This is a genomic window from Mesorhizobium sp. WSM4815, from assembly GCF_055811575.1.
The window spans coordinates 65,356-109,357 of sequence record NZ_JBVVQS010000080.1; the positions used below are offsets into that span (position 1 = coordinate 65,356).

The 44,002-nt window shown below is 63.9% G+C and carries 42 protein-coding genes and 1 pseudogene (1 of these 43 cut by a window edge); 25 read left to right on the top strand and 18 right to left on the bottom strand.

Going from position 1 to position 44,002, the window contains the following annotated elements; genetic code table 11:
* The 4 genes from AC0L2B_RS06300 to AC0L2B_RS06315 form a co-directional block, all read left to right on the top strand.
* A protein-coding gene (locus AC0L2B_RS06300) for a 3-hydroxyacyl-CoA dehydrogenase (protein WP_473744621.1) crosses the window boundary here: on the top strand, positions 1-843 show its 3' portion. It extends 105 nt beyond the left edge of the window; only the last 843 of its 948 coding nucleotides appear in the window; its start codon lies off the left edge, out of view; the stop codon is at positions 841-843.
* Positions 840-1,802, top strand: a complete 963-nt coding sequence (gene kce / locus AC0L2B_RS06305; protein WP_473744622.1) for a 3,5-dioxohexanoate:acetyl-CoA acetone transferase — start codon at positions 840-842, stop codon at positions 1,800-1,802. The genes AC0L2B_RS06300 and kce overlap by 4 nt, the downstream gene beginning before the upstream one ends.
* A gap of 303 nt (positions 1,803-2,105) precedes the next feature.
* The gene (locus tag AC0L2B_RS06310; protein ID WP_473744623.1) at positions 2,106-3,317 is read left to right on the top strand and encodes an acyl-CoA dehydrogenase family protein; all 1,212 of its coding nucleotides are present in this window, start codon (positions 2,106-2,108) and stop codon (positions 3,315-3,317) included.
* Positions 3,318-3,348: 31 nt separating this feature from the next.
* Positions 3,349-4,383, top strand: a complete 1,035-nt coding sequence (locus AC0L2B_RS06315) for a phosphotransferase family protein (protein ID WP_473744624.1) — start codon at positions 3,349-3,351, stop codon at positions 4,381-4,383.
* A gap of 27 nt (positions 4,384-4,410) precedes the next feature.
* Here the strand turns inward: AC0L2B_RS06315 and AC0L2B_RS06320 are convergent, their stop codons facing one another.
* The 6 genes from AC0L2B_RS06320 to AC0L2B_RS06345 form a co-directional block, all read right to left on the bottom strand.
* Complete coding sequence (locus AC0L2B_RS06320; protein WP_473744625.1) at positions 4,411-4,908, bottom strand: sarcosine oxidase subunit gamma; 498 nt, start codon at positions 4,906-4,908, stop codon at positions 4,411-4,413.
* Positions 4,901-7,855, bottom strand: a complete 2,955-nt coding sequence (locus AC0L2B_RS06325) for a sarcosine oxidase subunit alpha family protein (protein ID WP_473744626.1) — start codon at positions 7,853-7,855, stop codon at positions 4,901-4,903. The genes AC0L2B_RS06320 and AC0L2B_RS06325 overlap by 8 nt, the downstream gene beginning before the upstream one ends.
* Entirely contained in the window at positions 7,852-8,133 is a 282-nt protein-coding gene (locus AC0L2B_RS06330; protein ID WP_473744627.1) for a sarcosine oxidase subunit delta, read from the bottom strand. Before AC0L2B_RS06330 ends, AC0L2B_RS06325 begins: the two co-directional genes overlap by 4 nt.
* A 13-nt stretch (positions 8,134-8,146) precedes the next feature.
* The gene (locus AC0L2B_RS06335; protein WP_473744628.1) at positions 8,147-9,403 is read right to left on the bottom strand and encodes a sarcosine oxidase subunit beta family protein; all 1,257 of its coding nucleotides are present in this window, start codon (positions 9,401-9,403) and stop codon (positions 8,147-8,149) included.
* Between the two features lie 9 nt (positions 9,404-9,412).
* A complete protein-coding gene (locus tag AC0L2B_RS06340) occupies positions 9,413-10,561 on the bottom strand; it encodes a M24 family metallopeptidase (RefSeq protein ID WP_473744629.1) in 1,149 nt (382 codons plus the stop codon).
* Between the two features lie 76 nt (positions 10,562-10,637).
* Complete coding sequence (locus tag AC0L2B_RS06345; RefSeq protein WP_473744630.1) at positions 10,638-11,828, bottom strand: M24 family metallopeptidase; 1,191 nt, start codon at positions 11,826-11,828, stop codon at positions 10,638-10,640.
* Positions 11,829-12,044: 216 nt separating this feature from the next.
* Between AC0L2B_RS06345 and ehuB the strand changes: the two genes are divergently transcribed.
* From ehuB to AC0L2B_RS06370, 5 genes are read left to right on the top strand one after another with little or no spacing between them, the layout of a single operon-like run.
* The gene (ehuB, locus tag AC0L2B_RS06350) at positions 12,045-12,914 is read left to right on the top strand and encodes an ectoine/hydroxyectoine ABC transporter substrate-binding protein EhuB (RefSeq protein WP_023800462.1); all 870 of its coding nucleotides are present in this window, start codon (positions 12,045-12,047) and stop codon (positions 12,912-12,914) included.
* 55 nt (positions 12,915-12,969) lie between these two features.
* Positions 12,970-13,698, top strand: coding sequence for an ectoine/hydroxyectoine ABC transporter permease subunit EhuC (gene ehuC / locus AC0L2B_RS06355; protein ID WP_473744631.1), 729 nt, complete (start codon positions 12,970-12,972; stop codon positions 13,696-13,698).
* Entirely contained in the window at positions 13,695-14,354 is a 660-nt protein-coding gene (ehuD, locus tag AC0L2B_RS06360; RefSeq protein WP_023800464.1) for an ectoine/hydroxyectoine ABC transporter permease subunit EhuD, read from the top strand. Before ehuC ends, ehuD begins: the two co-directional genes overlap by 4 nt.
* Positions 14,351-15,130 (top strand): ectoine/hydroxyectoine ABC transporter ATP-binding protein EhuA, encoded by a 780-nt coding sequence (gene ehuA, locus AC0L2B_RS06365; protein ID WP_027152502.1) that lies wholly within the window; start codon positions 14,351-14,353, stop codon positions 15,128-15,130. The genes ehuD and ehuA overlap by 4 nt, the downstream gene beginning before the upstream one ends.
* Positions 15,127-15,855, top strand: coding sequence for a GntR family transcriptional regulator (locus tag AC0L2B_RS06370; RefSeq protein WP_473744632.1), 729 nt, complete (start codon positions 15,127-15,129; stop codon positions 15,853-15,855). Before ehuA ends, AC0L2B_RS06370 begins: the two co-directional genes overlap by 4 nt.
* A gap of 28 nt (positions 15,856-15,883) precedes the next feature.
* Here the strand turns inward: AC0L2B_RS06370 and AC0L2B_RS06375 are convergent, their stop codons facing one another.
* On the bottom strand, positions 15,884-16,180 hold the full coding sequence (locus tag AC0L2B_RS06375) for a hypothetical protein (RefSeq protein WP_473744633.1): 297 nt from the start codon (positions 16,178-16,180) through the stop codon (positions 15,884-15,886).
* Positions 16,181-16,282: 102 nt separating this feature from the next.
* Between AC0L2B_RS06375 and AC0L2B_RS06380 the strand changes: the two genes are divergently transcribed.
* Complete coding sequence (locus AC0L2B_RS06380) at positions 16,283-17,503, top strand: helix-turn-helix domain-containing protein (RefSeq protein WP_473744634.1); 1,221 nt, start codon at positions 16,283-16,285, stop codon at positions 17,501-17,503.
* Positions 17,504-17,544: 41 nt separating this feature from the next.
* Entirely contained in the window at positions 17,545-18,195 is a 651-nt protein-coding gene (locus AC0L2B_RS06385; protein WP_473493118.1) for a Vgb family protein, read from the top strand.
* A 91-nt stretch (positions 18,196-18,286) separates the two neighbouring features.
* Here the strand turns inward: AC0L2B_RS06385 and AC0L2B_RS06390 are convergent, their stop codons facing one another.
* From AC0L2B_RS06390 to AC0L2B_RS06400, 3 genes are read right to left on the bottom strand one after another with little or no spacing between them, the layout of a single operon-like run.
* Complete coding sequence (locus tag AC0L2B_RS06390) at positions 18,287-18,745, bottom strand: MaoC/PaaZ C-terminal domain-containing protein (RefSeq protein WP_473744635.1); 459 nt, start codon at positions 18,743-18,745, stop codon at positions 18,287-18,289.
* 1 nt (position 18,746) lies between these two features.
* Positions 18,747-19,823, bottom strand: a complete 1,077-nt coding sequence (locus tag AC0L2B_RS06395) for a Gfo/Idh/MocA family protein (protein ID WP_473744636.1) — start codon at positions 19,821-19,823, stop codon at positions 18,747-18,749.
* Positions 19,816-20,145 (bottom strand): L-rhamnose mutarotase, encoded by a 330-nt coding sequence (locus AC0L2B_RS06400; protein ID WP_091597514.1) that lies wholly within the window; start codon positions 20,143-20,145, stop codon positions 19,816-19,818. The genes AC0L2B_RS06395 and AC0L2B_RS06400 overlap by 8 nt, the downstream gene beginning before the upstream one ends.
* A gap of 149 nt (positions 20,146-20,294) precedes the next feature.
* Here AC0L2B_RS06400 and AC0L2B_RS06405 point away from each other — a divergent pair, with 149 nt between their 5' ends.
* Positions 20,295-21,086: an IclR family transcriptional regulator gene (locus tag AC0L2B_RS06405; RefSeq protein WP_473521582.1), complete on the top strand. Its 792-nt coding sequence runs from the start codon at positions 20,295-20,297 to the stop codon at positions 21,084-21,086.
* 51 nt (positions 21,087-21,137) lie between these two features.
* Positions 21,138-21,974 carry an amidohydrolase family protein gene (locus tag AC0L2B_RS06410; RefSeq protein ID WP_473744637.1) on the top strand — a complete coding sequence of 279 codons (837 nt, stop codon included), beginning with the start codon at positions 21,138-21,140 and terminating at the stop codon, positions 21,972-21,974.
* A gap of 20 nt (positions 21,975-21,994) precedes the next feature.
* Here the strand turns inward: AC0L2B_RS06410 and AC0L2B_RS06415 are convergent, their stop codons facing one another.
* The 3 genes and pseudogenes from AC0L2B_RS06415 to AC0L2B_RS06425 all read right to left on the bottom strand — a co-directional run.
* Complete coding sequence (locus AC0L2B_RS06415; RefSeq protein WP_473744651.1) at positions 21,995-23,119, bottom strand: extracellular solute-binding protein; 1,125 nt, start codon at positions 23,117-23,119, stop codon at positions 21,995-21,997.
* A 20-nt stretch (positions 23,120-23,139) separates the two neighbouring features.
* Positions 23,140-24,300, bottom strand: a complete 1,161-nt coding sequence (locus AC0L2B_RS06420; RefSeq protein WP_473744638.1) for a CaiB/BaiF CoA transferase family protein — start codon at positions 24,298-24,300, stop codon at positions 23,140-23,142.
* 3 nt (positions 24,301-24,303) lie between these two features.
* Positions 24,304-24,439 (bottom strand): annotated as a pseudogene (locus AC0L2B_RS06425) (amine oxidase); the annotation flags it as partial.
* Positions 24,440-24,596: 157 nt separating this feature from the next.
* On the opposite strand from AC0L2B_RS06425, the gene AC0L2B_RS06430 reads away from it, so the two are divergent.
* The 3 genes from AC0L2B_RS06430 to AC0L2B_RS06440 all read left to right on the top strand — a co-directional run bounded on the left by AC0L2B_RS06430 (position 24,597) and on the right by AC0L2B_RS06440 (position 27,971).
* The gene (locus AC0L2B_RS06430; protein ID WP_473744652.1) at positions 24,597-25,694 is read left to right on the top strand and encodes a lactonase family protein; all 1,098 of its coding nucleotides are present in this window, start codon (positions 24,597-24,599) and stop codon (positions 25,692-25,694) included.
* Between the two features lie 100 nt (positions 25,695-25,794).
* Complete coding sequence (locus AC0L2B_RS06435) at positions 25,795-27,312, top strand: S10 family peptidase (RefSeq protein ID WP_473744639.1); 1,518 nt, start codon at positions 25,795-25,797, stop codon at positions 27,310-27,312.
* A gap of 77 nt (positions 27,313-27,389) precedes the next feature.
* Complete coding sequence (locus AC0L2B_RS06440) at positions 27,390-27,971, top strand: DUF1349 domain-containing protein (RefSeq protein WP_473744640.1); 582 nt, start codon at positions 27,390-27,392, stop codon at positions 27,969-27,971.
* A gap of 76 nt (positions 27,972-28,047) precedes the next feature.
* On the opposite strand, the gene AC0L2B_RS06445 is transcribed toward AC0L2B_RS06440, so the two are convergent.
* Positions 28,048-28,278 carry an AbrB/MazE/SpoVT family DNA-binding domain-containing protein gene (locus tag AC0L2B_RS06445; protein ID WP_473493127.1) on the bottom strand — a complete coding sequence of 77 codons (231 nt, stop codon included), beginning with the start codon at positions 28,276-28,278 and terminating at the stop codon, positions 28,048-28,050.
* An 82-nt stretch (positions 28,279-28,360) separates the two neighbouring features.
* On the bottom strand, positions 28,361-29,167 hold the full coding sequence (locus AC0L2B_RS06450; protein WP_473744641.1) for an SRPBCC family protein: 807 nt from the start codon (positions 29,165-29,167) through the stop codon (positions 28,361-28,363).
* 441 nt (positions 29,168-29,608) lie between these two features.
* Here AC0L2B_RS06450 and AC0L2B_RS06455 point away from each other — a divergent pair, with 441 nt between their 5' ends.
* Positions 29,609-30,628, top strand: coding sequence for an isopenicillin N synthase family dioxygenase (locus AC0L2B_RS06455; protein ID WP_473744642.1), 1,020 nt, complete (start codon positions 29,609-29,611; stop codon positions 30,626-30,628).
* Between the two features lie 334 nt (positions 30,629-30,962).
* On the opposite strand, the gene AC0L2B_RS06460 is transcribed toward AC0L2B_RS06455, so the two are convergent.
* Positions 30,963-31,763: an IclR family transcriptional regulator gene (locus AC0L2B_RS06460; protein WP_473744643.1), complete on the bottom strand. Its 801-nt coding sequence runs from the start codon at positions 31,761-31,763 to the stop codon at positions 30,963-30,965.
* A gap of 241 nt (positions 31,764-32,004) precedes the next feature.
* Between AC0L2B_RS06460 and AC0L2B_RS06465 the strand changes: the two genes are divergently transcribed.
* Genes AC0L2B_RS06465 through AC0L2B_RS06480 form a run of 4 tightly spaced genes read left to right on the top strand, consistent with a single transcriptional unit; the run spans position 32,005 to position 36,515 of the window.
* The gene (locus tag AC0L2B_RS06465) at positions 32,005-33,057 is read left to right on the top strand and encodes a substrate-binding domain-containing protein (protein ID WP_473744644.1); all 1,053 of its coding nucleotides are present in this window, start codon (positions 32,005-32,007) and stop codon (positions 33,055-33,057) included.
* A gap of 19 nt (positions 33,058-33,076) precedes the next feature.
* The gene (locus tag AC0L2B_RS06470; RefSeq protein WP_473512545.1) at positions 33,077-34,585 is read left to right on the top strand and encodes a sugar ABC transporter ATP-binding protein; all 1,509 of its coding nucleotides are present in this window, start codon (positions 33,077-33,079) and stop codon (positions 34,583-34,585) included.
* Positions 34,586-34,590: 5 nt separating this feature from the next.
* A complete protein-coding gene (locus tag AC0L2B_RS06475) occupies positions 34,591-35,547 on the top strand; it encodes an ABC transporter permease (protein WP_473493159.1) in 957 nt (318 codons plus the stop codon).
* Positions 35,544-36,515, top strand: a complete 972-nt coding sequence (locus AC0L2B_RS06480) for an ABC transporter permease (RefSeq protein ID WP_208602530.1) — start codon at positions 35,544-35,546, stop codon at positions 36,513-36,515. Before AC0L2B_RS06475 ends, AC0L2B_RS06480 begins: the two co-directional genes overlap by 4 nt.
* Here AC0L2B_RS06480 and AC0L2B_RS06485 read toward each other — a convergent pair.
* Positions 36,489-37,430: an amidohydrolase family protein gene (locus AC0L2B_RS06485; protein ID WP_473744645.1), complete on the bottom strand. Its 942-nt coding sequence runs from the start codon at positions 37,428-37,430 to the stop codon at positions 36,489-36,491. The two genes, AC0L2B_RS06480 and AC0L2B_RS06485, sit on opposite strands and share 27 nt — an antisense overlap.
* A gap of 77 nt (positions 37,431-37,507) precedes the next feature.
* Here AC0L2B_RS06485 and AC0L2B_RS06490 point away from each other — a divergent pair, with 77 nt between their 5' ends.
* From AC0L2B_RS06490 to AC0L2B_RS06505, 4 genes are read left to right on the top strand one after another with little or no spacing between them, the layout of a single operon-like run.
* On the top strand, positions 37,508-38,827 hold the full coding sequence (locus tag AC0L2B_RS06490) for an alanine racemase (protein ID WP_473744646.1): 1,320 nt from the start codon (positions 37,508-37,510) through the stop codon (positions 38,825-38,827).
* A 44-nt stretch (positions 38,828-38,871) separates the two neighbouring features.
* A complete protein-coding gene (locus tag AC0L2B_RS06495) occupies positions 38,872-39,216 on the top strand; it encodes a RidA family protein (protein ID WP_473493134.1) in 345 nt (114 codons plus the stop codon).
* 9 nt (positions 39,217-39,225) lie between these two features.
* Positions 39,226-40,236, top strand: coding sequence for a succinylglutamate desuccinylase/aspartoacylase family protein (locus AC0L2B_RS06500; RefSeq protein ID WP_473744647.1), 1,011 nt, complete (start codon positions 39,226-39,228; stop codon positions 40,234-40,236).
* Between the two features lie 55 nt (positions 40,237-40,291).
* Positions 40,292-41,470 (top strand): hypothetical protein, encoded by a 1,179-nt coding sequence (locus AC0L2B_RS06505; RefSeq protein WP_473744648.1) that lies wholly within the window; start codon positions 40,292-40,294, stop codon positions 41,468-41,470.
* Between the two features lie 75 nt (positions 41,471-41,545).
* Here AC0L2B_RS06505 and AC0L2B_RS06510 read toward each other — a convergent pair.
* Positions 41,546-44,002: AfsR/SARP family transcriptional regulator (locus AC0L2B_RS06510; RefSeq protein ID WP_473744649.1), on the bottom strand; the 2,457-nt coding region annotated here is incomplete at its 5' end.

The window sequence follows — 44,002 nt, forward strand, 5'->3', positions numbered from 1 at the left end:
GCGACCGAAGGTGCGCCCGATTACATCGCCGGCGTGCTCGGCGACCTCGCTGCGAACGATCTGCTGCGGGGACAGGCAATCGACGTCGTGCTTGGTCGCATTACCGTCGTTGCGGAGCTCGAAGAAGCGCTGGCCGATGCGGTCCATATCCAGGAGAACACGCCGGAAAACCTCGACGTGAAGCGCGAGGTGTTCTCGCAGATCGATGCAATGGCCGGTCCGCAAGCGGTGATCGCCAGTTCCACCTCGGCGTTGCTGCCGTCGAAATTCACCGACGATCTGCAAGGGCGGCACCGCTGCCTGGTCGTGCATCCGATCAATCCGCCCTACCTCATCCCGGCCGCGGAAGTCGTGCCGGCGCCATGGACGTCTTCCGAAACGGTCGAAAGGACCCGCGCCTTCCTCGTCGATGCGGGCCACGCGCCGCTGGTGATGAAGCACGAGCTCGACGGCTTCATCATGAACCGCCTGCAGGGCGCGCTGCTGGAGGAGGCTTTTCGACTTGTCGCCGACGGCTATGCCAGCGTCGAGGATGTCGATATCGGCATTCGCGACGGGCTGGCGCTGCGCTGGTCGTTCATGGGTCCGTTCGAAACGATCGACCTTAATGCGCCGGGCGGTGTACGCGACTATATCGAGCGCTATCAATCGATCTATGCCAACATTTTTCCGCAGATGCTGCGCCGCGTCGACTGGGCCGGCGAAGTCATCGAGACGGTGGAGGCCGACCGCCGCAAGCGGCTGCCGCGGGAAGAACTCGGCGAACGGCAGGTTTGGCGCGACCGCCGGCTGATGGCGCTGGCCGCGCACAAGAAAAAATCGGATCAGGAGTTTGGAAGATGACGGAAACAAGCCGCAAGCCCGGTGCTACGCAGACCAGGGGCAAAATTATCATCACCTGTGCGGTGACCGGGGCGATCCATACACCGACCATGTCGCCCTATCTGCCGATCACGCCGGACCAGATCGCGTCCGAGGCGATCGCGGCGGCGGAGGCAGGTGCGGCGATCCTGCACCTGCATGCCCGCGACTCCGAGACCGGCAAGCCCGACCAGACGCCGGCGGCCTTCGCCCGCTTCCTGCCGCGCATCAAGCAGGCCACCAATGCCGCCATCAACATCACCACCGGCGGCAGTCCCTACATGAAGGTCGAGGAACGCGTGCGCCCGGCCGCCGAGTTCAAGCCAGAGGTCGCCTCGCTCAACATGGGCTCGATCAATTTCGGGCTCTATCACCTCGTCGACAAATACGAGACTTTCAAGTTCGACTGGGAAAAGCCGCATCTGGAAGCGACGCGTGACCTGGTCTTCCGCAACTCGTTCAAGGACATCGAATATATCCTTGCGACCTGCTACGACAACGGCACGCGCTTCGAGTTCGAGTGCTACGACATCGCCCATCTCTACAATCTCTCGCACTTCGCCGATCGCGGGCTGGTCAAGCCGCCGTTCTTCGTGCAGTCGGTGTTCGGTCTGCTTGGAGGCATCGGCACCCATCCCGAAGATGTCGCCCATATGAAGCGCACCGCCGACCGGCTGTTCGGCGACCAGTTCCGCTGGTCGGTGCTCGGTGCCGGCGCCAGCCAGTTGCGCATCGCCGCGCAGTCGGCAGCCCTTGGCGGCAACATCCGCGTCGGGCTCGAAGACAGTCTGTGGGCCGGCAAGGGCAAGCTTGCCAAATCGAACACCGAGCAGGTGGTGCTTGCCCGCAAGATCATCGAGGGGCTCGGCATGGAAGTGGCGACGCCCGACGAGGCGCGCGAGATCCTGTCACTGAAGGGCGGCGACGAGGTCGCGTTCTGAGGCGGCTCGCCTATCGCCGCACGGTGCCAACAGAGGAGGACGGCATGAAGATCGAAGTCGTGGTGGTCGTTACCGCGCCTCCCCGGCGATGGCGTCCTGCGCGGCAGCCTGTTCGCCCATAACCGGCCTTGGCATCAAGGGCGTGGCGGAACCACGCTTCGCCGGATGACGGCGGCTGCAAAAGAGGATAGAGGCGAATAAGGAAAACGAGCGCGCGCTCGATTTCAGATATGGACCCGATGCTTTTCGGCGATCTCGTCCATCGATGGTGGCCCATCTCGTTTCATCGCTGGGAGTTTGTCCATGAATTTCGACATTCCCGCCCGCACCGAAGATTACCGCGTCCGCATTGCCGACTTCGTCGAGCGTGAGATCCTGCCGCTCGAGGCCGACAAGACCTCCTATGACGCACATGGAAATATCGCCTTGCCGCTGCTGGAGACGCTTCGCGCCAAGGCGCGGATGGCCGGCCTGTGGTGCCTGCAGCTCGAGCCCGAATCCGGCGGAGCCGGTCTCGGCAAGATGGATATTGCGGTTTGCTACGAGGAGATGAACCGGTCGATCTTCGGACCCGTGGTGTTCAATTCGGCAGCGCCCGATGATGGCAACATGATGGTGCTCGAGGCGCTCGGCACGCCGGCGCAGAAGGAAAAATGGCTGAAGCCGATCGTCGAGGGCCAGGTGCGCTCGGCTTTTGCCATGACCGAACCGCATCCCGGCGGCGGCTCGGACCCTTCGATGATCATGACGCGTGCGGAGCGGCGCGGCGACAAATATGTGGTGACCGGCCGCAAATGGTTCATCACCGGCGCGGAGGAGGCCAGCCATTTCATCCTGATCGCGCGAACCTCGGACGACCCGCGCCACGGTCTGTCGGCCCTGATGTTCCACAAGGACCAGCCGGGCTGGCATATCATTCGCCGCATCGAGATCATGGGCCCGGAGGAGCATGGCGGGCATTGCGAGTTGCAATTCGAGGGGCTCGAAATCCCTGTCGAAGACATGCTGGTTGGCGAGGGCAGGGGCATGAAGGTGACGCAGGTGCGGCTCGGCCCGGCGCGGCTTACCCACTGCATGCGCTGGCTTGGATTGTCCAAGCGCTGCGTCGAGATCGCGCGCGCCTACGCTGCCGAGCGCCATGGTTTCGGCCAGCGCCTCGCCGACCGCGAAAGCGTCCAGCTGAAGCTCGGCGATCTTGCCATGCGCATCGAGATCGGCCGCCTGCTGGTGATGAAGGCTGCGTGGGAACTGGACCGCGGCGGCTTTGCCCGCAAGGATGTGTCGATGGCCAAGGTCCAGGTCGCCAATGTGCTGCATGACGCGGCCGATGTGGCGATCCAGATCAACGGCGCGCGAGGCTATTCCAAGGACACGGTGCTCGAATGGATCTACCGCTATGCGCGCCAGGCGCGGCTGGTCGACGGCGCCGATGAGGTCCACAAGATGGTGCTGAACCGTTTCCTCAACGAAGAGGAGAGGGGTTTTTGGCGCTGGACCGTCGAAGGCGAGGCATAGCGGACGCGGGGTGGCATCTCAGGAGGAAAAGATGCCGTTGAGTGCGGATTTCGATCCTGCGGCGTTGATGGGCTTTCTCGCCAACCGCTTCGGCGATGCCGCAATGACGCTGGAGCGGATCGGCGGCGGACAGTCCAACCCGACCTACTTCGTCGACTATGGTGCGCATCGCATGGTGCTGCGCAAGAAGCCGGCCGGGCCGATCCTGCGCGGGGCGCATGCCGTCGACCGCGAGTTCCGCGTGCTTGAAGCGCTCGCAGCGACCAACGTGCCGGTGCCGCGGCCGGTGCTCTTTCACGCCAGCGCCGAGCCGCTCGGCACGTCGTTCTACCTGATGGAGCGGCTGGATGGTCGCGTCTTCCACGACTGTTCGCTGCCTGGCCTCGTCCCCGCGGAGCGACGCGCCATCTATTTCGGCATGGCCGAAGCGATGGCCAAGCTGCATGCTGTCCGTCCCGACGCGGTCGGTCTCGGCGATTACGGCCGGCCCGGCGACTATTTCGAGCGCCAGATTGGCCGCTGGACCCGGCAGCTCAGGGAATCGCCGAGTGACAGAATTCCGGCACTCGAAGCGGTCGCCGACTGGTTGCCGCAGCATCTGCCCACGGATGATGGACGCGTCTCGATCGCCCATGGCGACTTCCGCCTCGGAAATCTGCTGTTCCATCCCGGCAAGCCGGAGGTGATCGGCATTCTCGATTGGGAGCTGTCGACGGTCGGCCATCCGCTCGCCGATCTCGGCTTTTGCTCGATGACCTGGCATTCGACCCCGGACGAATATGGCGGCATCCTCGGCCTCGATCATCCTGCCCTCGGCATCCCCAGCCAGCGCGAATTCCTCGACCATTATTTCACGCATGCCGTGCCCACTGCGCCCCTGCAACGCTTCCACCTGGTTTTTTCACTGTTCCGTTTCGCTGTGATCTTCGTCGGCATCGCCGACCGGGCGCGGGCAGGCAGCGCGGCGTCGGCCGATGCCGCCAGCAAGTCGCCGCTCGCCGGCCGCTTTGCCGCACGTGCTCAAGAGATCATCCAAGGAGCGAGACCGTGGAGTGGCTCCTCCTGAGGGGAGCGTTCGCGCCTGGTCCTTTCCCTACCCCGCAGCGTCAGCAATCCAGTCCGAGAGGCTTTGCGAAAAACTTCGCGGCACGATGAGTTCGCACGCGGTCTCGCCGCTGCGCAGGAACAGCACGGGCACATGGTGCAAGGATGTCAGCACGGCGCGGCCCGGGGCGGCCGCCGGCGCGCACCAGTCGACGGCGATGCATTTGGAGAGGACCCGCGCGACGCCGGCCCCGGCCATTCTGAAACGCACGCGACCCTCGTCGAGAGAAACCGAACAGCCGAGATCCGGATCGACGGCAAGCGAAGGTGCTTGCGCGCCGTTGTCGAGAGCCAGCCAGAGACGGCGAGGTGCGACGCGGATGACGAGGAGACCCTTGTGGCGAACCGTCTCTCCGACCGAGGCGGGAAGTTTCGTGCCGAGCGACGCAGAGAGGCTCGATTCGAATTGCCCCAGCGTGCCGTCCCAGCCCTCGATCTGGATGAGTGGGCAATCGACCACGGACAGGCTGAAATCCGGGCTAGCCATGCAGTCGTTCCCCCTGCGGATCGAGGAATACCGGCGAGACGACGCGGGCACGGACCGTTTCGGCCTTCATCGGATAGACGGCCACGACCTCGCTTCCTTCGCTGCCGACATCGCCGGCAAGCAAGGCCAGCCCGACATAGTGGCCGCGTTCAGGGCTGAAGGTGACGGAGGTCACGCGGCCGCGCCCGTGGCCGTAAGGTTTCTCGCCCGGCAGGAACAGGATGGCGCCACCGCGAAGGCGTTTCCCCTCTTCGATGCATTCCAGTCCGACCAGGCGCTGGCGGTCGGGCGCCTGGAAGGCGGGGCGCCGTCGCAGCACGTCGCCGACGAAGCCGGTACGCTTGCCCGCCATGCGGCCGAGGCCAAGATCGTCGAGCGTCGTGCGCCCATCGATTTCAGGTCCGGCGACATGGCCCTTTTCGACGCGCAGCGCGCCGAGCGCCTCGACGCCGTAAGGTTTCAAGTCGAGCGGCCTGCCTGCTTCGAGCAGGCGGCTCCAAAGCTGTTCACCGGCAGTTGCGCCGACATAGATTTCGTAGGCGCGCTCGCCGGAATAACTGAGACGCAGGATGCGGAGCGCACGGCCCTGCCATTCGCTTTCGAGCAATCCCATATGCGCAAGTGCCGCGTCGGAAACATCGAGAGCGGGAAATGCCGCAGCAAGAATTGCACGGCTTTTCGGTCCGGCAACCGATATCGCCGCCCATTCATCGCTCACCGAGGTCACGGCTACGCGCAAATCCGGCCAGGCCATATCGAGCAGAAATTCAAGACGCGACAGCACGTCGGCGGCCTTGGCGGTCGAGGTGGTCATGAAAAACCGGCTCTCGGCCAGCCGCGTCGTGGTGCCGTCGTCGAAGACGATGCCGTCGTCGCGCAGCATGACGCCGTAGCGCGCACGGCCAACCGGCAGTTTGGCAAAGCCGTTGGCGTAGATGCGATCGAGGAAAATCGCGGCATCCGGGCCCTGGATGTCGATCTTGCCGAGAGTGGAGATGTCCATCAGGCCAGCGGCCTGGCGCACACTCCGCATTTCGGCGACATACGCTTCGTTCACGTCGAGCCCGGATTGCCTGTAGAAATAGGGCCGCATCCAGAGCCCGACCTCCAGCATCTCGGCGCCGTTCGCCATGTGCCAGTCGTGCATCGGCGTGCGGCGGATCGGCTTGAAATGATGGCCGATGGCGCGTCCGGCAAGCGCACCGATGGCGACCGGCATATAGGGCGGTCGAAAGGTCGTGGCGCCGGTCTCGGGGATCGTTGCATTGCGTAAGGCCGCCATCGAGGCAAGCGCTGAAAAATTGCCGGTCTTGCCCTGGTCGGTGCCCATGCCGAGCGTGGTGTAGCGCTTCAGGTGCTCGACCGATTCATAGCCCTCGCGATAGGCGAGTTCGATATCCCCGGTCGTCACGTCCATCTGGAAATCGACGAAGGCCTTTCCACGGCCGAGAGAAGGGATTTCGCGAAACGGGGCCGTGGCGGTCTCGCTGAGATCGAGTTTCGACGGAGCGGCCACCGGCGCCGACTTGCCGCAGAACGATGCCGCCTCGGTGCCGGCGCGATGACCGTTCTCGATGACATCGGCGGTCGAAAAAATTCCCATCATCGAGCCGGCGCCGAACCGGTCCTCCGGAAACGCCCCCGGCACGAAGCCGCCAATATCGCTGCGATATCCAGGTTTGACGCCCAGGTGCGAGGTGAGATGCACGGTCGGCGACCAGCCGCCGGACACGCAGACCAGGTCGCAGGCGGCCTCGGACTGGCCGTCCGGTCCGTTGAGCGTTGCACGCCTGACGGCATGGCCGCCGTTAAGGTCGACGATGCGCGTTGCGGCCCGCACCACCACGCCGAGCCGTGCGGCTTCTGCGGCAAGTGCGGCGGGCGGCGCTGCACGCAGATCGGCAACCGTCACCTCTGCGCCGCCTGCGGCATAGTCGAAGGCGGTGCGCCAAGCGCCGTCATTGCTGGTGGCGACGACTATTTTCTTGCCGGGCAGGGCGGCGAAACGGTTGAGGTAGGTCCGGGCGGCCGAGGCAAGCATCACGCCGGGCCGGTCGTTGTTGGAGAATATCATTGGCCGCTCAATGGCGCCGGTGGCGAAAACGATCGAGCGGGCGCGAAGCATCGTGAATGTCTGCAGCACTTCGCCGGCCAGCTGCGGATTGCTTGGGTCGCGTTGCCCGATCAGTCCGATGACATTGCCGTCATAGATGCCGAAAGCGGTTGTCCGCTTCATCAGAGTGACGGGTTCGGAGCTCTCCAGTTCGGCCTCGGCCTGTCTCAACCATGCGTCCGCTGCGCTGTCGGACGGCTCCGTCAGAAGCTGGCCGCCGAGCAGGAAATCCTGTTCGATCAGCGCCACCCGCGCGCCGGCCGCTGCGGCAGCACGCGCCGCCGACAATCCTGCAGGGCCGCCGCCGATGATGGCGACATCGGCAAAGGCATGACTGATGTCGTAGCGGTCTGAGTCGGGATCGGTGCCGGCTCTGCCAAGCCCGGCCGCCTTGCGAATGAAGTGCTCGTAGAACATCCAGGCGCGGCGCGTCGGGCCCATGAAGGTCTTGTAGTAGAAGCCGGCCGACAGGAACGGCGCCAACAGGCCGTTGACGCTTTGCACGTCAAAGGCAAGCGAAGGCCAGCGGTTCTGGCTCTCAGCGACTAGGCCGTCTTGGAGTTCCAGCGTCGTCGCCGGCAGGTTCGGCTGGCGCCTGCCTGCGGTTGCAAGCGTGACCAGTGCATTCGGCTCCTCGGCCCCGGCGGAAAAAATGCCGCGCGGACGATGATATTTGAAGCTGCGCCCGACCAGCGTGACGCCGTTGGCGAGCAGCGCGGAGGCAAGCGTATCGCCGCGATATCCGATCAGGCTCCGGCCGTCGAAGGTAAACTCGACCGGCCGCTCGCGGTCGATACGGCCGCCCATCGACAACCGCTTGTGGTTCGAACTCATGCCGGTGGTTTCCTGGCCGACAATTGCCTGGCGAGATCGACGGATGCGATGGCGTGGCTGCGCGTGTCGCGTTCGACCACCAGCCATTGGCGGCAGCCGGTCACGTGCTGCCAGAACTCGCGGTGCAGGCCAGCCGGATTTGTCCTGACATAGACGTAACGGTACCAGGCCTCGGGATCGGGATCGTCGTGCGCCGGACGCGTGACGGAAGCGTCGCCGCCGTAGCGGAACTCGTCATGGTCGCGCAGACCGCAGCAGGGGCATTCGATGCGCAGCATTGTCTTGCGCCTCCTATTGCAGCCAGGCTGAGGGGCCGGCGCCAGCCTCGTCGAGCGTGTGGCCGGTGCGGAAACGATCGAGCCCGTAGGCTGCGATCAAGGGGTGCGGCTTGCCGGTGGCGATCGTGTGGGCGAAGCACCAGCCGGAAGCCGGCGTCGCCTTGAAGCCGCCATAGCACCAGCCGCCGTTGAGATAGAGCCCCTCGATCGGCGTCGGGCAGATGATCGGGCTGGCATCGGGCGTCATGTCCATGACGCCGCCCCAATGGCGCAGCAGTCGGATGGGCGAAATGCACGGCATCAGAGCGATCGCCGCCTCCGCCACTTCGCGCACGACGCCCAGATTGCCGCGCTGGGCGTAGGAATTGTAGCCGTCGAGATTGCCGCCGAAGACCAGCCCGCCCTTGTCCGACTGGCTGACGTAGAAATGATCGGCGCCATAGGCGACAACATGGTCCACCAACGGCTTCAGCGGTTCGGTGACAAAGGCCTGCAAGACGTGGCTTTCGATCGGCAGTTCCAGGCCGGCCTTGGCGCCGAGCACGGATGTATGACCGGCAACAGCGAGGCCGACCTTGCCGGCGCCGATCCGGCCTTTCGTCGTTTCGACGCCGACGATCCTGTCGCCGTCGCGGAGGAAGCCTGTCACCTCGCAGTTCTGGATAATGTCGACGCCATGGCCGTCGGCGGCGCGCGCATAGCCCCAGGCGACCGCGTCGTGGCGCGCCGTGCCCGCCCGGCCCTGGAAGATGGCGCCATGGATCGGAAAGCGGGCGGTGTCGGAAAAATCGAGATAGGACACGAGACGGCGCACCTCGTCGCGGTCGAGGATGTCGGCATCGATGCCGTTCAGCCGCATGATGTTGGCGCGGTGGCTGAAGCCGTCGAGCTGGTCGGCGGAATGCGCGGTGACGAGCTGGCCACGCTGCGAGAACATGACGTTGAAATTCAGCGCCCGCGACATGTTCTCCCAGAGTTTCATCGAGAATTCGTAGAACTGGGTGTTGCCGTCGAGCAGGTAGTTGGAGCGGATGACGGTGGTGTTGCGGCCGACATTGCCGCCGCCGACATAGCCCTTTTCGAGCACCGCGACGTTGCGGATGCCGTGGTTCTCGGCGAGGTAGAAGGCGGTAGCGAGGCCGTGTCCACCGCCGCCGATGACGATCACGTCGTAGGACGGTTTTGGCTCCGCTGCCCGCCAGGCGCGCTGCCAGTTCTTCTGGCCAGACAGCGCGTTGCGGAAAATCGAAAATGCCGAGTAGCGCGCCATCCCTGCGGCCTATCGAACGATCGGGCCGGCCGGCGTGCGGGTAAGCACTTCGGCGCCCGCATCGGTCAGAAGCACGGTGTTGGAGACGAAGTCATCGCCGCGACCGGTGCCCATCAGCCACGACAGGATGTGGAAGCTCATCCCGGTCTCGATTTCGAGATCGGAATCGTGCCTCAAGCCGGTCACCGAATTGCCGCCAGTCCATGATGGCGGCTGTCCGGCGCCGACAAGGTAGCCGCAGTGATGGCGGCGATAATGGGAAAGACCGGCCTCGTCGGCGACGGTCTGCCAGGCGGCGTAGACGTCGCGCGCCCTGGCGCCGGGCCTGAGTGCCTCGACGACGGCATCGAACGCCCTGGCGGTCACCTCCGCCATCCCTGCGTCTTCGTCGCTGATATGGCCGATGCGAACGAGCCGGCCGAGCGGCGCGTGATAACGCGAGATGCAGCCGGACAGTTCGACGAAGACCGGCTCGCCCTTGCGGTAGATCCCGTCGCCCCAGGTCGTATGCTCTTCGCCCAGGCGCGCGGCCGGGCGGATGAACGGGCCGAAGCCCGGAGCATGACCGCCGGCGCGAATCATCGCCGCAACGCACTGGGCCGCGACCTCCTGTTCGGAGGCACCGTCCGAGATCGCGGCGATCGCGGCGCCGGCGGCGGCGTCGGTCACTTGTGCCGCCAGACGCATCAGTGCCTGTTCCTCGGCGCTCTTCACTCGCCGCATCCTGTCGACCAGCCCGGAAACATCGCTCCATCTGGCATCGGCCTGCGTCTGGAGTGCGACGGCAAGCCCATGGCTGAGGCCGGCCGTCCAGTATTCGAGGCCGATCCGCTTGCCGGACAGGCTGAGCTCCGCAAGCACCCGCGCGGCAAGGTCGGCCGCCGTTTCGCTGTCGGAATGGCCGCGGAATTCCGCTGCCGTCACCTGTTTCTCGATTGTCACCCTTTCCATCGAGCGGGTGACCAGGACAGGTTTCCCTTCGAGCGGGACGATCAGCAGGTGAGGGGCAAAATATCCCCAGTGATCGAGCCCGGTGAGGTAGAAGACGTTCTCCGGCGAAGCAAAGACCGTCGCGTCGAGCTCGCGCTCGGCCAGCGCCGTGCGGACCCTGACAAGGCGGCCGGCGATTTCGGCTTCGGAAAACGGATTACGGTCCATCAGGCGTCCTCGTGCTGGTTACCGGTTTCGTTGCCGGCATGATCTTTCGTCAGTGACCGGCTTCCAGTCCCCATGCTCAGTCGATGACGATGAGTTCGCGCGCCACGTCGCAGAGGCGTTCGCCGCCGCGATCCGTGACGACGAAGGATTCCGAGATGGCGATGCCGAAATCGTCGAGCCAAACGCCGGCCATGAAATGGAAGCACATCCCGGACTGCATCTTGGTGGTGTCGCCGGGACGAAGACTTGCGGTGCGTTCGCCCCAATCGGGCGGGTAGGCGAGCCCGACCGGATAGCCGACGCGGCTCTCCTTCTTCAGCCCGTTCTTCCTCAACACTGCCTGCCAGGCGGCTTCCACCTCTTCGGCGGTGTAGCCGGGGCGGGCCTTCTCAAGGCCGGCGTCGACGCCCTCGACGATCGCCTTGGCCATGTCGACGAGGACTTGCGGCGGCTTGCCGAAATGCACGGTCCGCGTCAGCGCCGCATGATAGCGCCGCCGCACCCCGGCGATCTCCAGAATGGCGAGGCCGCTGTCCGGCAGCGGCGCGTCGGACCAGGTCAGATGCGGCGTGCTGGTGCCTTCGCCGACGGGCATCAGCGGACGGATCGCGGCATAGTCGCCGCCCGCTCCGGGCACGCCCATGATCTGTGCGTGATAGATTTCCGCAATGACATGGTTCTGCGGTACGCCGAGCCGCATTTTTTCGATGCCGCGTTTCATGGCGTGCGTGCAGATCGCACCGGCCTCGCGGATCAGCGCCAGCTCGGCTTCGGATTTGACCAGCCGCGCCCAGTTGACGAGATCGTGGTTGTTGGCGAAGTGCGCGTCAGGCAGCCCGCTGACGAGATGGGCATGGCAGCGCGCGGTGTAATAATGCGCGTCCATCTCGACGCCGATGCGGGCGTTTCCCCAGCCACGCGACCGGATCAGCTGGGCGAGTTCGTCATAGGGGTGTTCGACGGGCTGCTGCACCAGCCGTTCCGAGAACGGCACGATGTTCTTCTCCGGCAGGCCGGTGGTCAGGCGTGCGCTCCTGGCGTCCTGCGCCCTGCCGAACCAGATCGGCCGGTCTTCCCTGAGATGGACGAGCACGCATTGCGGAACATAGAACGACCATCCGTCATAGCCGGTCAGCCAGCACATATTAGCTGGGTCCTGACAGATGATGAGGTCGAAGCCGGCCTTCTCCATGCGTGACTTCACGCCGGCCAGGCGCTGCGCATACTCCGCTTGCGTGAAAGTCCCGAAACCGCTCGCGCTCGCCACCGAAATCCCACCTGCCAGTACGCTGGTTTTTTCTTAAATTGTGCACAACTGGCAATAATGTGTGGTCTGATTACGAATTATTACCAGATTTCTGTAGTTTTTATATCTTAGCTTGCACAATGTCTAGGGCAGTTGTATACGTCTTGACAGGCAGGTGTCGACCTCGAAGAAGGCCGCGCCCGGGAATATCAGTCAGTTGTTCAATGGGAGAAAAGCATGTTCAAATCATCGATATCGCGCCGGATGGTCGTGAAAGCCGCCGCCTGCCTCGCGCTTGCCGCGACATCATTCACGGCGCTGCCCGCTTATGCGGAAACCACCCTCGAACAGGCCAAGAAGGACGGCTATATCCGCGTCGGCTTTGCCAACGAGGCGCCGTTCGGTTACGCCACGCCTGACGGCAAGCTGACCGGCGAAGCGCCGGAAGTTGCCAAGGCGGTACTCGCCAAGATGGGTATCGCGCAGGTTGACGGCGTGCTGACCGAGTTCGGCTCGCTTATCCCAGGTCTCAAGGCCGGCCGTTTCGATATCATCGCCGCCGGCATGTTCATCAATCCGAAGCGCTGCGCCGAGATCAATTTCTCCGAGCCGTCCTACGGCATCGGTCAGGCCATGCTGGTGGCAAAAGGCAATCCGAAGGGCGTGAAGGACTTTTCCAGCATCAAGGAAAACCCGGATCTCAAGCTCGCCGTGATGGCCGGCGCCGTCGAGGGCGGCTATGCCAAGGACGCTGGTGTCGCCGCCGGGCAGATCGTTGCCTTGCCCGACCAGTCCAGTCTGGTCGCCGCCGTCCAGTCGGGCCGTGCCGACGCTGCCGCGCTAACCGCTCTTTCGATCGCAGACATGGCCAAGAAGGCCGACGGCGTCGAATCGACCAAGCCGTTCGGCGAGGTTGCCGGCAAGTCGGTGAAAGGCCATGGCGGCTTCGGCTTCCGCAAGGAAGATACCGACCTGCAGGAGGCGTTCAACGCCGAGCTGAAGACGTTCCTCGGTTCGCCGGAGCACATCGCGCTGGTCGAGCCGCTCGGCTTCGGCAAGGACTACCTGCCCAACAAGACCACCGCGGAGCTTTGCGCGGGCAAATAGGTTCCCAACTGCTGGCGGCGCGAAAGCGCCGCCCCTTTTTCCTGGGGGAATCCGCATGGGAATCCGTACGCTCGTTGCCATGCTGGTCGTCGCGCTTGTCGTGATCGGTGCCTTGGCAACGCAGGACTCTTACAAAGTGTTTATGCCGGGGCTGCTGCAAGGCGCGGTCCTGACGATCGAGATCGCTATCCTCGGCAGCCTGCTGGCAATCGTCATGGGCGTGCTGGCGGCGCTGGCAAGGATGTATGGCCCGGCGCCGCTCAAATGGCTGGCCACGGTCTATGTCGAGATCTTCCGCGGCACCTCGGCGCTGGTGCAATTGTTTTGGCTGTTTTTCGTGCTGCCGCAGTTCGGTGTCACGCTCAACGCATTTCTGGTTGCTGTCCTGGCGCTCGGCCTGAACGTTGGTGCTTACGGATCGGAAGTCGTGCGCGGCGCGATCCAGTCCGTCGCCCGCGGGCAGTGGGAGGCGTCTACCGCATTGAACATGAGCCGCCCCCAGATGCTGCGCCGGATCATCCTGCCGCAGGCTTTCGTCGCCATGATCCCGCCTTGGGGCAATCTGTTCATCGAGCTTTTGAAATCGACAGCGCTGGTCTCGCTGATCACGCTCTCGGACCTCGCCTTCAAGGCGCAGCAAATGAACCAGAACACGTTCAAGACCATTCCGATCTTCACCCTCGTCCTGCTGATGTACCTGGCAATGTCGCTGGTCGTGACCATCGGCATGCGGCTTCTCGAAAGGCGGGCTTCGCTCGGATTGGCGCGGGGGAAGGCAGCATGATCTGGGACTGGGCATTTGCTTTTGAAATCCTGCCGGTGCTCGCCAGCGCTGCCATCGTTTCCATCGAGGCGACGCTGATCGGGTTTGCGCTTGCCGCCTCGCTTGGCCTGGTGCTGGCGGTCGTCCGCATCGCCGTGCCGTGGACCGGCTGGACGATTTCGGTGCTGGTCGAACTGATCCGGTCGACCCCGTTGCTGATCCAGATATTCTTTCTCTATTTCGTCTTTCCGAAATTCGGTGTCGTGCTCGACGCCTTCACCGCCGGGGTGCTTGCCATCGGTATCCACTACGCTGCCTATTGTTCTGAGGTCTATCGCGCCGGTTTCGACAACATCCATCGCGGCCAGTGGGAAGCCTCGGTCGCCCTCAATCTGTCAGCCTGGACGACGTTCCGCGACATCATCATTCCGCAGGCGATCCCGCCGATCGTTCCGGCGCTCGGCAACTATCTGGTTGCCTTGTTCAAGGAGACGCCATTGCTTTCCGCAATCGCCGTGCTGGAGCTGATGCAGACCGCCAAGATCATCGGCTCCGAAACCTTCCGCTACACTGAGCCGATGACGCTGGTCGGCCTGTTCTTCCTTGCCATGAGCCTGGTTTCTGCCGCGCTCATTCGCTCCCTCGAAGGCTTGCTCAACCGGAGGACCATGCGATGACGGAACAACCGATGGTCCGCTTCGACAATGTTTCGAAACGCTACGGCGCGCTGACCGTTCTCGACGGGCTCAATCTGGACATAGCACGCGGCGAGAAGGTTTCCATCATCGGGCCGTCCGGCTCCGGCAAGACCACGGTGCTGCGCATGCTGATGACGCTGGAGACGATCAATGACGGCGTCATCTGGGTCGAAGGCGAGCCGCTCACCCACATGGAGAGGAACGGCAAGCTTGTTCCCGCCGATCTCGCGCACATCCGCAAGATCCGCGCCAAGATCGGCATGGTGTTCCAGTCGTTCAACCTGTTCCCGCACATGACGGCGATGCAGAACTGCATCGAGGCGCCGATAACCGTGCTCGGCATGAAGCGGGCCGATGCCGAGGCGCGTGCGGCCGAATTGCTCGACATGGTCGGCCTGTCGGAGAAGAAGGACCACTATCCCTCGCAGCTTTCCGGCGGCCAGCAGCAGCGTGTCGCCATCGCCCGCGCTTGCGCCATGCGGCCCAAGATCATGCTGTTCGACGAGGTGACCTCGGCACTCGACCCCGAACTCGTCGGCGAAGTGCTTGAAGTCATCCGAAAACTCGGCAGGGAACATGACCTCACCATGCTGATGGTCACCCACCAGATGGGATTTGCCAAGGAATTCTCCGATCGCGTCTGCTTTTTCCATGCCGGCAAGATCTGCGAACAGGGGCCGCCAAACGAGTTGTTCGGCGCCCCCAAGAACGAGCGGACGCGGCAGTTCCTGCACGCTGTCCTGGAGGCTGGATGACGCTTGAGACGGATGCCGCCCTGGCCGCGACCGCCGCACCGCCGCGCCCGCTCTCGGCGCGGGAGCGGTTCGAGCGTATCTACCGGATATTGCGCGACCGCATCTGCCTGCTCGACTATGCGCCCGGCAGCCATCTCTCCGAGGAAGAGCTTGCCCAGGAATTCCAGATCAGCCGCACGCCGGTTCGCCGTGTCCTGGCGCGCCTCGAATCCGAGGGTCTGGTTCAATCCGTCCATGGCGTCGGCACGATCGTCACCGATGTCGACATCGAGGAATTGCAGCAGGTCTATCACTTGCGCCTGGAACTGGCGCTCCTCGTCGGCAAGCTTTCGCCGATCCCGCGCACGGCGGACGACCTCGACCGGATAAGGGCACTCATCGCGCGCTGCGATTCCGATGTGCTCAATCCCGACCAGCGCGCTTTCCTGCGCCTCAACATGGATTTTTTCTACGAGCTCACCGCGATGACCGGCAACCAGCCGCTGCGCGAGATCAGCGAGCGCCTGTATTTTCAGGTCGCGCGCGTCGTCCTGAAGATGATGCCGCAGTTGGGCCTGGTCGAGGAGTTCACTGCGTTCCGCCGCGAAATGGAAGAGGTGCTTGCCGCCGCCGAGATCGGCGACTGGGAGTCGATCGGGCACATCAGGCGAGCCCATATCTCGATGAGCTTTCGCCGCATGATGCGTCATGCAGCCGAGGTCAACCTATCCGGCGGAACTCTGTAATTCACGTTTGACCTGGCGCACGCCCGGGTCACGACCGGTGGGCACCGCTTCGTCGGCCGGCGACCAGCTTCAGCCAGGGCGCAAAATGGAAGGCGCTCATCAGCAAGTACATCATCGCCATTTCGTTCAGCGGCGACGCATCTTGCGCCGCGCAGATCATGTCGGCATCACCGATAACGGCCGTCAGCAGCGCCATGATTGCGAAGGTGGGCGCGGCCGCCAGCGATAGCCAGTCGGCCGCGTCGCGGGCGGCGACTTCGTCGCTTGGGAAATCGGCAGATCCGCTGCCTTCGGGCGGCATCTTCTGGTCGGGGTGGAGTGTCATCGAGACGTCATCCCTTTTCGACACGGCGCGCTGGTTGTTGGTGCTGAGATAGATTAGGACCGGACATCGAAAGGTGAGAGTGACAAGTGTGACGGGATTCCGATGGACTCGCTGATCACCGCTGCAGCGCGCGCCCTTGCGACGGGTGATCCCCTTGGCGCTTTGAAGCGGGTCGCCCTGCGTGACGATGCGCCTGCGCTTGCGCTGCGCGGCATTGCAATGGCGCAGCTCGGCGATCTCGTTCGCGCGAAGGCTCTCCTCAAAAGTGCTGCGCGCGCCTTCGGTCCGAAAGAGGCAGTGGCCCGCGCGAGGTGCGTCGTCGCCGAAGCCGAGATCGCGCTCGTCTCGCGCGACCTCGGCTGGCCGGCGAAGGCACTCGACGCCGCGCGGTCGACGCTTGAAAAGCACGGCGACCACGTCAATGCCGCGCATGCGCGCAATCTCGAAGCGCGGCGCCTGCTCCTGATCGGACGCCTCGATGAGGCCGAGAGCAGGCTCGCCGGCTTCCACCCGACGACGCTCCCACCCGCGTCGAGGGCCGCCCACGAGCTGGTGATTGCGGGGGTCGCGCTACGCCGCCTCCGCACCAAGGCGGCGCGCGCTGCGCTCGGGCGGGCCGCGCACGCGGCGGGCCAGGCGGACATTCCAGCGCTGACGGCCGAGGTTGAAGGCGCATCCCTGGTGATGAACACGCCCGCGGCGCGGCTGATCGCGCGCGGGGTTGAGCGCCCGCTCCTGCTCGAGGAGGTCGAAGCGCTGCTGGCGTCGGGGGCACTCGTCGTCGACGCCTGCCGCAATATCGTGCGGGACGCCGGCATGATCGTCTCGCTGGCGACGCGCCCGGTCCTGTTCGCGCTTGCGCGTGCGCTGGGCGAAGCCTGGCCCGCAGACGTGCCGCGGAGCACGCTCGTCGCACGCGCCTTCGGCGGCAAGCACGCCGATGAATCGCATCGCGCCCGGTTGCGGGTCGAAGTCGGTCGGCTTCGGGTGGAGTTGCGGTCACTGGCGGATGTGAGCGCGACCAAGCGAGGCTTTGCGCTTATGCCGCGCCGCCCACGCGATGTCGTGGTGCTGGCGCCGCCCGCCGACGAGCCGCATGCAGCGGTGCTCGCCTTCCTCGCCGACGGCGAGTCGTGGTCGAGCTCGGCGCTCGCAATTGCGCTCGGAGCCAGCTCGCGCACCGTGCAGCGCTCGCTCGAGCAGCTTGCGGCAGCAGGCAAGGTGCAGTCCTTCGGCCGCGGGCGAGCGCGCCGTTGGATGACCCCGCCGGTGCCGGGATTCCCGACAATCTTGTTACTCCCCGGCTCACTGTCGGGTTACTAGTGTCATGGACAATTCAACAGATCTGAGCCTGGAGCAGAAGCATGAAACGATCTGCAGCTGAAGTCCTCCGCGAATATGGACCCTTTCCGGGTGTCGACCAGGTGGCTGGGGTTACATTCGACGGTCAGCAGGTCTGGTTTGCGTCAGGAGACAGGCTGAACGCCTTGGATCCTGCGAGCGGCAATGTGGTGCGCGCGATCGATGTCGCCGCGCACGCAGGAACGGCCTTCGACGGCCAGCACCTGTTCCAGATCGCCGAAGATCGCATTCAGAAGATCGATCCCAACACTGGCCGCGTGCTCGCCACGATTCCGGCGCCAGGTGGCGGCGGCGACTCCGGACTCGCCTGGGCCGAAGGCTCACTTTGGGTGGGGCAGAATCGCGGTCGCAAAATCCATCAGATCGACCCCCAGACAGGGGCAGTTCTTCGCACAATCGATTCCAACCGTATCGTCACAGGGGTCACCTGGATCGACGGCGAACTCTGGCACGGCACCTGGGAAGGTGACGAAAGCGACGTCAGGCGGATAGATCCTGAAACCGGAAAGGTCCTGGAGAAGCTTGAGATGCCGCCTGGAACGGGCGTGTCGGGGCTCGAGTCCGATGGTGGCGATCAGTTCTTCTGCGGCGGTGGAAACAGCGGCAAGGTGAGAGCTATCCGCCGACCGAGGCGAGGCTCCACGAGCAGTTAACCGAAGCGGCCCTCGCGGGCGCGCTTTCCGCTTTGACGAACCGTCCGCCGGGGAGCGGTCATCAATGCGGCGGACCGGATCGCTGGAGCCCTTAAGCGCTGTTGGGCTTGTCGCGGCGCTCGACGATGTAGATGTGGTCGGCAACCAGGACCACATCGCCATGCTGGTTGATCACCTCGCAGCGCTCGATGACGCGACCCGACTCCGGCCGCTTTGGGTCGTCTTGCTTGGCCGAGATGGTGGTGCGGGTCTTGATCGTATCGCCGATGAACACCGGCTTGATGAAGCGCAACCTGTCATAGCCATAGGAGAACGCGACAGGGTTGATGACGCTTGCCGTCAGTCCGACGCCGACCGAGAAGACCAGCGTGCCATGGGCGATGCGCTGGCCGAACGGCGTCGTCTTCATGAACTCGGCGTCCATGTGGTGAGGGAAGAAATCGCCGGTATGGCCGGCATGCACGACGAAGTCGGTCTCGGTGATGGTGCGCCCGCTGGTCATACGCGACGAGCCGATCCGGTAATCCTCGAAATAGACAGTCTGCTCCATGTCAGGGCCTCGCCGCGATCGGTGTTGCCGGCGCCGCGCTCGCTTGGTAGGCAGCTTCGACCAGCGCCATTGTGCTCCAGGCGTCCTCGACGGAACTGACAAGCTCGGCGTCTTCGCCTGATGCGTGGCGTTGGACATTGGCCATGCGGCCGACAAAGGCGTCCGGAAACCATTCGCCGACGAGCGGCACCGTGACCCAGTCTGAGCCGCCCTTCGGATAGATTTCAAGGATATCGGGCTCGCCGCGCGGATAGTCGAGGTTGAGCCCGAGCTTGAGATAGGCGGCGCCCTCGGTTCCGCAGATGCGGAACTCGCAGGCCTGGTGTTTTCGGCCAAATTTATGATCATGATTGATCGACAGCGCACAGCGCACTGTGTCGCCATAGTCGAGGATCGCGCTGGTGCGGGTTTGCGCGACCTTATGGTCGGGATGACCGAGCGTCTTGGCGTGAATCCCCCTGGGATCGCCGAGCAATTGCCGGATCAGGTCGAGATAATGGATCGAGTGCATGGCGATCTCGACGCGCGGCGCCTTCAGCAGGAATCCCCACAGCTGCCAGGGTGTCGCCAGCGCCAGCCAGGCGTCGAAGTCGACGACGTCGCCCAGCCAGCCCCTGGCGATCGCATCCCTGAGAGCCAGCATCATCGGTGCGAAGCGAAGCTGGAAATTCACAGCCGCTTTCAGGTTTTTGGCGCGGCAGGTTCCGAGGATCTCGCTCGCCTCGCTGAGGTCGCTGCCCATCGGCTTCTGGATCAGCGCTACGGCGCCGTCGGGCAACGCCCTGAGCACGCCGGCATGATGAGCCGGCGGCGTCGCCAGGTCGAAGATGACGCCGTCGATTGAAGTAGCCTCCTCGATCGACCGGTAAGCGGTGACGCCCCAGTTGGCCGCGAGTTTTTCCGCCTTGGCGTGGTCTGGATCGAAAAGCCCGGCGACCGGAAAGCCGGCTTTCCCATAGGCCGGGAAATGCGCGTCGCCGACGATCGAGCCGGCGCCGAAAATCACGATCGGCCGCGGCTTCGATGGCTTCGCCCAGGACTGGGAGAGCGAGGCTGGGTCGAAAACGCCATCAGTCATGATGGAAGACTTCGTCCATCGATGCCCACCATTCGCCCTCCTTGCGGGTCGGCAGCGGCTCCTGGCAAGGCATGCACAGCGCCCACCATTCCTGCGTCTTGGGATCGGCGGCCATCTTCGCCATGTCGGCGGCATAGTCGGTGCCGTGGTACTCGAAAGTGCTGAACAAGAGGTGCTCCGGCTCCTTGAGATAGATCGAATAGTTCCTGATGTTGCAGGCGGAAATCATCGCCAGCACTTCAGGCCAGACGGCTGCGTGAAGCCGCACATATTCGGTGACCTTTTCCGGCTTGAGGCCGAGCACCATTGCCATCCGCTGCATATCCGGCTCCTGTTTCACTATCGTCGTTATGAATGCCGCGATGCGTTGCGTTGCACCGGCGGTGATCTGCCCACTATTTACATACAAACAAATAATTTACACAATCACCAAGCCGATGGTCCTTCGGATGCTGACCACGGGGAGTGACTATGGCGGAGGACGAGGACGATGACCGCTATCGCGCGCCGGCGCTCGACAAGGGTCTCGACATCCTTGAGCTTCTGGCCGGCGTCGATGGCGGCCTGACCCAGGCGGAAATCGCCAAGAAGCTCGACCGCAGCCCCAACGAGTTCTACCGCATGTTGGACCGGCTGGTGCGGCGCGGCTACGTCACGCGGCCGGATGGCGACCGTTACTCGCTGACGCTCAAGCTGTTTGGCCTGGCGCATCTGCACGCGCCGGTGCGGCGGCTGGTTTCCTATGCGACGCCGCTGATGCGCGAACTTGCCGAGACCTCGCAGCAGTCAAACCAGCTTGTCGTCTTCGACCGCGGTTCTGCCGTGGTGATCGCCCAGCAGGAGGCGCCGGACTATTGGGGCATCTCGATTCGCGTCGGCGCGCATGTCAGCCTGTTCGACACCGGCTCCGGACATGTGCTGCTGGCGTTCCGCTCGCCGGAAGAGCGGCGGATGATGATCTCCGAACATCTGCGCAGCGCCCACAAGCCGCCTCAATCGCCGGACTTCTTTGCCCGTCTCGACCAGATCCGACAACGCGGCTATGAAATGATGGCATCGATGCAGACCGCCGGTGTGTTCAACCTGTCGGCACCCGTGCTTGGCTCGGACGGTAGGGCGATCGCCGCGCTGTCGATCCCCTACATAACCCTGATCAACGCACCCAGGGCGCCCGACATTACGAGGACCATAGAACTGTTGCTGGCAGCGGCCGAAAAGCTGTCGCAACTGGCGGGAGCCGCTGCCAAGCAGGCGACTGATTGAACAATTTCTGCGTGAGATGATTTTGAAACGGCGAAGGAGGAGCGCGCAATCATGATCTTCGATACCCATCTGCATCTGATCGACCAGTCGGCGTTGCGCTATCCTTGGCTCTCCGGCGTGCCGGCACTAAATCGCGATTTCCCCTACGACGAATATGCAGTCCAGGCTCGCCGCGCCGGCATAGAGGGCGCGTTGCACATGGAGGTCGATGTCGATCCAGCCGATATCGAGGCTGAGACCAGTCACGTAAAGGCGCTGTCACACCAGAAGGACAGCTTGCTGCGCGGGGCAATAGCCTCCTGCCGTCCGGAAGAGCCGGGCTTTGCCGCCTATCTCGAGCGCCAGCGCGCCGATCCTTTCGTCAGGGGTTTTCGCCGTGTGCTCCACGTCGTGCCGGACGAGCTTTCGGAAGGCGCGCTGTTTCGCGATAACATCAAGCGGCTTGCCGGCACCAAACTGACCTTCGACCTCGTCGTCCTGCCGCATCAGATCCCCAAGGCGATTGCGCTTGCCGACCTCGCGCCGGACGCGCAGTTCGTGCTCGACCATTGCGGCGTGCCCGATATCAAGGGCAGCAGTGAGCATCCCTGGCGCGAGCATATGGCGGAGATCGCGCGGCGCCCGAACGTCGTCGGCAAAATTTCCGGTGTGGTCGCCTATGCGGACGCTGGATCCTGGACTGTCGAAACGCTGCGTTCCTATGTCGAGCACACCATCCAATGCTTTGGCTGGGACCGCGTCGTGTGGGGCAGCGACTGGCCGGTCTGCACGCTTGGCGGCGGACTAGCCACCTGGATTGCGGCAACGCACGCGCTGCTTGCCGGAGCAAGCATCGACGAACGGCAAAAGCTGCTCTCCGCCAATGCGAAGCGGCTCTGGAATTTATAGAGAAGTTAGCGAACTCTGCCTCATCTCAGCGCCGGGTGCCGGAGACTCTTCACAAACAGGCGATTGAGATCGGCGACGACGCGGCCGGCATCGTGCCTTTCGGTCAGTCCGAGGTTGATACGATCGGAGGCCGCCTGCTGGAAGGCCATGTAGCCATCCTGGCGTGGCCTGACCCAGGCCCTCTCGAGCGTGGCGCGGGTGTCCTTGTAGAAATTGCCGGCGGCTGCGTTGACGGCGGCATCGTCCCAGGCTGCGGCATGGCCGGGCTGGCCGCCGGCCGACGCATAGGGGCCGCGCTGCACCTCGCCGCTGGCGATCCAATAGGCAAAGTCGATGGCCTCTTGCGTGGCCTTCGAAAAGGCCGACACGGCAATGCCGGTTCCGCCGAGCGCCGACCCGACTACACCGGCGTTGCCGGCAGGCGGAATGTCGGCGAAGGCAAGGCGGCTGCTGCGGAATCCGGCGATGGCATAGGAAACGTAGCCGTAGATCAGCGGCGCGCAGGCGATCCGCGTGCCGGAGCTGGCCATCTCCTCCAGGACGCCGATCGGGTCCATGCCAAGGCAGGTCGGATCGACGAGAGCCGCGATCTCGCGCATCATCTCGAAAACGCGGCCGCCGATGTCAGGGTTTATGTGGTCGCCAGGCTCTTCGACGGCGGGCCTGCCGAGATTGCCGGCAAGCGTGTAGAACACCATCAGCGAATGCGGCGGCCTGAGCGGCAGCAGCACGCGGCCTTGCCGCGCCAGGTCGAGCATCTCGGACCAGTTCGCCGGCGCGGCGGAAAGCATGTCCGGCCGCCACGCCTGCACCTGGCTTGCCGTGTCGATCGGAAACGCCCACTGCCGGCCTTGCCAGTTGTAGCTAGGATAGGACTGGCCGACGCTGCCTGCCGCCAGTGCCGCGCGTTCCTCTCCACGCCCCACAACGTCGAGCGGCGCCAGACAAGTCTCGGCGGTGATCTGGCCGACATGCGGATGATCGATGACGATCAAATCGTAGGCACGGGCCAGGTCCTCGACCGGAAACGATTCGAAATCCTGCAGCGAGCGCTTGTCCCATTCGATGGTGACGCCGGTCTGCTGCTTCCACAGTCCCGAACAGGCGACCATCGGGTCGTAGCCGCGCGGATGGCTCCAGGTCATGCCTTTGAGCGTCACGTCGCTCACAGCCCGAATTCTTCGCGGATCTTTGCGCTGTGCTCGCCGATGCGCGGCGCCGCCCGCTCGACCTTGGCGCGGACGCCATCGACCCGCAGAGGCGAACGCGTGGTGAGGATCGAGACGTGATCCTCGCGCGTCACGGTCTGCAGCATGTCGAGCACCTGAAAACCTTCGCTGGCCATCATTTCCGGCCAGGTCAGCACCCTGGCGCACCAGATGTCGGCGGGATCGAGGATGGCAAGCCATTCGTCGACGGTTTTCGTCGCGATTTTTTGCGCAATGATCGCCTTGATCTCGTCGCGGGCGGTGAACCAGGTCGACGGCTGATCGCGATAGGGCGCAAGCTGTTCGAGTTCCAAAAGGTCGGCCAGCTTCGGGATCGGCGTCATGGCGATGGCCAGATAGCCGTCCTTGGCCGGATAGACGCCGTAAGGCGCCGACAGATAGGCATGGGCGCTGCGGAACGCCGATCGCCGTGGCAGGCGGCGTCCGTCATTGAGATGCGTGGTCAGCACCTCGAACTGGAAGTCGACCAGCGCTTCGAGCAGGCTGGTCTCGACATGACTGCCGGTGCCGGTCAGGCCGCGCCGCACCAGTGCGGCAAGGATGCCTTGCGCGGCGGCGGCGCCTGCCAGCATGTCGGCAATCGCCAGGCCGAAGGGCACCGGACCCTGGTCCTCGTCGCCGTTCACCCACATCACGCCGGAACGCGCCTGCGCCAGCAGATCCTGCCCGGGGCGCTTGACCCAGGGGCCTTCTTCGCCATAGCCGCTGATCGAGGCATAGACCAGGCGTGGATTGATCTTGCGCACCGCCTCGTAGTCAAGGCCAAGGCGCTCGATGACACCGGGCCGGAAATTCTGGATCAGCACGTCGGCCTTGGCCAGCAGGCCGCGCAGCGCCGCCAGATCGGCCGCTTCCTTGAGGTCGATGGCAAAGCTTTCCTTGGCCCGGTTGATGGCGTGGAAGATGGTGGAATCGCCGCCGATCTCGGTGTCGCTGAGATAGAGCCGGCGCGACAGGTCACCGCCATCGGGGCGCTCGATCTTGATGACGCGGGCGCCAAGGTCGAGCAGCCGCAGCGAGCAGTAGGGCCCGGACAGGAACTGGCTCATGTCGACGACGACGAGCCCGGTCAGCGGCAATTCGGCGATGGCCGCCATCGCCTATGTCTCCGTCTTGCCGGCGAAATCGGCCGGATTCCGGCACTTCACCGTCTGCAGGAGCTGGCAATAAAGCACGAGCTCTCCTTCACTCTTGGACTTCATAGCTGGCGCGGATCAGCCCCATCTCCTTGTATTGGGTTTCGTGTCGAGATTGGATTGCACGATCGGTCCCCGTACCAATCTTCTTTGGTGAATAGTATTTTCACATATGGGATTGTGTTTCAAGCGTGAACAGGCGAAATTTTGCCGCGATCCGCTGCGGCTGGGTGTCGGCGGAACAAGGGGGGATTTCGATGCAGGACGCCTGTCTGGTCTTCGTCGGCAGCCTCAACCGCGAGGCGCCGTATTTTCAGGGCGCGCGCGGCGTTGGGCTCAGCGTCTACAGTTTCGACGAAGAGACGCTGGAGACGAGGAAACTGGCCGAGACGGGAGACGTCGACAATCCGACCTTCCTGTCGGTGACGCCGGGCGGCTCCCATGTCTATGCCAACTCCGAAGTGTTCACCTGGCGCGAAGGCGTGGTTTCGGCCTACCATTTCGACAGGCAAACCGCCGCGCTCTCCTACATCAACAAGCAGCCGACGCTTGGCAGCATCACGGCGCACAACACCGTCACGCGCGACGGGACGAAGCTCCTGGTCGCAAATTACGGCATGGGCGAAGGCGGCCCCGATCGCTCGCTCGTCGTCTACGGACTGCGCGACGATGGCGGCCTGACTGCGCCGTTGTCGAGCGTTGCCCATAGCGGAACTGGTCCCGACGCAGTTCGTCAGGAACGTCCCCATGCCCACAGCGTCACCGAGACGATTGCCGGTGGCGTGACGATGGTCGCCGATCTCGGCATCGATCGGCTTGTCGCGTACCGCATCGGGCCGGACGGCGGCCTGACCAGACTGGCGGAGTCGGCGCTTGCGCCCGGCGCTGGGCCACGTCACGTGGCGCTGCATCCGGGCGGGCGCTTCGTATTCGTCATGAACGAACTGGATTCGACGGTCGTCTCGCTTGCGCTGGACGAAGCGTCGGGCAGGCTCACCGAGATCGACACGAAGCCGGCCGTGCCGGCCGCGGCGCGCGACGGCAATCATTGCGCCGACATCCAGATATCGCCCGACGGCCGCTTCCTCTATGGCTCCAACCGCGGCCATGACAGTGTCGTGCTGTTTTCCGTCGACCAGCAGACGGGCACGCTTGCGCTGGTCGACCATGCGCCGTGCGGGGGCGCTACGCCGCGCAATCTGGCACTGACGCCCTCGGGTCGCCATCTCTTCTCGGCCAACCAGAACGCCGACCGCATCTCGATTTTCGCACGCGATGCGGCCACGGGTCGGCTGGCCGACACCGGGCGGTTTATCGATATCGGCACGCCGATGTGCGTGAAGATCGTGCGTTGAAAGCCTTGCTCTCCTTCCAGCAGCGAGGGCGTGCACAGTCCTGTGATTTCGGCTGAGCCATCAGCGTGGTAGCTTGCAGTCGTTCCGCTGCGGAGTCGCCATGCGTACCAAGCTCCTAGAAATCACCCTTGCTATGCTGGTGCTGGTCGGCGGCCTTCCAGCCGGCCATGCGCAAGTGGCCGAACGGCCGTCGCCTTCGGGCGGCGTTCTGTCGCTGCTCCCGCCGCCCCAGGTCTCAGATCATTCGATCGTGATCGCGGGACGCACGCTCAACTATCAGGCAAGGGCCGGCACGCTGTCGTTGCTATCCGGCAAGGGCGACGTCACCGCGGAAATCTTTCATGTCGCCTACACGCTGCGTCCCGAGCCAAGCCGGGAACCTGATCCCCGCCGCCCGATCACCTTCGTATTCAACGGTGGTCCCGGAGCGGCTTCCGCCTATCTGCATCTTGGCGCGCTTGGTCCACGCGTGATGGCGACAGCGGCCGATGGAAGTTTTCTCCCACCGCCGCAGCGGCTTTTGGACAACCCGAACACCTGGCTCGACATGACCGACTTGGTCTTTGTCGATCCCGTCGGAACCGGTTACAGCCGCGAAGCATCCGGCACCGAGGCACGCAGCTTCTGGGGCGTCAATCAGGACGCCGCCGCGATGGGCGCCTTCATCCGGCTCTATCTGGCACAGGCGGGCCGCACAGCGTCGCCGGTGTTTCTTGCCGGCGAAAGCTATGGCGGGTTTCGGGCGGCACTGCTTGCCAAGACGCTCCAGGATGATATCGGCATCAGCCCTCGCGGCATCGTGCTCATCTCGCCGGCGCTCGAATTCACGCTCGTGCGGCCCGACGAGTTCCAGCCGCTTCACTGGGCGCTTGAGCTGCCGTCGCTGGCGGCGGTGCGCCTGCGCAGCCAAAGCGTCACCGGTTCCGAACTGCGGGAGCGGATGGCCGATGTCGAACGCTATGCGCTTGGCGACTATCTCGTCGCGCTTGCCAGCGGGCTCGAACAGGGCGGGCGTCTGGCGAGCCCGCGCGTTGCTGAAATCACCGGCCTGCCGCTCGAACTCGTGAAACGAAACTTTGCACGCATTCCCACCGCGCTCTTCGCCAAGGAGTTTGCGCGGGCAAGGGGCAATGTTCTCAGCGTCTATGACGGCACGATCGAAACGGCAGACGTTGCCCCGGAAAGTCCAAGGCCCAGCGGCCCTGATCCGGTGCTCGACCGAAGCGTGCCGGCGCTCACTTCCGCCTTTGTCAGCTATGTCAGGGAGGAACTGAAATTCCGTACCGATCTAAGCTATCGGCTTCTCAACCGTGAAATCAGCGGAAATTGGGATTACGGGACGAGCCCGACGCGTCAGGGCTATACCGGCGTGATGGATGACCTTCAGCAGGCGCGCGCGCTAAATCCCGGCCTCGGCGTTTTGATCGTCAACGGCTACACCGACCTGGTGACGCCCTATCTGGTGTCACGCTATCTTGTCGGCCAGGTTCCTTCGCTTCCCGGCGCAACGCCTATCCGCCTCGAACTGCTGGAAGGCGGCCACATGATGTATTTCAGGCCGGAGAGCCGGCGCGCGCTGAGAGAGGCCGCGTCCGAGCTTTACCAAGCGCCGAAATGAGCGCGTAAAAGAGACAAATCCGCCTCGTCGCATGAGAGGCGGATGACGCAACACGAACCGGCGAGGCGAACAAGTCGATGACATCTCAGCCTGCAGAACTGACTTGGCTCAACCCGCCACCGCATCATGCCTTCGGCGACAGCACCGTGCATGTTCGGACCGGCAAGGAAACCGATTTCTGGCGCGAGACTTTTTATGGCTTCTGGCGTGACAATGGCCACTTCCTCTACCGGCAGGTCGAGGGCGATTTCAGCGCCGAGGTCACCGTCAAGGGGGACTACAAGGTGCTCTATGATCAGGCCGGTTTGATGGTCCGGCTGAGCGAGACGCATTGGGTCAAGGCCGGCATCGAGTTCACCGACGGGCTCGCCTATTTTTCCGTCGTCGTCACCAATGATGCTTCCGACTGGTCGTTGGTCAGCATCCCGGCCGGTCCGGACGGAGTCAGGATCCGGCTGACCCGCCATGCCGAGACAATCCGCGTTCAGTATCGCGATGCCTCCGACCATCGCTGGAAGCCGGTGCGGCTCGCATACTTCCCGCCCTCGAAAACAGTCGAGGTCGGCATGATGTGCTGTTCGCCGCAACGCGAAGGTTTCGAAGTCACATTCAGCGATTTTTCAGTCGGCCCGGCGATCTCGAGGGAACTCCACGACTGACGCGTCCTGTCAGCGGATCGGGGCGACGCTTTCACAGCAGTATCGTTCCGACAGCCGAATTGCGCGGTCGAAGAAGCTACCGGGCATTCGCCTCGTCCCGGTCGAACTTGAAATCGGCGGGAAGGCGGCCGCGGAAGGCGCGAAGCCGCTTCAGTAATTCCTCGCGCGCAGGTTTGCGCGCGACGCCGAGTCGTCGGGCATCGGCGACGTGGATCTCAATCTCATCGCCTTCCCCGAGTTCGAGGATCTCGACCACAACTGCAGGAATACGGATAGCGAGGCTGTTGCCCCACCTGGCGACCTTCATCACACTCTCCTATGCATATGCGCCATGATAACGGAACTGCCCGGGCGGCCGACCTTCTGGCCGGCCGATCCAGAAGCATCCGTCAGCCCGGATGCTTGAAGGTTTCGCCAAACCAGTTTCGCCACTTGGGCTCGCCCTCGACGGCGCGCTGTTCGGCGTCGTCGCCATAAAGATACAATGCCATGCTGGCGTTTGCGCTGCCATCGATATCATAGGTTCCGATCAGGGCAATGCCGGGAGCAGGTGCAGTCAGGCGCAGCGCGATGAAGCGCTGCTTGTCGTCCTGCCGCACGCGTTCGACTATGCCGGATAGTCTCTCCGGCTGCAGCGGGCCATTCCGCTGCTCGCCGACATTTGCGCCGGCCAGTCCGAGCGTCTCGGTAAGTTGCCTCCAAATCGAGAGCTGGTCGGCCTTCGTGCTGGCCATGACGCTGAAGCTGGCGGCGTTTTCGCCAGCGAAGTGCGAAAGGTAAATGCGCAGCACCTCGAAAAAGCCGGGCCAGCCGCTCTCGAACCCTTCCAACTGATCATCCCAATCGTCGGTCGAGGCAAACAGCGAATGGACCATGCGGACGACGCAACGATCACCCGACCGGCTGGTCACGGTGATCTCCGTTGCGACAGGCGGCGCGCCTTCGCTCCAGTCGCGTTCGACATAGCCGAAACGGAACGGCGGCTCCCAAATCGTCACTTCGCCGGTGGACGCGCCATTGGGACCGAAGTCGAAATGAAGCCTGCCGCCGACATGCTCGTCGATCGTGGTTTTTGTGAACCAGGCAGTGTTGCCGGGACCCGTCGCAATGGCCCGCCACACCTGCTCGGGTGTGCCGGGCGTAATGAACTCCATCTCGACCCAATGCTTTCCGGTTTCATCTTTCTTGATCGGCATGGGAACTCCTTTCAGGATTTGGCGTCCTCACAGTCGGGGCCGGGTGCGGTACGACGCCACTACGAGCCGATGCGGCCGCCAAAGCTCAAGCATACCCATTTTCGTATTGACAAAATATTTTGTCAAGACGCGCGCTGATGGCTGAAAGCGGCTATGGCGCGTCGTCGCCGTGTCGTGTGATCTGAGCGTTCGCAATCGAGCCGAATTCATGAAGAGAGGGCGAACCTGAGACCGCAGAACTCTTAATGCAATGACATTGCAGCGCCTGGCCGTGAGTGTGCCATGGAACAGCCGTTCGGAAGTTATTTGCCTGCCGCCGCCAAACGCAGCGCTGACTTTCCGCCAATGGCATCGAGATTGGATCGAGCGTTGCTTTGATCGCAACAACCTGCGTGTCACCGTAAAGGCCTGAACCAAGCCTGAGGCAGGAGGAGGTTGACCATGGCCAGGATTGTACCCGTGCTCGATCTCAGCCGTCTCGAACAGGGCGCGTCGGAGCGTCGGACCTTTCTGTTCGATCTGCGCACGGCGGCCCGCGATGTCGGCTTCTTCTATCTCAGCGGCCATGGAATTTCGGCTGTGGAGATCGACGAGGTGCTCGACGGCTCGCGGCGGTTCTTTGCCTTGCCGGAAGCCGACAAGCTGGCCATCGAAATGGTCAAGTCCCCGCAATTCCGCGGCTACACGCGCACCGGTGGCGAACTGACCAGGGGCAAGGCCGATTGGCGCGAACAGCTCGACATCGGCGTCGAGCGTCGACCCATACCAAAGGGGCCGGGCATTCCTGCCTGGACGCGGCTGCAAGGGCCGAACCAATGGCCTTCGGCCCTGCCGCAACTCAAGCCGGCACTGCTGGCATGGCAGACCAGGGCGACGGCGGTGGCAGTCCGCCTGCTGAAGGCCTTCGCGCTGTCGCTCGACCAGGCCGAGGATGCTTTCGATCCGATCTATAGCGGTGAGCCCAACCATCGCATGAAGATCGTGCGCTATCCCGGGCGCGACACAACCGGCGGCGACCAGGGTGTCGGCGCACACAAGGACGGCGGTTTCCTGACGCTCCTGCTTCAGGACGACAACAAGGGGCTGCAGGTCGAATATGACGGAAGCTGGGTGAATGTGGATCCGATCCCCGGAACGCTGGTGGTCAACATCGGCGAACTCCTCGAACTGGCATCGAACGGCTATCTCAGGGCAACGGTTCACCGTGTCGTGACGCCGCCGGCCGGTGTCGAGCGGATTTCCGTTCCGTTTTTCTTCAGCGCCCGGCTCGACGCGACGATCCCGCTGCTGACCCTGCCTGAAGAACTGGCTGCCGAGGCGCGCGGACCGGCGAGCGATCCGGACAATCCGCTGTTTCGCGACGTCGGCACCAATGTGCTGAAAAGTCGCCTGCGCTCGCATCCCGACGTGGCGCGCCGGCACTATGCCGATCTCCTTGAGACAAGGGCATCACCCGGCTGAAGACGTCAGAGCAAATAGAGCAGGAATTTTCGCTATCCCGCCGGCTTTTGGAATTTTGTTCGTCCCCAACCCGCTCAAACAAGCTCAAACAGGCAACACCGTTCGGCGGTTTCCTCCCATTCCCCTGAACGGCGTTCCCCTCTGAAGGTTGTAACCTTCTTTTGACCGGGCCGTATTCGAGCCCGGCCATTTTTTTCCGCGCTCCCTTGGCGAAGGCGCCAGAGCCGATTCTTCAAAAAGCGCGTCATAAGGAATTCACGCGACGCGCTTTAAGTTCTTTGTTTTTATGCATGTCGTCATCCCAAAACCGCTGCGCACTTTTGGGCGAAATGCGTTAGCTTCCCGCCAACGACAATCCACGGGCGCGTTCGCACAGCAGGGCAAGCAATTCGCTGCGCCGCGCTTCCGGTGTGTCGACCGGCAACACGAAGCAAAGAGTCTTGTTGATGGCGCCGTAGCTATCGCGGATGGGCGCGGCCATGCACCACGTGAAGCGGTCGGCGAGGGCGACGGTCTCGCTGAAACCTTGCCGGCGGGCCAGGGCGACATCGCTGAAGAATTCGGCTGGCGCAATGACGCGGCCGTCGGGCAGCTTGTAGTCGCCAGGCGGGATGAAGTCCTTCAGCTCTTCCTCGCTCATATGGCCGAGCAGGAGCCGCCCGGACGCCGTCCAAGGGATCGGCACCTCGACCCCGACATCACTTGAAATCCGGAACGGGCCGGATGAATCCCGGCAATCGAGAACGATATATTTGTTTCCGCGCAGGCCGCACAGTTGCACGGTCTCGCCAGTCTCCGCCGCCATCTTGTCCAGCGTCTCGATAATGCGCCGGTAGTGGGCGTTGTGATGCGAGTAGGCCCAGCCGAACAGATGCATAGCCCGACCGAAATAGACGTAGCCTTCCGTCCCGACGGTTTCGAGCATTTCGGCTTCGAGCAGGCTGTTGACGATTTCGTAAGTGGTCGAACGCGGTGCGCCGATCATCTTGGCGATGTCGCCGACGCGCATCGGCGCGCGGTGCCGCAAAAGCGCTTCCAGCAGCATGATGACGCGGTCGATGCCGCGGCGGCGTTCGCCATTGCGCGGCTCGGCGCCGGCTTCCGTTTCGATCAGACCAGTAGCTCCATCGCTCATGTCGGCCGCATCCGCGTAAAAATCAATTCGGCCCTCGTCTCAAGACGCTTGAAAGATGTCAAGGCTCAGTCTAGCATCCCATTTGTCTGATATACAGACCAATTGTCTGAAATATCAGACAATAACGAGCCAGGCGCAGAACGTTCTGACGAGAAAAACAGGCGGTTTCCGGATGCGGCAACCGGCGGGTTTTCTCGTCCGGACCCCGCACGTCCAGGCATAACCTCAGAAGGGAACAATCATGACGAAATCATCGTTTTTCGCATCCGCCAGCGCCCTTTGCCTCGGTCTCCTACTAAGCCTCGGCGCCGGTTCGCAGGCCAATGCGGCCGCCAAATGCATCAAGGGTGACCGCAAGGCGCCGTACACGATCGGCTGGGCCAACATTTATTCAGTGCCGACCTGGATGAAGCAGACACAGGGCACGATCGAAGCCGAGGTCGAGACCCTGAAGAAGCAGGGGCTGGTCGACAAGCTTGTCGTAACCGACGCCCAGGGCGACGCAAACGTCCAGATCCAGCAGATCCAGTCGATGATCGATTCCGACGTTGACGCCATCATCCTGATTGCCGGCTCGTCGACCGCGCCGGCGCGTGTGCTGGCGGATGCCTGCGCCAAGGGCATCGCCATCATCAACTTCGACAGCCTCGTCGACACCGACCAGGTGACCGCCAAGGTCAACACCGATTCCGCCCAGTGGGGCGATCAGGCGGCCAAGTTCCTGATCGACGCGATCGGCGGCAAGGGCAAGATCCTCATCCTCAACGGCCCGGCCGGCGTTTCGGTCAGCGACGATCGGCGCAAAGGCGCTGACGCGGCGCTCAAGGCCCATCCTGACGTGACGGTCCTTGCCGAGACCAATACACCCTACAATGTCGCGCCCGCACAGGAAGCCGTCACCAGCCTGCTGTTCGCCAATCCCGAGATCGACGGGATACTGTCGCTCGGCGGCGCCTTGTCGGCGGGCGCGGTGCTCGCCCTCGACAAGCAGGGCCGCGAACAAGTGCCGATCACCGGCGAGAATGCCCGCCAATTCCTCGAACTCTGGAAGGAAAAGGGCCTCAAGAGCTGGGCAACCATGCAGCCGAACTGGCTCGGCGCTTTCGCCACCTACACCGCCGTCCAGGCGCTGGAAGGCAAGGATGTGCCGGCTTTTGTCAAGATCCCGCTGCCGGTGATCGACAATTCCAATATCGATCAGTACCTCGCACGGGCGGCCGACTTTCCGGCCGACGGCTATATCTATTCGCCCTACGACGAGGAGTTGTTCAAGAAAGTTCTGGCTGAGCAATAAGCCTGAAAGGTCGCAGAAAGTGCTGGCCACGGCTCCGCTTCTTGCCGCGCGGGGGGTGTCGAAGTCCTTCTTCGGCAATCCCGTCCTGCGCGATGTTTCCATCGCTCTCCAGCCGGGCCGCGTGCATGCGCTGCTCGGCGAGAACGGCGCCGGAAAGTCGACGCTGATCAACCTTTTGTCCGGTGCCTTGCGCCCGGACGGCGGGGCGATCGAGGTCGATGGGCGCCCGGTGTCGCGCATGAGCCCTGCCTATGCGCAACAGGCAGGGATTGCCGTCGTCCAGCAGGAACTCAGCCTGACGGCCAGCCTCTCCATCGCCGAGAACATCGGCCTTGGCGCCTATCCGCGCCGGTTCGGTTTGCTCGACTATCCCGAACTCGCAGTGCGGGCCAGGGCAGCATGCGATCTTGTCGGACTTCACGAACCGCTCTCGATGCCGGTCGGACAATTGTCGCTTGGCCGCCGGCAGATGGTGGAGATCGCCAAGGCGCTTTACCGCCGGCCGCGCGTGCTCATTCTCGACGAACCCACTTCGTCGCTTTCGGCAACCGAAACGAAAGTCCTGACGGACCTGTTGGAGAGGCTGCGCGGCGAGGGCATCGCCATTCTCTACATTTCGCACCGGCTGAACGAAGTCATGGCGCTGTGCCAGCACGTCACCGTCCTGAAGGACGGCACCTGCACGGCGGACCGCACCCTGGAAGGAACCGACGCCAGAGGACTGGTACGGCTGATGGTCGGGCGCGACCCCGGCGACCTCTTTCCGCATTGGCAGCCTTCGGCATCGGCTGCCAACGCCATTTCGGTTCGCAATTTTTCGGCCGGCCTGATGCGCGACGTCGATCTCGACATCAGGACGGGTGAGGTGCTTGGCATCGGAGGCCTGGTCGGGCAAGGGCAGGAAGATTTGCTGCTCGGCCTCTACGGTGCCATTCCGGCCAGGACGGCATCCGCGATCGTTAAGGGGGCTTCGGGTTTGCCCAGCGGTGTGCCGAAAGCCAACGCGCTTGGCCTCGCCTATGTCCCGGCCGACCGCAAGCGCGAGGGCCTGCACCTGATCCATTCCATCATCACCAACATGATGCTGCCCGCTTTCGCAAGACTGCCGGCGCTGAAGCTGCGCAGCCGCCGTGCCGAGCGCGAGACGGCAAGAGGTCTCGCTGCCCAGCTTGGTATCAAGGGCGACCTCGACCGGCCGGCGCAGGCCCTCTCGGGCGGCAACCAGCAGAAGGTCGCGCTGGCGAAATGGATGCCGCACGACCCGCTTGTGCTTCTCCTCAATGACCCGACGCGCGGCGTCGATGTCGAGACCAAGCGCGAAATCTACATGATGCTTCGCAACTTCGCCGCCGCCGGCAAGGCGGTCGTGCTGCTCAGTTCCGACACACCCGAACTGGTGCACCTTTGCGACCGCGTCGCGGTGGTCCGGGAGGGTCACATCGTTGCCATGCTCGAGCGCGGCGCGCTGAGCGAGGAAGCGATCGTTTCCGCCGCGATGGGCGCCGAACAGCGAAAGGTGGCGGCGTGAATACGGTGGCTCCCTCAGGGCAAGCCGGCGCTCTCTACTGGCCGGTTCAACTGCGCCGCAATGTCGGCGTGCGCAGCCTGTTCGCCGTGGTTATGGCGTTCCTCGTCGCCTATGGCTTCCTCTTTCCTGGCCTCTTGACCGCTTCCGGCTTCGCCAAATTCACCCAGAGCTGGTTTCCGCTGGCGCTGGTCGCCATGGCCCAAGCGATCCTCATGCTCACTGGTGGCATCAGCCTGGCGATCGGCGCAATGGTCAGCCTGGGCGCGGTGATCGCCGCGACGACGATGACCGGGCCGCTGGGCGTAGCCGGCGGTGCCGCTGCGGTGGCGCTGACCGGTGTCGGCATCGGTGCCGCAACCGGGTTCATTGTCGTGAAACTTCGGTTGCCGGCGATCGTGGTGACGCTCGCCGGCTCCTTCATCATCGGCGGTGCTGCGCTGCTCATCCTGCCGAGACCCGGCGGCGCCATTCCGGAATGGCTGTCGGACCTGCTTGCCGGCAACACGCCCGCAGCCTTCGTGCTGCTGATGCTCATAGTCCTTCTGTGGAAGCTCTATCTCGCCACGCCGCTTGGTTTGAGCCTCTATGCTGCCGGCGAGAATCCCGTCGGCGCCTATCGCTCCGGCGTGCCGGTCGATGGCGCACGGATAGCGGCTTACGCGATCAGTGGCCTGCTTTGCACAGGCGCCGGTCTGTTCGTTGCCGCGCAAACGGGTTCGGGTGATCCGGTCATCGGCACGGCCTTCACGCTGAATTCCATCGCCGCCGCCGTGCTCGGCGGCATCGGCTTCCTCGGCGGTCAAGGCACGATGCGCGGCGCTCTTGCCGGCAGCCTGCTGCTCAGCCTGATGATCAGTGTGATGTTCTTCCTCGGCTTCACGCCGGTCGCCCAGTATGTCGCACAAGGCCTCATCATCATCGGGGCGGTCGCCACCCCGCAATTCCGCAAGGTGCAGCAATGACAGCATGGAAAGAGAGCGCAGGCGGCAGGCGCGCCCTGACAATCCTGCGCAGCCGGCCTTTTCTCACCGTTGCCATCGTTGCCGCGGTGTGGATCGTCGCGAGCTTCGTTTCGCGTGGCTTCGGCGCCTATGGCCATTTGCGCTATCTGGTCGAACTGGCCGCGGTAATTGGCTTGGTTGCGGCGGGCCAGACCTTCGTGGTGATTGCCGGTGGCATCGACCTTTCCGTCGCGGCTATCGTCACAGTGAGCGCCGTCAGCCTGCCGCTGCTGTCGTGGCAGGGGGATCCGACCGGGCTCACCGCCGTCCTTGCCGTCCTTGCGTTGACGACGACAATCGGTCTGGTGAACGGGCTGGGCGTGGCGCTGTTGCGCGTCCATCCGATGATCATGACCCTGGCCATGGCGACATTCCTGCAGGGTCTGCTGATCATCATCGCCGGCGGCAGCGCCGTGACCGCCGAAAACCCGCTGGTCCGCTGGCTCGGCAATGCGCGGCCGGCCGGTATTCCCGCAGGTGTGCTCTTGTGGGTGGCCGTCTCCGTGATCGTTCTGGCCGCAATGCATGCCACATCCTTTGGCGCACGGCTCTTCGCCATGGGCGCCAATCCGCTCGCCGCGGCACTGTCGGGGGTTCCAGTAACCTCGACGACGCTGGCGGTCTACGGCATCAGCGGCTTCAATTCAGGGCTTGCGGGCGTGCTGGTGCTCGGCATGAACGGGCAAGGCTATGTCGGGATCGGCGATCCCTATCTGCTCGCCTCGATTGCGGCCGTGGTGCTCGGCGGCACCTCGATCCTCGGCGGGCTCGGCACCTATGCCGGCACCATCCCCGGCGCCATCCTGCTGGTCACGATTACGGCTCTCATAACCGTCGTCAACGCATCGCCGGGCTGGCGCAGCATCCTGTTCGGTTCGCTGATCCTGGGGCTGCTGCTTCTCTCAGGCAGGGAGCAGGCCCGCCGATGACATATCGTCAAGCCGGTAGATGCGCCTTGCGTTGCCGAAGAACAGCGCCGTCTGCTCGTCTGCGGAAAGCTCCCCGGCAATGGCCTTGAAGCTGTCATATACTGCATCGAACGACGCGTGCAGACCGGCCACCGGGAAGTCACTCCCGAACATCGCGCGCCGCGTGCCGAAACAGTCGATGCAATGCATGACAACCGGCTTCAGGCTGTCGAGCGTCCAGTCATGATCGTAGGCGACCAGATCCGATATCTTGATGGCGACGTTGTCACACTGGGACAAACGCCGAACCCCTTCGCGCCACGCCCGCATTCCGTCGGCGTCGCGATCGATCGGGCTGCCGCAGTGGTTGAGGACGAACTGCTGGTTCGGATAGGCCGCTGCAAGGCGCGCTGCACCGGCGAGCTGGCGCGGAAACACCATCAGGTCGAAAACCAGCCGGTGGCCGGCAAGCAGCGCCAGGCCGGCGCGCCAAGCTGGGTCGTCCATGATGTCATCACGGGCAGCGAAACGGCGGGCGGGATCGGGATCCCAGCTCAGTATGTCGCGCACGCCGACGACACGGTCGAATGCCGCCTGCGCCTCGACCAGCGCCGGCGCTTGGCGGTTCGCCAGCGGGACGTGAACGACGTAGCGGGCGGCCACGCCCCGCGACTTGTCGAGCGTTTCAAGCCATCGCGTTTCGCCGACGCAGTCATCCCCGGCCCAACCGGCCTCGACATGAACGGTGGCGACGACATTGTGCCGGCTTGCGTCGCGCAAATAATCCTCAGGAAGATAGTTTCGCCGCAAGGGGCCCAGCTCGCCCAGGCCGCCGCGTTCGCCAGCCGTTGTGGCGAGCCAGGGATGGCGGCCGAGGCCGAGATCCCAAAGATGATGGTGGGCATCGATGATCGGTCCGGAGTAAGGCTTTGGCACGCATCTCTCTCATGCTGTGGCCGGCATCGGAAATCGAACCGGACTTCATCCTGCGAAGGCGAAAGGACTAGCATCGGATGACCGAAAACTCACCCGTACTGTCGCTCGCGACCCGTGAAAATTTCCTGCTCGACGATCGCATCCGCGGCGTGCCGCCCGGCACCTTCGGGCTGGACAGCAGCCTTGTCGCATCTGAGCGCTGGCATCCGGCTGACGGGCGCATGTCGTTGCCGGTGTTGACCCTCGACGAGGAGGCCTTCATCGCCAATAGTGATCTGTTTCTGCGCTACGCGCGCGAACAGGGCGCGATGATCGCGCCGCATGCCAAAACCCCGATGGCGCCAGACCTTGCTCGATCGTTGGTAGAAGCCGGAGCATGGAGCACGACCGTCGCGGATATTAGGCAGGCCGCAGTGATGCTCAGGGCCGGCCTCACACGGCTGATCATCGCCAACGAGGTTGGTGGATCAGGCGGTGCGAACCGGCTCGCGGCGCTGGTTGGCGCCTGGCCAGGCGTCGAGCTCTTCGTCTTCGCCGACTCGATCGCCGCCGTGAATGCGCTTGCCGAAGCCTGGCGGGCCAATGCGACGCTGCCGCCGTTGCGCGTGATCGTCGACCTCGGTGCGGGGAGGGCAGGCGCGCGGACCACGACGCAAGCCGAGGCGATCGCCGATGCAGTTGATGCGGCCGGCGGACGGCTGCTGATCGCCGGCGTCGCAGCCTACGAAGGTGCCGCGGCGCAACCCGATCCTGGCCGCACTGATGCGGCGATCTCGGCTCTGCTGGCGATGACCGCCGACATGTTCCTGCGGCTGCGCGCCCGCGTCGGCGGCGACGTGCCGCTGGTCGTCACGGCCGGCGGCTCTGTGTTCTTCGACAAAGTGGTCGCAGCACTTTCGCCCACCGTTTCCAGGGACAGCAATGCGACGCTGGTGTTGCGCAGCGGCGCCATCTTCTTCCACGACCATGGCATCTATGACCGCTCGCTTGTTGCACTCGATGCCCGCAAGGGTTTTGCGGTCGGCGGCGTCGGTGCTTCCGCACGAAATTCGTTTCGTCCGGCTTTGCGCCTGTGGGCCGAGGTGCTGTCGCGGCCGGAGGCCGGCCTTGCGATATGCGGCATGGGCATGCGCGACGTGTCGTTCGATCAGGGCTTTCCGATGGTGCTCGCGGTCTTCCGGGCCGGGAAGCCGCTGCCGATACCACGCGCCGAGGTCTTCAAGCTCAACGACCAGCACGCCTTCCTGACAATCGCGCCGGGCGACGACATTGCCGTTGGCGACGTCGTTGAATTCGGCATCTCCCATCCCTGCACCTGCCTCGATCGCTATCGCGTGATCTTCGGCGTCGACGCGGCCGGGCATGTCCGCCACGCCTTTCCCACCTATTTCGGCTGACCGGAGCTTGCGGCGGCCCCAAAGAAACCTCGAAAGGATCCGATATGATCAAGTATTTCCAGTCCGGCTCCCGCATGTCGCAGGCGGTCGTCTATGGCGGCCTCGTCCACATCGCAGGCCAGGTAGCCGACAATCGCAAGGCCGGCATCGAAGACCAGACCAGCGATGTGCTCTCAAAGATCGAGGCGCTTTTGGTCGAGGCCGGCAGCAGCAAGTCAAAGCTTGTGGCGGTCAACGTCTTCCTGCCGCAGATCGGCGACTTCGACGCCATGAACAGCGTCTACGATGCCTGGGTGGATCCTCAACGCCTGCCGGCGCGGGCCTGCGTCGAGGCGCGTCTCGCCGATCCCGACCTCCGCATCGAGGTCACCGCGATCGCCGCCGCCTGAGTTGCCGCCATGCACACCGGCCTCACCCATACGCTCGACTTCGACCGGGACGGCAAGACATCAGGTTATCTCAGCATTCCGTTCTCGATAGACCGTTCGCCCTATTTCCAGGTCAAGGTCCCGATCTGCCTCATACGCAACGGTGAAGGCCCGTCGCTGCTTCTGATGGCCGGCAATCACGGTGACGAATATGAGGGCGAGCTGTCGCTGGCAAAGCTGATCCGCCGGCTCGATCCCAAGCGGCTCAAGGGCCGCGTCACCGTCCTGCCGATGGTGAACGCACCGGCGGTCATGGCCGCCAAACGCTGTTCGCCGCTCGATGGCGGCAATCTCAACCGCGCCTTTCCCGGCGATCCGTCGGGCGCGCCGACAAGCCGGCTTGCCAATTTCCTCGAGACGGAACTGTTTCCCCGCCACGACGTCATCTTCGATATTCATTCGGGCGGCACCTCGATGGAGCATCTTCCCACGGCGCTCATCGAGCGCAATACCGATCCCGACAGGCATGGGCGCGGGGTGGAACTGATGCGGGCGCTCGGCATGCCGTACGGGTTCGTGGCCAACAATGGTCAGGCCTCGCCAACCTCGATGGGCGCAGCCCGCCGGGCCGGTGCCATCGGCGTCAGCGGCGAGTTCGGCGGCGGCGGCACTGCCACAGTCGATACGATGGCGATTACCGCTCGCGCGATCGACAGTCTGATGGTCGCCATCGGCGTGGTCGAGGCGCCGGTTCTTTCGCCGGAGTCAAAGCCTTCGGCGCCGACGCGACTGCTCTCGCTTTCCCGGCACGGTCAGGGCCTCTTCGCCACCCGCCGCGGCTGGTTCGAACCCGCCGTCAGGCTCGGCGACGGCGTCAGCGCCGGACAATTGGCCGGCTGGTATCACGACCTGGAACGGCTCGATCTGGCCGAGGAAGCCCTGCATTTCGCCGAAGGCGGCATCGTACTTTCGCGCCGGCTGCACACGATGTGCGAGGCAGGAGATTGCCTTCTGCAGGTCGCCGAACCGGTGGAAGGCTGACAGGAAACCATCGGCGTTTGCTCACGGCGCCATTATAGAAAACCGAGGAGATTTCATGCAGCTTTCGATGTGGACCTACCCCTGGGATGTCCAGGATCTGGGCTTGGAAGCCGTCGAACGCGATCTCGTCGAGCGCGCCAGGCTCAACATGATCAGTCTCGCGACCTCCTATCATGCCGGTCGCTTCCTGCAGCCGCGCAGCCCACGCCGCAAAGCCTATTTCCCGGAGGACGGCACGATCTACTTCAAGCCAACCGCCGCCCGATGGGCCGATCTCGTGATCCAGCCGAAGGTGGCCGAAATGATCACGGAAGGTGGCGACGTTCTGGCCGAACTTATCCAACGGCGCGAGGCAGGCGGCCTCCAGGTGTCGTGCTGGACGGTCTGCCTGCACAATACCCGCCTCGGCATGCTTTATCCGCAGGCCGTCACCCGCAACGCCTTTGGCGATCCCAATTATTACAATCTCTGCCCGTCGCATCCGGATGCGCGCGCTTATGTCCGCGCGCTCGTCGCCGACGTTACGCACACTTATAAGCCGGACAGAATCGAACTTGAAAGCCCGTCCTTCATGGGCTTTGCCCATGAATACCATCATGAGAAGGATGGTGTCGGGCTGACGCCGGAAGACGACTTTCTTCTGTCGCTGTGCTTCTGTCCGTCCTGCCTCGCCCGCGCCGCTTGTGCCGGCATCGAAGGCCAGGCGGCGCGTGACCTCGTCAAGCAGTGGATTGCCGAGGCGTGCGAGCGCGCGGTGCCTGAACGGCGCTTTCCAGAATTTCCCGCAAGTGGCCTCGACACCTTTTTGCCCTGGCCGCAACTCCACGCCTATCTGTTGTGGCGGTTCGAGCCGGTGACCAGTCTTGTCGCCGAACTGCGCGAGGTTGCCGATCCGGGGACCCGTGTCCTCGTCATCGACCTGCGAGACGGCTGGCTCGGCGGCTGCGATCTGGCAGCGCTCGGCAGGGTCTGCGACGGGGCGATCCTTTGTGCCTACGACATGCAGGCCGGCGACGTGATGGGCCTGATGGCGGCGGGCCGCGCCGCCCTCGGCGCAGAGAAATTCCTCGGCGCCGGCTACCGGCTCTTCTATCCGGAAATGGCAGGCCCTGAAATCCTCGCCGCCAAGGTGAAGCCGGCGGTGGCGCCGGACGTCGACGGTATCAATTTTTACAATTACGGCCTTGTCCCCGCCGCACGGCTCGATTGGGTGCGTGCAGCACGACCTGTCTGAACAAAACGATCCGTGTGCCGCAGAGTGCGAGATATCCGGGCTAGCTGTCAGCCGGCTTTGCGCAAGACAGCGTCTTCAGCGCGTGTGCCGCACAAGATAGGGTTCGACCAAGGCGCGTATTTCCGCAGCGGGCGCCGCTTCGCCGGCGGCGCGCAGCGCCCGTTCGTAGCGTGCATAGTCGTCGACCGCGCCTTCGAAATCACCGCGCGACAGCCGCTCCCTGATCAGCGCCTTGCAGACGGGGCCGGCATCCGGATAGAGGTCCAACGCCCTCAAATAGGTCGAGCGCGCTTCCTGGGTGTTGCCGGATGTCTCCAGCCGCTGGCCGATCCGCAATCCAAGATCGACCAGATCGCGACGCACTTTTTCAGCGGCGGCGAACGACCAGAAGCTGGCTCGCTCGTGCAGAAACAGCGGACCGGGGAATGCGAGGAAGAGCGCTTCCGCTTCCGGTCGCAGCCCGGCCGCCTCGCCATTGGCTGTCGTCACGGATTTGAGCCGTGCATCCCAGTCGGCGAGGTCGACCCAGACCTTGTCCGACGCGAGGCGAAGCTTGCCTTCGCGCTGAACGATGAGGTCGGTCCGCCCGAGCAGCTTGCGCAGCCGATGCAGCGCCTGCTCGCATGCCGCCCGCGCCTGGTCGCCGTCGAGGTCGGGCCACAGCCAGTCCTGAACGGTCTCCAGCGAACAGGTATTGTCTTTCGAGATCGCCAGTACCCGCAGGATGTCGAGAGCCTTCGTCGGTGGCTTGGCGCCGAGATTAAGAGGGTTTCCATCGAGTTCGAGCCGAAAGCCTCCGAGGACGTGGACCTTGAGCGGCCATGGCCAGGCCGCGGGCCGCCGCTGCGGCGCGTCCAATCGGCGTTCCCGGATAAGCGACCGGCAAAGCTTGGGCTCGATGCCGCGCTCAAGCGCATCGCCAAGCAGTTCGGCGAGCAATTCCGGAACGTTGAGGAGCACCATTGGCCAGCTGACGTCGCGCAGCGCCTCCATGAAGACCTTCAGCCGATCGCCGTAGCGTGGACCCTGGTCGCACAGGCTCTCCAGCGCGGCCGCTGCAAGAATGCATATTTCGGTTCGCTTGCGGGCGCCGCCATCCAGCCGCGGCAGCAGGTCGCTGAGAAGCGCGGCGGCTTCGCGCGGCTTCCTGTCGGCGAGCAGCACCTGGAACTTCGTGATGCAGTGCGCCCAGCGCTCGACCATCGGCTCGTTGGCGGCCTCGCTCGCCGCCATGAAGCGCTCGCAATCCTCATAGGCGGCCGCGAAATCGGCTTGCCTGGCATGAAGCGCGGCATAGCAATTGGCGACGATGGCGACCTGTGTGCTGAAACGGCTGTCGGCGATCTCGGCCAGGCGCTCGACCACCTGGTCGAGCTCGGCAAAGTCGTTGCGGAACTTCATCTGCATCTGAAGATGATACAGGCCACCGAACTCCACACCCTTGAGCGACTCGCGCTCACCGATGGCGATCGCCTCCCGCAACGCCGCTTCGGCCGACGGGTAGGGAAAACCCCGTCTCTTATACGGGAAGTAACGGCCGCTCTTGGCGCCAAACTCGACCAGCCACATTCCGAGCACCCAAGGCAGCACCTCCTTGTCGGTCAAATCCTCGACAACGCTGTCGACGGCCTTGGTGAACAGATCGGCCCGCATGACCGATACGGAATGCTCGATCAGCGTTTCGCTGGCAAGCAGCCGTAAGCCGCTTGGGTCGTGCTCGGGATTCCGGGTCAGCCGCTCCAGCAGTTCGGTTTCCAGCGCTTGCCCGGCCGGGCTGTTGCGGTAGTAGTCGTCGCCGAAGTTCAGCGCCCGCACCATGCCGATGCGCACCAGCATCGCTTCCTCGGAAGGCAGTTCCGGCAGGCCGCGCTCGATGATCTCGAACGCCCGGCGGGTCCAGGCCGAAAGACCCTCATAGGTGCGCCAACTGTCCGTCTTGACCAGAACCGCGCGCGACACCGTAAGACAAAGCCCGCGCAGATCGTCGGCCTCACCAAATGCTTGCCATGCCTTCGACAGCCAGTGCTCTGCCGCGGCGTCGTTCGGCATGTGGGCCACGCCCAGCCAATAGAAATGCCAGCCGTTCATGAACGCTTCCGGCAACCGGCCGGCCCATTCGATGAAGGTCGTTCGATGTCCCTGCGCCAAAACGGTCTCCGCCCGGCTCAGCATGAGTCCGCTCGCCTGGTCCCAGTCCTCTGCCTGCAAGGCGAGGTGTATGGCTTCGTCATGACGACCAGCGTCGGCGAGCACCTTTGCCGCCCTTTGTTTGAGCGACTTCTGCTCTTCTGCCGTCACACGCTGCGCGAAGCGTCGGTCGAGGAAATCCCGCAAGAGGTCGTGCAGGTGGAAAACGTCGCGGCTGTTTTCGGTTCGCGTGACCAGCAATTGCCGCCGGTAGAGCCTGTCGAGCAGCTTGCCCGCTTCGCTCGATCCGATCATCACGTCCGCCAGTTCGGCGCTGATTTCGGGCAGCAGATTGAGTTTCAGCAGCATGTCCTGGTCGGCGGCGGGAAGGGAAAGGAAGAAATG

Excerpts from the sequence above, each read along its gene's own strand:
- kce (WP_473744622.1), top strand. The coding sequence starts at position 840 with ATGACGGAAACAAGCCGCAAGCCCGGTGCTACGCAGACCAGGGGCAAA.
- AC0L2B_RS06310 (WP_473744623.1), top strand. The coding sequence starts at position 2,106 with ATGAATTTCGACATTCCCGCCCGCACCGAAGATTACCGCGTCCGCATT.
- AC0L2B_RS06315 (WP_473744624.1), top strand. The coding sequence starts at position 3,349 with ATGCCGTTGAGTGCGGATTTCGATCCTGCGGCGTTGATGGGCTTTCTC.
- AC0L2B_RS06320 (WP_473744625.1), bottom strand. The coding sequence starts at position 4,908 with ATGGCTAGCCCGGATTTCAGCCTGTCCGTGGTCGATTGCCCACTCATC.
- AC0L2B_RS06325 (WP_473744626.1), bottom strand. The coding sequence starts at position 7,855 with ATGAGTTCGAACCACAAGCGGTTGTCGATGGGCGGCCGTATCGACCGC.
- AC0L2B_RS06330 (WP_473744627.1), bottom strand. The coding sequence starts at position 8,133 with ATGCTGCGCATCGAATGCCCCTGCTGCGGTCTGCGCGACCATGACGAG.
- AC0L2B_RS06335 (WP_473744628.1), bottom strand. The coding sequence starts at position 9,403 with ATGGCGCGCTACTCGGCATTTTCGATTTTCCGCAACGCGCTGTCTGGC.
- AC0L2B_RS06340 (WP_473744629.1), bottom strand. The coding sequence starts at position 10,561 with ATGGACCGTAATCCGTTTTCCGAAGCCGAAATCGCCGGCCGCCTTGTC.
- ehuB (WP_023800462.1), top strand. The coding sequence starts at position 12,045 with ATGTTCAAATCATCGATATCGCGCCGGATGGTCGTGAAAGCCGCCGCC.
- ehuC (WP_473744631.1), top strand. The coding sequence starts at position 12,970 with ATGGGAATCCGTACGCTCGTTGCCATGCTGGTCGTCGCGCTTGTCGTG.
- ehuD (WP_023800464.1), top strand. The coding sequence starts at position 13,695 with ATGATCTGGGACTGGGCATTTGCTTTTGAAATCCTGCCGGTGCTCGCC.
- ehuA (WP_027152502.1), top strand. The coding sequence starts at position 14,351 with ATGACGGAACAACCGATGGTCCGCTTCGACAATGTTTCGAAACGCTAC.
- AC0L2B_RS06370 (WP_473744632.1), top strand. The coding sequence starts at position 15,127 with ATGACGCTTGAGACGGATGCCGCCCTGGCCGCGACCGCCGCACCGCCG.
- AC0L2B_RS06375 (WP_473744633.1), bottom strand. The coding sequence starts at position 16,180 with ATGACACTCCACCCCGACCAGAAGATGCCGCCCGAAGGCAGCGGATCT.
- AC0L2B_RS06380 (WP_473744634.1), top strand. The coding sequence starts at position 16,283 with ATGGACTCGCTGATCACCGCTGCAGCGCGCGCCCTTGCGACGGGTGAT.
- AC0L2B_RS06385 (WP_473493118.1), top strand. The coding sequence starts at position 17,545 with ATGAAACGATCTGCAGCTGAAGTCCTCCGCGAATATGGACCCTTTCCG.
- AC0L2B_RS06390 (WP_473744635.1), bottom strand. The coding sequence starts at position 18,745 with ATGGAGCAGACTGTCTATTTCGAGGATTACCGGATCGGCTCGTCGCGT.
- AC0L2B_RS06395 (WP_473744636.1), bottom strand. The coding sequence starts at position 19,823 with ATGACTGATGGCGTTTTCGACCCAGCCTCGCTCTCCCAGTCCTGGGCG.
- AC0L2B_RS06400 (WP_091597514.1), bottom strand. The coding sequence starts at position 20,145 with ATGCAGCGGATGGCAATGGTGCTCGGCCTCAAGCCGGAAAAGGTCACC.
- AC0L2B_RS06405 (WP_473521582.1), top strand. The coding sequence starts at position 20,295 with ATGGCGGAGGACGAGGACGATGACCGCTATCGCGCGCCGGCGCTCGAC.
- AC0L2B_RS06410 (WP_473744637.1), top strand. The coding sequence starts at position 21,138 with ATGATCTTCGATACCCATCTGCATCTGATCGACCAGTCGGCGTTGCGC.
- AC0L2B_RS06415 (WP_473744651.1), bottom strand. The coding sequence starts at position 23,119 with ATGACCTGGAGCCATCCGCGCGGCTACGACCCGATGGTCGCCTGTTCG.
- AC0L2B_RS06420 (WP_473744638.1), bottom strand. The coding sequence starts at position 24,300 with ATGGCGGCCATCGCCGAATTGCCGCTGACCGGGCTCGTCGTCGTCGAC.
- AC0L2B_RS06430 (WP_473744652.1), top strand. The coding sequence starts at position 24,597 with ATGCAGGACGCCTGTCTGGTCTTCGTCGGCAGCCTCAACCGCGAGGCG.
- AC0L2B_RS06435 (WP_473744639.1), top strand. The coding sequence starts at position 25,795 with ATGCGTACCAAGCTCCTAGAAATCACCCTTGCTATGCTGGTGCTGGTC.
- AC0L2B_RS06440 (WP_473744640.1), top strand. The coding sequence starts at position 27,390 with ATGACATCTCAGCCTGCAGAACTGACTTGGCTCAACCCGCCACCGCAT.
- AC0L2B_RS06445 (WP_473493127.1), bottom strand. The coding sequence starts at position 28,278 with ATGAAGGTCGCCAGGTGGGGCAACAGCCTCGCTATCCGTATTCCTGCA.
- AC0L2B_RS06450 (WP_473744641.1), bottom strand. The coding sequence starts at position 29,167 with ATGCCGATCAAGAAAGATGAAACCGGAAAGCATTGGGTCGAGATGGAG.
- AC0L2B_RS06455 (WP_473744642.1), top strand. The coding sequence starts at position 29,609 with ATGGCCAGGATTGTACCCGTGCTCGATCTCAGCCGTCTCGAACAGGGC.
- AC0L2B_RS06460 (WP_473744643.1), bottom strand. The coding sequence starts at position 31,763 with ATGAGCGATGGAGCTACTGGTCTGATCGAAACGGAAGCCGGCGCCGAG.
- AC0L2B_RS06465 (WP_473744644.1), top strand. The coding sequence starts at position 32,005 with ATGACGAAATCATCGTTTTTCGCATCCGCCAGCGCCCTTTGCCTCGGT.
- AC0L2B_RS06480 (WP_208602530.1), top strand. The coding sequence starts at position 35,544 with ATGACAGCATGGAAAGAGAGCGCAGGCGGCAGGCGCGCCCTGACAATC.
- AC0L2B_RS06490 (WP_473744646.1), top strand. The coding sequence starts at position 37,508 with ATGACCGAAAACTCACCCGTACTGTCGCTCGCGACCCGTGAAAATTTC.
- AC0L2B_RS06495 (WP_473493134.1), top strand. The coding sequence starts at position 38,872 with ATGATCAAGTATTTCCAGTCCGGCTCCCGCATGTCGCAGGCGGTCGTC.
- AC0L2B_RS06500 (WP_473744647.1), top strand. The coding sequence starts at position 39,226 with ATGCACACCGGCCTCACCCATACGCTCGACTTCGACCGGGACGGCAAG.
- AC0L2B_RS06505 (WP_473744648.1), top strand. The coding sequence starts at position 40,292 with ATGCAGCTTTCGATGTGGACCTACCCCTGGGATGTCCAGGATCTGGGC.